Raw genomic sequence first — 42,520 nt, 5'->3', positions numbered from 1 at the left:
TCCAAGATCCACTCCACCAACCCGCTGGAGCGGCTCAACGGCGAGATCAAGCGTCGTACCGAGGTGGTCGGCATCTTCCCCAACGAGGCCGCCATCCTCCGCCTCGTCGGCGCTCTGCTCCTCGAGCAGAACGACGAATGGGCCGTCCAGCGCTGCCGCTACATGACCCTGGAAAGCGTCGCCGCCATCGGCGATGATCCCCTCGTCAGCCTGCACATCTGGGCCGCCTGACCAATCCGGCCCCGCCGGAGAGCACGGTGATCATCCGCTGGCTCCTACACCACTCCCTGGGACACGATCTGGCACGACGATCACGCGCAGTTAAACCTTCGTGTAGCATTGTCACGGGGGATAGTTTTGCCTCCTCGCTCTTCCCGCTGGCAGATTGCCTCCCGTTGCACCACCGAGCCACGCCTGCGGCAGAGCTATGAAAAAGGCCGCTGGACCTCCTATTTGAACAAACAGTCGGCCCGATTCGCCTGCGCTGGCTCCTGTGTCGCTCGTAAAACTAAGGCAGAGCCTGCTCCGGCGGGATTGTTCAGAATTCATGAACCGCCCAGTTCATATTTCCAAAAAACAAAACAATCTGAACAGGCGTTGCAGGCGTGTCGGAATGGACCACGCCACCATCTGCTAAGCACTTGAAAAGATTGGTGAGCCGGGTGGGACTCGAACCCACGACCAGGGGCTTAAAAGGCCTCTGCTCTACCGACTGAGCTACCGGCTCACACTGCCGGCCCGGAGCATGTCCGGGCGGGCGGGCCGCACATTAGGGAGGCACCGCCCGACGGTCAACACTCGCGAGGCGCGATCGCCGTCCTAGTCCGCGACAACCCCCTTGCGTGCGAATTGCTCGTTCAGGCGCTTGGCCACCAGCGGGCTGACGAAGGGGGCGATGTCGCCGCCAAGCCGGCCGATCTCCTTGACGAAGCGCGAGGAGATGAACTGGTAGCGGTCCGACGCCATCAGGAACACCGTCTCGATCACCGGATTGATCTTGGCGTTCATGCCGGCCATCTGGAATTCGTATTCGAAATCCGAGACGGCGCGCAGGCCGCGCACCACCGTGGTGGCGCCGACCGAGGCGGCGAAGTGCATCAGCAGGACGTCGAAGGAGCGGACCTCGATCGAGATTCCCTGGGCCACCAGGGGCGCGACGTCGGCCCGCACCAGCTCGACCCGCTCGTCGGTCGAGAACAGCGGGCCCTTGCCGTCGTTGCGGGCCACGGCGACGACCAGTTGGTCGACGATCCGTGTCGCCCGCTGGATGATGTCCATATGGCCCTTGGTGATCGGATCGAAGGTGCCGGGATAGACCCCGATGCGCGGCTTGGACATCCCTGCGGCCTTTCTTATGCGCTGTCGCCGCCCGACGCGGCGCCGTCCTGTTGCTCTTCCGTGGCGTCGCCGGACGAACCACCGTCGTCGGCCGCGTCGCCTTCGCCGCCCTCGCCGTTCTCCTCCGGCACCGAGGCGACGGAGACGACATGCTCGCCCTCGGCGACGTTGAACAGCCGCACGCCCATGGTCTTGCGCGCGGCGATCCGCACATCCGCGACCGGGCAGCGGATCAGCTGGCCGCCATCGGTGACCAGGATGATCTCCTGGTTCGGCGAGATCGGGAAGCAGGCGGTGACGGCGGTATTCTTCTCGCCCATCGCCATGGTCCAGATGCCCTTCCCGCCGCGGCCGGTGATGCGGTAGCCATAGGCGGAGCTGAGCTTGCCGAAGCCTTCCTCGCTGACCGTCAGGATGAACTCCTCGCCGGCCTCGAACTCGGCGAAGCGGGCGGGGTCGAGGTCGTGCTCCTCCACCGTTTCGCTGTCCTCGCCGTCGGTCTCCTCGCCCTCGGCCCGGCGCAGCGCATTGGCCATGCGCAGATAGTTCGCACGCTCGTCCGGCGTGGCGTCGAGATGGTGCAGGATCGAGATCGAGATGACGCGGTCGTCCTCACCCAGGCGGATGCCGCGCACGCCGTCCGAATCGCGGCTCTTGAAGACGCGGACATCGGTGACCGGGAAGCGGATGCACATGCCGACATGGGTGGCCAGCAGCACGTCCTGGTCGTCGCGGCAGACCTTGACGCCGATCAGGCTGTCGCCCTCGTCCAGCTTCATCGCGATCTTGCCGTTGCGATTGATGCTGGTGAAGTCGGCCAGGCTGTTGCGGCGAACACCGCCCGAGGCCGTCGCGAACATGACGTAGAGCTGGTCCCAGGTGCTCTCGTCCTCCGGCAGCGGCATGACGGTGGAGATGGTCTCGCCCTGCTGCAGCGGCAGCATGTTGACCATCGCCTTGCCGCGGGACTGCGGCGTGCCGATCGGCAGTCGGTAGACCTTCAGCTTGTAGACGATGCCGCGGCTGGAGAAGAACAGCATCGGCGTGTGGGTGTTGGCGACGAACAGGTCGGAGACGAAATCCTCCTCCTTCGTCGCCATGCCGCTGCGGCCCTTGCCGCCGCGGCGCTGCGCCCGGTAGGTCGACAGCGGCACGCGCTTGATGTAGCCGCCGTTGGAGACGGTGACGACCATGTCCTCGCGCTGGATCAGGTCCTCGATGTCGGCCTCGAATTCGAGGTCGAGGATCTCGGTCTTGCGCGGGGTGGCGAACTGCTCCTTCATCTCGATCAGCTCGCCGCGCAGAATCTCCAGGAGCTTCTCGCGGCTCGCCAGGATCGACAGGTATTCCTGGATCTCGGCGACGATGGCGCGCAGGTCGTCGCCGATCTTGTCGCGCTCCAGTCCGGTCAGGCGGTGCAGGCGCAGGTCAAGAATGGCGCGGGCCTGGACTTCGGACAGCCGGTAGGTGCCGTCCTCGGCCAGCGGATGGCCGGGCTCGTCGACCAGTGCGATCAACGGCGCGATGTCGCCGGCCGGCCAGGCCGTGGCCATCAGCTCCTCGCGCGCCGTCTGCGGGTCTGGCGCGCGGCGGATCAGCTCGATCACCGCGTCGATGTTGACGACGGCGGTGGCGAGGCCGACCAGGACATGGGCGCGCTCGCGGGCGCGGTTCAGCAGGTAGCGCGTGCGCCGGGTGATCACCTCCTCGCGGAAGGCGACGAAGGCGTCGATGATCTGCTTCAGGTTCAGCAGTTCGGGCCGGCCGCCATGCAGCGCCAGCATGTTGACGCCGAAGGAGGTCTGCAGCGGGGTCGAGCGATACAGCTGGTTCAGCACCACATCGGCGCTGGCGTCGCGCTTCAGCTCGACGACGATGCGGACGCCGTCGCGGTCGCTCTCGTCGCGCAGCTCGGCGATGCCCTCGACCGTCTTCTCGTTGACGACCTCGGCGATGCGCTCCATCAGCCGCGACTTGTTCACCTGATACGGGATCTCGGTGAAGATGATCGCCTCGCGATCCTTGCGGATCTCCTCGATGTTCGAGCGGGCCCGCATCACCACGCTGCCGCGGCCGGTGGCGACGGCCGAGCGGATGCCGGAGCGGCCGAGGATCAGGGCGCCGGTCGGGAAATCCGGCCCCGGCACGATCTGGTTCAGCTCCTCGATCGTGATGCCCGGGCTGTCGATGGTGGCGAGACAGGCGTCGATCACCTCGCCGAGATTGTGCGGCGGGATGTTGGTGGCCATGCCGACGGCGATGCCGCCGGCGCCGTTGACCAGCAGGTTCGGGAAGCGCGACGGCAGCACCGTCGGCTCGGACTGGGTCTCGTCGTAGTTCGGCTGGAACTCGACCGTGTCCTTGTCGATGTCGTCCAGCATCGCCTCGGCGGCTTTGGCCAGGCGCGCCTCGGTGTAGCGCATCGCCGCCGGCGGGTCGCCGTCCATCGAGCCGAAATTGCCTTGCCCCTGGATCAGGGGCAGCCGCATCGAAAAGTCCTGCGCCATGCGCACCATGGCGTCGTAGATCGCGGTGTCGCCATGCGGGTGATACTTACCCATGACGTCGCCGACGACGCGGGCCGACTTCTTGAACGGCTTGGTCGAATCGTAGCCGCCCTCCTTCATCGCGAACAGGATGCGGCGGTGCACCGGCTTGAGGCCGTCGCGGACATCCGGCAGGGCGCGGGAGACGATCACGCTCATGGCGTAATCGAGGTAGGAGCGCCGCATCTCCTCCTCGATCGTCACCGGGGTGATGTCGAAGTGGGGCGGCGTGGTGGGACGTTCGGTCAAAGCACTGTCCGGGCTGGCAAAAGGACGTGCCCGGACAGCCTGCCGGGCGCGGCGACGCTAGCACGTTTCCGCACCTGCGAACAATCGCGCCGCAGCAGCCCTCAGGCGGCTGCGCCGGCCGCCGCCGAAGCCCGGGCGTCGCCGCGCGCCAGCAGGTGGAAACGGCCGGCCAGGAGGCCGACGGAGACCACGCTGGCGATCAGGATCGCCTCGAACAGCCCGACCGCGCCGCGGCCGAGATGGATGCCCAGGAACCAGCCGAGCGGCGTCATCACCCCGACATAGGAGATGGTGTGCAGCAGCGTCGGCACCACCACGTCGCCGCGGCCGCGCAGGGCGTTGGCCACCACCACCTGGCCGCCATCGACCACCAGGATGAAGGTCGAGACCAGGACCACCGGCACCAGCAGCGGGATCAGCCCCGGATCGCTGCTGTAGGCCTCGGCGATCGGCCGGGCGAAGATCCACAGCACGGCCCCCAGCGCCACCATGACGACGCTGTTGACGCCGAGCCCGACCCAGCCGGCCAGCACCATGTCCTTCAGGTCGCGCCGGCCATGGGCGACGCCGACCCTGACCGCGGTGGCGGAGGCGAGGCCGAGCGCCACCATGAACATCAGCGCGATCAGGTTGAGGCCGATCGAGAACGCGGCCAGCGGCAGCGTGCCGAGCAGGCCGGCGTAGAAAGTCAGCGCGGTGAAGGCGCCCGATTCGATGAAGATGCTGAGGCCGCCGCCATAGCCGAGCTGGCGCTGCTTGGCCCAGTCGCGCCAGCGCCAGCCCTGCCAACGGCGGATGCCGAAGGCCGCATGGTCCCGCATCAGCCAGACATAGACGACCAGGCTGGCCGCCAGGAAGATGCGCGAGCCGGTGCTGGCCCAGGCCGCGCCCGTGGCACCGAGCTCCGGCAGCCCGGCGACGCCGAACACCAGCAGCCAGTTGATCAGCGCGTTCAGGAGGTTGGCGAAGATCATCGCGATCATGCCCGGCACCGGCCGCTTCAGCCCCTCGAGGAAGAAGGCGGTGACGGTGTAGACCACCGCCGCCGGCATGCCCCAGCCGAGCACGATGGCGATGTCGGCGCCCGCCTTCGACAGTTCCGGCGTCTGGCCGGTCAGGAGCAGCAGCGGCTCGATGAAATGGCACAGCACGGCCAGGACCAGGCCGATGGCGCCGCCATAGATCAGCGCCCGATGCCAGACCGCGCCGCACTCCTCCGGCCGGCCGCGGCCGAGGCCGTTGGCGGTCATCACCAGCGTGCCGATGACGAGGCCGGTGGCGGTGCCCATCATGCTGCCGATCGGGGCGTTGGCGATCGACAGATGCGCCAGGTCGGCGCTGCCGTAGCGGCCGACGAAGAGGGTGTCGACCAGGGCCATCAGGATCAGCCCGGCGCGGGCGATGATCACCGGCAGCGCCAGGCGCAGCAGCTCATAGACATGTCGCCGGACCCGGGCGCGCATCCAGCTTTCGCCCGGCCGGATCGGAACCTGGTACATCGCCGGCGCCTCTCCCTTGGAGCGGCACCCTAGCAGCACGGAACGGTGGATATCAGGGGTCCGAACGCCGGACTGCCATGCGGTTCTCTCGACAGCAGCCGACGGCTATGCTGGCCCACCATCACCAGCAGGCCGCCGCGATGATCACCGCCCTCGCCCTGTTCGCCGTGCCCGTCGCCATCGCCGCTTTGCTCCCCGGCCCGGCCCAGACCGCCCTGGTGGCCAGGGTGCTGTCGCGCGGCGGCGGCGAGGCCCTGCCCTTCGTCCTCGGCATGATCGCCGGCAACGCGCTGTGGCTGGCCGCCGCGGTGTTCGGCCTGTCGGCGCTGGCGCTGGCCTATGAGCCGGTCTTCGTCGCGGTGAAATGGGCCGGCATCGCCTATCTCGCCATGCTGGCCTGGAAGCTCTGGCGCGCCCCGGCGGTGGAACCGGACGCGACGCCGCGCCGGACCGGCGGGGTCCTCGGCGGGGCAGCGCTGACGCTGGGCAACCCGAAGGCCGTGGTATTCTACGGCGCGGTGCTGCCGCAGGTGGTCGACCTGACCACGCTGGACGCGGCCAGCATCGCCGCGGTGTTCGCGGTGCAGATCGGGATCGATCTCTTGGTGCAGTCGGCCTATGTGCTGGGCGCCGTGCGCGCCCGCAGCTTCTTCCGGTCGCCGCGACGGCTGCGACTGGTCAACCGCTCCGCCGCCGCGATGATGGCGGGATCCGCCGCGCTGATCGCCAGCCGCGGCTGAGCGTTCGGACCGGGACCCGCCTCATATGCACCCGCCACCCTGAACGGAAACGTACAGGCGTTCCTCGATATTATCGAATGACGTACGTCCGCGTTCAGCCTCAGCTTCTGCCTCGCGACCGTCCGATGCAATGGCCCACCGCCTCTCCTGACAGGATGTTGTCAGGAGGGGTGGCGTAGTCTCCCATCATCGCCTCGGGTCACCGGGGCCGGAGATGGAGGACCTCATGGCCGTTCTGACCGAGGTGGTGATGTACCGGGCCCGGCCCGGCGCCGCGGCCGAGACCGTGGTCACGGTGTCTGACGCCACCGGCCCGGTGATCGTCGGGCGATACGGCATCGACACGGTCCCGGCGCTGGCGCCGAAGGCCGCCGCCTGCCCCCTTTCCATGGCTTCCAGGAGATCGTCATGAGCACCCATGCCCTGCGCCTGCCGCTGCGTCAGCGCCCCGCCGGCCTGCTGGAGCGGATCTGGCGCCGCTTTGCCGGCGGCCCGGCGCGACCGGCCGCGCGGCAGAACCGGCTGCGGCTGGAGACGCTGAGCGACTCCGCCCGCCGCGACCTCGGCCTGCAGATGGACGCGGAGTTCGATGCCGCGATCACCCGCATCGGCCTGATGGCCGTCGCGGGACGGACCCTCCTGTGACCTCCGAAGCAGATGCTACTCCGCCACCTTGACCAGGAGCTTGCCGAAATTCTCGCCCCGGAACAGCCGCAGGAAAGTCCGGGGCGCATTCTCCAGCCCCTCGGCGACGTCCTCCCGGTAGCGGAGCTTTCCGTCGCGGATCCAGCCGGAGACGTCGCGCAGGAAGGCGGCGTGCTGGTCGGCGAAGTCGCTGACGATGAAGCCGCGCAGGGTCAGCCGCTTCGACAGCACGCTGCGCATCAGCGCCGGTACCTGGTTCGGCCCGTCCGGCAGGCCGGTGGCGTTGTACTGGGCGATCAGGCCGCAGACCGGGACCCGGGCGAAGGGGTTCAGGAGCGGCCACACCGCCTCCCACACCGCGCCGCCGACATTCTCGAAATAGACATCGATCCCGTCCGGCACGGCCGCGCGCAGCCGCTCGGCGAAGTCCGGCGCCCGGTGGTCGACCGCGGCGTCGAAGCCGAGCTCGCCGGTGAGATAGGCGCCCTTCTCGGCCCCGCCGGCGATGCCGACGACGCGCGCGCCCTTGATCCTGGCGATCTGCCCGACCACGGCGCCCACCGCCCCCGAGGCGGCGGAGACCACCACGGTCTCGCCCGGCTTGGGCTGGCCGATGGTGAGGAGGCCGGTATAGGCCGTCATGCCCGGCATGCCGAGCACGCCGACGGCGGTCGAGATCGGTCCCAGCGCCGGATCGACCTGGCGCAGCCCGGTGCCGTCGGACAGGGCATAGTCCTGCCAGCCGGTGCGGCCCTCGACGATGTCACCCGGGGCGAAGCCGGGAAGGTTCGAGGCGACGACCCGGCCGACCGCGCCGCCGACCATGACCTGGCCGATCTCGACCGGCGCCGCGTAGGATTTCGCATCGCTCATCCGGCCGCGCATATAGGGGTCGAGCGACAGCCACAGCGTGCGGACCAGCAGCTGGCCCGGGCCTGGCGTCGGCACCGGTTCCTCGACCAGGCGGAAATCGGTGTCCTTCGGCTCCCCGACCGGCCGCGCGGCCAGCAGGATCCGGCGATTCACATCGGTGCTCATGACACGCTCCCCAGCTATGGATGGCGGGAGCTAAGCACCACTGTCATGTTAGATGAAGGGATTTGATCTATTCAACACCGACCGAATGCAAAATACGGTGAGCATCATGCGCCACGGATGAAGACAGTGACAGTGACGGCGAGCAGGCCGACAGCGAGCGCTGGGCCGAAGGGCCGCATCTCGCGCCATTTCAAACCGCGCCAGGGCGCCAGGGCCAGAGTGGCCAGCAGCGCCACCAGGCTGGCGACAACCAGCACGATCAGGCTGCCCTGCAGCCCGACCCAGAGGCTGGCGGCGGTGAGGAACTTCAGGTCGCCCCAGCCGATCCTGGCATTCCGGTCGATCTTCTGCATGAGCCAGGCGGTGGCGGCGAGCAGGAGGAAGGTGAGCACGGCGACGCCGAGCGACAGGCCAAGGGTCTTGAGCGTCGGGCTACGGACCAGGGCCTGCGCCAGCCCGCCCGCGGCCAGCGCCAGGTTGCAGACATTGGGGATCCGGCTCTCGCGCAGATCGATCAGCACGATCGGCAGCAGGAGCAGGACCAGAAGGCCGAGACAGATGAAATCCAGCCCGGCCATCAGTATCCGCCGTTGGAGACAGTGGCCGTGGCCTTCGGCGTGCTCGTCGGCAGCGGCAGCAATTCGCCCAGATCGTTGTCGCCCCCCCAGCTGCCGTTTCCTCCCGGCTTGGAGGGATCGTAGCTTACCGTGACCTCGAACAGGCGTTCATCCGCGGTTGACGGCGTGGCTGTCACCTCCCAGCCGGCGGTGCCCAGAAGCGGCCCGTATGCGGCAAGCACCGCCTCTGCCGTCCGCTTCGCCAAAGTCTCACGTTCATCCTTGTCCAGCCCGGCAACGGAGGCGCGTGCGCCTTCGGTCGCGGCCTGGTTGACGGCGAGCCAGGTGCCGAAGTGGATGCCGTAGATGATGATGCCGAAGAGCAGCATGACGAAGACCGGGGCGACCAGGGCGAATTCGACCGCGGCCAGCCCGGATTCGTCGGAGATGATGGCGGGCCGTTGACGGCCCGCCATCCGAGTTGCACGTCGTGCAGAGAAGATCATGGCTGTTCCCATGAACGCTTGAAGTGAGTTGGGCAGCCTTGGGCTAGGTGCCGGTGCCCGTGCCGCCGCCGGTGCCGGTGATCCTCGAGCCGATATTGCCGAGGGCGGTTCCGATGTCTGATGCCAAGCCTGATGCCGCCGTGGCGATACCGAGTGCGACCAGGGCTCCAAGGATGGCATATTCGACGGCTGAAATGCCCTGCTCGTCGCGAGCGATCCAGCGCGTCTTCTTCAAGAAATTCCGCAACATCATGTGACCTCCTGAACAACCGGGATCATTTTCACCCCGCCAGCGGCCCCGGCGCCGCTGGCAGCGTCTTCGTCACCGGATCAGCACGGGCACGCCGCAGCGCACCCCGGTGACGACGACATCCATGACGCCCAGGCGGATGCCCAGGGCGGCGAGAAGATTGTCGACCAGCGGATCGAGAACAGTCTTGATCACGGGGTCGAGAAGTGTATGCAGGGCGCCGACGGTGTTGCCGACCGTGTCCAGCTTGACCGGAATCAGGCAGAGTCCGCCGAGGCTGATGATGCAGGCGCTCAGCTTGAGCCTCGGCTCCTTGGTGACAGGGTCGTTGCCGCCGAGCTCGGCCAGCAGATTGTCGAGCATGCCGGTGCTGGCGACCGATTGCGCCACATGGTTGTCGATATCGTCGCGGTCGAAGACCAGATCCCGGGAGGAGCCGCTGCCCACGGTGATCCCGGCCCGGCCCGAGACCCGAACAATTCCGATCAGACCCAGCAGGCTGACGTCCACCAGCGCTGCAGGTTGGAAGTCCTCGACGGTGAGCTCACGGCTGAAATTGGTCATCAGATCGGGCGGCAACACGCCGATGAAAGCCTTGGCCACGCCGCTTTTGGCGGAGACGGCCACGGTGGCGTCCTTGGCCGGCTCGAGCCCGCAGGAGATATCCTTCAGCGTCGCATCCCCATAGCCGGCCTCGACATAGAGCGGCAGCTGGATGCCCTGGCCAAGCAGCCCGAACAGATCCAGTAGCTGCAGTTTGAGCTGCAGCCGGACCTGCGCGGTGTGGACCGTCATCCCTTCCGGCCCGAAGGCGAAGGGCGGCGACTTCGGCGGCTCGATCACCGTCGCGGTGACCTGCAGCGACGCGATTCCGGGCAGCCCGACATTGAGCGCAGGGATGTAAATCGCATTGTGCTTGTTGGCCACCTGGATCGCCATGGTGACCAGCTGGAAGACGTTCAGGTCGGCGGTCAGCGCCGTGGGCGCCGTCGACTCGCCGATCGGCAGGTTCTTCCAGACACCGAGATCCACCAGATCGCCGACAGTCAGGTCCGGATTGCCGACGATCTGCCCCTGCAGCGACACCAGGCCATCGATCGCGACGCCGGCGACGGTGCCGGCCTTCCTCAGCGCCTGGATCGCCGCCTCCAGCAGATCGCCGATGCCGACCGTGGCATCAAGCAGCCCGTCATAGGTGCCGGCCGAGACATCGACATTGACCGCGAGAGCGTCGAGGAAGGTCAGCGCATCGATATCGGCGTTCAGCAGCCCTTCATACTGGACCGCCGTCAGGTTGATCCGGGTGCCCAGCACATTGCCCAGGACGGCGTTGAGCAGCGCGCTCTTCTGGGTGTCGACCGCGACCAGGCCGGTTCCGGCCTGGAAGCCGGCCTCGTCGATCCGCGCGGCGGTGGCCTGGACGCTGACCTTGTGCAGGTTGGGGTCCTCCTCGGAACCCGGCGTTCCGCCGATATGCCCGCCGCCGTCATCGCCCCCGACCACGGCGCGCGACAAGACGCCCGGCACGGTCGTCTGGGCCGACACCATGACGGCATTCGGCGCCGGCGGGGTCCGTCCGTCGGGACATGCGACGAGACCCGGCCGGAACCGCTCGGCCGGGACCTTGATGTTCTCGAAATCCGGGCAGTAGGTGCCGAGGGTGGTGGACGCCAGCGCGCTGGCGTCGAAACCGTTGCGCTGCAGCAGATCGCCGGCGACGGCCGATGCATTCGTCGGGTTCTGCGCCGCCGACAGCGCCGCCATGTCCGTTGCCGTCTGCAGGTGGCGGCGCTGGGCGTACCAGAGGCCGACATCGGTCGCCAGCGCGGCGGTGCCGATCAGCGGCAGCAGCATGAGGGCGGCGAAGGGCGCGATGGCTCCGCGGTCGCCGAAGATCGGACCGAAGATGCGGGGCTTCATGGCCGCCCTCCCGATGATCCATACGAACTGCCCGATCCAGGGCCGAAATCGGACCCGCCGGAGGACGAACTGCTGTTCCCGCTCGGCAGGGACCTGCCGATATCCTGGATATAGTTGTCGTAGATCTGTCCTGCCTCGCCGGCGGCGAGCCCGCCCTGCCCGCCCGACCGAGGCGCCGGCTGCTGCTGCGCCCGCAGCACCTGCAGGGTGCGGTTGGACTCGAACCAGTCGGGCTGGGCCGGCCGGGCCGGAACCAGCGCCTGCTGCGCCCCTGCCGTGGCCACCGGCAGCAGCAGGAGGGCGGCGCACAGGGCCGGCAGCCGGGCTTTCGTCGATGCCGGTCGGATCATGGCTGGGTCTCCGGAGCTTGCGCCAGGCGCCGCGGGGCGGACACCGCACCGGTGCCCGCGGTGGTCGGCGCCCGGATCTGGCTGCGGGCCGACCTGATCATCTGCTCGACCGCCCGCCGCTCCTTGGCGTCGATGATCCGGCCGATCATGGTCTTCGCCGCATCGCCCTGGCCGGCGACGTCGAGACAGAGGATCAGGTTGTTGCGGACCTGGGCGTTGGTCGGCGCGAGCTCGCTGGCCTGGCGCAGCGTGAACAGTGCTTCATCATAGGAGGCAATGCGCATCTCGGCGAAACCGAGGTCGTTCAGGTATTTGACGTTGATCGGCTCGCGCCGCACCGCCTCGTGGAACTGCGCCCGGGCCTTGGCCCAGTCGCCGCGCCCGGCGGCGACGCGGCCGAGCCCGTCATAGGCAGCCGCCGCTTGGTCGCCATTCACGAGCTCGCGATAGATCGCCTCCGCCCGGTCGTAATCCTGGATGTCGAGGAACGCGTCTGCCCGCAATACCTGGGCCCGAAGATCGCCGGGGTGCCGATTGTCGTAGTCGTCGAGATAGGCCAGCGCGGCCCGCGACTTGCCGCTCTGCCGTAACTTGTCGACGATGCCGAGGTAAAGGTCTCGCGAATTCTCGGCGTCGAGCGGCGCCGCCTGGGGCAGCTGGTCTGCAGGGGATGGCTCGCGCCGCGATGCACTGTCGCCGCCGAACAGGCTGGAACAGGCCGTCAGCCAGGGCAGCATCGCCAGCACTGAGAGACGAAGCGCCGTCCGCGTCATTTACCCAGCCCCGACAAGGTCTTGAGAATGGAGACGATCGCCGGCGCGGTGAGCACGATGAACAGCGCCGGCATCAGGAACACGATCATGATGACCGTCATCTGGGTGGTCTTGCGGCCAACGCTCTCGCGGGCGGTCGAGACCCGCCTGTCGGAGAACTCGCGCACGAAGTCCCGCAGCGCCGGCCCGAGCTCGGTGCCGTAGATCAGGGTCTGCTTGAACAGCGAGGTGACCTCGCGGATGCCGTTCACGGCCAGCCGCTCGGCCCAGCGATCCAGCGCCTGGTCGTAGCCCATGCCGCGCTGGAGGTCGTCAACCAGGATGCGCATCGACTGGTGGATGCGTGGCATGGCTCTGCCATCCCCCTGGGCCAAGGACCGGAAGCACTGGTCGAGGCTGACGCCGCTCTCCAGCATCAGCAGCAAGACGTCCAGGGCGAAGGGCAACTCGGCACCGATCTTGCGCTGCCGTCGTGATGCCAGCGCCCGCAGCACGAACTTGGCGCCGATATAGGCGATGCCGCCGGCTGCCAGCGGGTAGAAGCGCTCCAGGCCGGACCAACGGCCCGTCAGCCACACCGCCAGCGCCGCGGCGGCGATCGCAGCGATCGTCGCGGCGAAGCGCAGCGCGGCGAAGACGATCAGGCCGCGCGGATCGTAGAAGCCGGCGGCACGCAGGGACTGCAGGATCTCCTCACGATCCTTGCCGCCGCCGACCAGGATCCGCTCGAACGGCTTCAGCCAGCCGACCGTGCCGACCTCACCGACATGGGACCGGCCGGAGATCCCGGTCAGCCGGCGCCGCAGCCTCGCTTCGCCCACCGTGCCGCGCAGGCCGAGCCCGAGCAGAAGCAGGGTCGAGCCTGCGGTGATGACGAGGACGGCGAGCTCAAGGCTGGAGACCGGCATGGCCTAGAACTCCAGCCGCATGATGCGGCGCATGATCAGGATGCCGACCAGTTGCAGTCCGATCGCGATCATTGCCAGCCGAGGCCCCTGCTCGGCTTCGAAAAAGAACATCACATAGCTAGGCTTGGCCACGCCGAGCATCGCGGCGGCGATGATCGGCATCAGGCCGAGGATAATCGCGCTGAACCGGATCTCGGCCGTGGCCGCCTTGAGCTCGCGCCCGACCCGGGCCCGGTCGCGCAGGATCTGCACGAGATTGGCCAGCACCGCCGACAGCCGGCCGCCGAAGCGGAAATTGGTCTCGATCGCCGTCGCCAGCATGTACAGCTCCGGCACGCCCAGCCGGGTGGCGAGCCAGGACACCGCGTCCGGGATCGGCGCGCCGTTGTTGATGCGGCGGATCATCGGCTGCAGGTAGCGCTGCAGCGCCGGCGACGCGTTCTCCGCCGCCTTGAGCAGCGCCTGCTGGGTCGAGTTGCCCACCATCAGCAGCTGGCGCACGGCGTCGAGGAACATCGGGAGGCCGGCGATAAAGGCGTTGAGGCGCCGTCCGGCCACATTCGCCAGAGCGTAGACGCCGCAGGCCGGGACGGCCACCGCGACCGCAGCGGCCGCGATCGGGCCGAACAGCCAGGCCAGGACGAGGACGATCCCGATCAGCAGCAGGCCGGCGACGACGAGGAAGCGCGGCGACAACGCCAAGTCGGCGCGGGCCAGCCACAGGCGCAGCAGATGCGGCATCCGGCCCGGGACGGCGATGGGCCGCCCGCCTATCACCGTCTCGTCGACCACGCCGTCGTCACGCAACGTCTGCAGCCGAGCCTGCACCTGCTGCTGCCGGCGGCGCTGGGCCCGGCCGGCCAGCAGGCTCAGCCCGGCCATGATGAACAGCGCCATGATGCCGAACAGCAGGAAGCCGAAGCCGGTCATGGCAGTACCCCCACGGCAGCCCGAAGATCCGGCGCCCCGACCAGCCGATGGGCGAAGAACGGGCGCGCCGAATGGACCCGGAACTCGCCGAGTCCGCTCAGCGGTGGCTGTTCCTCGAAGGTGAAGAGCTGGTTCAGGCTGTAGCTGTCACCCTCCAGGCCGGTCAGCTCGGACACCGAGGTGATCCGCCGCTTGCCGTTCGCCATGCGATTGACCTGGACCATAATCTGGACGCTGTTGACGATGTAGCGCCGGAGCGTCTTCGGATCGCCGTTGAGGCCGCCGAAGCCGAGCAGCATCTCCAGCCGGCCGAACGCGTCGCGGCTGGAATTGGCGTGCATCGTCGCCATCGAACCATCATGGCCGGTGCTCATCGCCTGCAGCATCTCGACCGCCTCGGCGCCGCGCACCTCGCCCAGGATGATGCGGTCGGGCCGCATCCGCAGGGCGTTGCGCACCAGGTCGCGGGCGGTGACCTCGCGGCTGCCGTCGAGATTGGGCGGCCGCGTCTCTAGCCGCACCACATGGCTCTGCCGCAGTTGCAGCTCGGCCGCGTCCTCGATGGTGATCAGCCGCTCCTTCTCCTCGATGTAGCTGCTCAGCATGTTGAGCAGGGTGGTCTTGCCCGAGCCGGTGCCGCCGCAGATCAGGATGTTAAGGCGCGAGCGCACGGCGGCGGCCAGGAAGCCCAGCATCTCCGAGCTCATCGACCCGAGCCGGACATAGTCCTGAGCGCCCATAGCCTGGACCCGGAACTTGCGGATCGACACCATCGGCCCGTCCAGCGCGACCGGCGGAATCACCACATTGACCCGCGACCCGTCCGGGAGGCGGGCGTCGACATAGGGCGTCGCCTCGTCCACCCGACGGCCGATCGGGCTGACGATGCGCTGTATGATGTTCATCAGATGCGCGGTGTCGCGGAACCGGACCGGCACCGCCGAGAGCTGGCCGGCGCGCTCGACATAGATCCGGAACGGCCCGTTGACGATCACGTCGTCGATCGTCGGGTCCTTCAGCAGCGGCTCGATCGGGCCGAGGCCGACCACCTCGTTCTGCACCTCGGACGCCAGCAGCGCCCGCTCGGCGGCGTTCAGGGCCAAGCCTTCCTTCGCTGCGAAGCGGGTAATGGCCTGTTCGATGCCGTCGCGGATCATCGCCACGCTGGCGGTCTCGGCGGTGATGCCGAGTGCCTCGAGCTGCTCCAGCACGAGATTGAAGATGGCGAATTTGGTACGCTGATAGCCGTCAGTGGTGCGCAGTTCGGCGGCGGCCAGTTCGGGATCCGCCGCAGCCCTCCTTCCGACGCTGTTGATCAGCCCCGCCATCGCCGGCCCCTCACGACGTCCGCAGCCGGCCGAACAGGCCGACGCCGCGCGATGCAGGCCGGACAGCCGGTTTGGGGGCCGACACGCCCTCAGCCGCGAGCTTCTCCAGCGCCCGACTATAGGGCGCGCGCGGCTGTTCCAGCACCAGCGGGCGGCCGGCGTTGAGCGCGTTGATCAGCTCGACCCGGGCGGCGGGCAGCCGCACCGACCGGGGCACGCCGAGCGCTTCGCGCATCTGCTCTTCGGTCAAGCCAATCCCCGGCATGTGGTCCTCGACCACCAGCGTGACACGGTCCAGCATCTGGGCGTTCGGGCCGATCTGAACCAGCAGGTCGCGGCAGGCCTTGACCGCGGTGAACTTCTGCGGCGCGACGAGATAGATGCGGCCAGCGGCACGGACGAACTCATCGAGCAGGCCGGGATGGCGGATGCCGCCGGCGTTCAGCACCACCTCGCCGAACAGCGCGCGCAGCACCAGCAGCATCGAGGCAATGGTCTCGGGCGTAATGTCGTGGACCTCCTCCCCCGCCACGGCCAGCGGCAGGATGTGCAGCCCGGAGGCGACGTGATGGCCGAGCGCCGAGGACAGCAGCGTGCGATCCAGCCGCGACAGGTCTTGGGCGGCGTCGCGGATCGTGTAGTTGAGCGGCACGTTGAGCGCGGCACCGGCTTCGCTCGACGGCAGCGCGCCGTCAACCAGAAGCGCCCCTCCCGCCGCCTTGGACCGCAGTACCGCGAGATTGACCGCGAACAGCCCCTCGCCGCCCGGCTGCCCGCTGAGCACCAGGGTCATGGTCCCACTGCCGCCAGAATCGCCGCGAGGCGCGCCGGCCAGATGCGGCCCGAGTTGGCTGCGCAGGGCCTCCCGGTCGCTGCCGCGGTCGATGACGTCCGCGGCCCCGGCGCGGATCGCCCGCAGCACCGACCGAGCATCCCCCTCGTCGCCCAGCACGATGATGGGGGCGTCCGGGTCGGCCGCCCCCACGGCGCGAACCGCTTCGGTGAGAGCCGTGCCGAAACCCTCAATCGGGTCGGCGTCGAGCAGGATCAGGTCGGGCTTCGCCTTGCCGCACAGCTCTGCCAGCGACGGCGTCTCCGGCGCCGAGCGGATGATCGCGGCGGCCCCTTCCAGCGCGGCGATCAGGCCGGCGGCGAGGGCAGTGTCGGTGGTGGCGGCGACGATCCGGAACATCGGCGGCCTACCTCATCAGCCCGTAGGGCGCGAGATGATCCTGGACCTGGTCCACGTTCAGGATCATGTCGCCGATGGAAGGATTGTACTTGCGCGTGTCCACCCCCGGCAGCGGCGGGATCTTGCCGGGCGCCAGAGGGGTGACCAGCCGCGGCGTGGCGACGATGATCAGCTCCTGCCGCTCCTGCTGGTTGCTGGTGCTCTTGAAGAACATGCCGATGATCGGGAGGTCGCCGAGCCAGGGGAACTTGCTCTCGTTGATCTGGCTGTTGCTGTACATCAGCCCGGCCAGGATGAAGCTCTGGCCGTTGCCCAGCTCGACTGTGGTCGAGGTCGAGCGGCGGCGGAAGGCCGGCACGCTGAAGCCCTGGAACTCGAGGGCATTGGCAAAGTCGAGCTCGCTGACCTCGGGCGCGACCTTGAGCACGATGCGCTTGTCCGACATCACCACCGGCGCGATCTGCAGCTTCACGCCGTATTCGTGGTACTCGATCGTCACCGTGCCGAGCGACGCGCCGCCCTGAGGCACCGGGATCGGTACCTCGCCGCCGGCCAGGAACTCGGCCTGGTCGCCGGAGCGGACCAGCAGCGTCGGCTGGGCCAGGAGCTGGGTCAGCCCGGCCTGCGACAGAGCGCTCAGGATGCCGATGATGCCGTTGCGGGGGTCGCCGAGGAACAGGTTGAAGGCGCTGGCCAGCGGGACCGAGGCCGAGAGCGACAGATTGGGGTTGGCCTGGAAGCTCTGCAGCGAGTTCGGACCGACGATCGCCCCCTGGAAGTCGCTGCCGCCGAGCGCTGCGAAGTTGAATCCGAGGGCGCGAAGCGTGGTTGCCGACACCGCCGCGAACTGGATGTCGACCGCGACCATCTGGTTGCCGGTGATCCGGGTCAGGTCGACGACGTTGCCGCCGCCATAGGCGCGGGCGATGCTCGAGGCGCGGGCATGGGCGTCGAGATCCGGCACCGTGCCGGACAGGACCAGTGTGTCGCCGTCACGGTTCACCCTTACCCCCTGCAGCCCCGGCTGGCCGCGGATCTGCCGCGCCGGATCACCGCGGTCGGGGATGGTGGGTAGGGCGACGCTCGCGCCGCCGACGGTGACGTCGTAGGAGACCCCCTGTTCCGACTGGGCGGTGAAGATGCTGAGCGTGGTCTGGCCGGACTGCAGCCCGGTGATCTGCAACTGGTCCTCGTTGAGGGCGGTCGCGTCGATGATGCCGCCCTGGCCGACGACGATGCGGGTGATCGGGGCCGGCAGGTTGATCACGCGCTGGGCCCCGACGCCGAGCCGCAGCTCCTCCGCCCCCGCGACCTGGGTCGCGAGGACGAGGACCGCGACATACAGCAGGCGGACCACAAACCTCATCGCGGCTCTCCGGACGTCTTCGGGTAGATCAGCTGGGTGCGGTCGCCGACGATCAGTTCGATCGGGCGCTGCTGCGGCGCCGCCTGGGCCGATGGTGGCGGCGTGGGACCGCGGATGTCGGAGAGCTTGGCGGTGTTGTCGTCGACGAGTTGCAGGTCGTCGGAACCGCGCAGGGACAGATAGAAAGAGCCGAGGCTGCGGGCCAGGGCGAATTTGGCGATCTGGTCCGGTGTCATCGCCAGGCTGATGGTGCGTGACGGCTCGCTGCGGCGCCCCGTGGCGCCGGCGGCCTGCTCGCTGGCGGCCTGCGCCAGGCTCGGATCGCCCAGGGTGGTGCCGACGGTGAGGACGAGCACGTCCTGCAGCACGGTGCGCGCCTCGCCGAGATTGCCGTCCGGTCGTTCCAGCCCAGGCTGCGTGTTCAGGACAGCGTCGGGCAGCACCAACTGGATGTCGACCTTGTCGCCCGGCCGGACGAACTGGCTGACCGCGATCTCGTCATTGGTCAGGATGCTGATCGCGCGGAAGCCGGCGGGAACCAGCGCGGCCAGCCCCGCCTGGGCCGGATCGGCGGACATGGTGGAGTCGAGCAGCAGCTGCTGTGGCAGGATGTCGGTGGTCGCCACCTTGCCAACCACGTCGCCGATCGCCGTCCGCGCGCCCCGCGGCACAGCGCCGGCAATCGAGGTGGTGGCCACGTCCTCGCGCGTGATCGCCTGTCCGCGCGCGATAAACCGGGCGGCCGTCATCACGCCGAACACCTTCGTATCGACAGGCGCAGGCTGGACCACCGGCGCCGGCGTAGAGGCCATGCTCGCCGGGACGGAGCTCTTGTAGATGCCGTAAGCAATCAGCGACGCCGCCCCCAGCCCCCCGAGGACCAGATAAGCTCTTGTCAGCGCGTTCGTGTTCATAGGCGGGGGACTACAATGTACATCTCAAAACCATGCACCTGCCAAGCGGGAAGGCATTTTTCAAACCTACTCGCCTAGCCCCTCAGAACTCCAGAATATTTGTCCATTCCCCGCCTTTCCTAAAAGATTAGCTAAACTAGCACTAATAACCGGCTATGTAGCACAAACCATGCGAACACACAAGCTTCATTAGGTTTCATCAAACCAAAGTCCGACCTCACTAGAAGTCGGAAAGCAGAGAAGCCTACATACTATATTATGCATAAGAATGAACCTAGGCTGCGCCGGAGCGCATTCCTACTGAAGCCCAACCGAGTGCTGCAAACTATATCGAAATATATGGAATATTTATTTATGTCCATTTTTTTGTCTGAGTTCGAGTTGAGAAAACGACCAGCCGTGTCCTGGAAGCCACGACCGCTGGTTGTAGGGACTGGCGGGCGTGGCTCCTGCCGAGTCCTTGAGTACGCCTAGCCCATTGAGCAGACCCCTGTCGCCATCCCTCCCTCCTACTGACCCCGGTCCGGCGGATGTGGCCAGCGGCATCGATTGCCGGTTGCCAAACGCCCTCGCGCCACTAATCTGCAAACGATTGCAGCGGACAACAGAATCCGTTTGTCGAGACCACAGGAGGAACCATGTCCGGGAAACACCTGACCGCTCTCGCAGCACTTGCCCTGGCCCTGGCGGCCTCTTCCGCCGCCCTCGGCGCCGAGATCACCTTCGCCTGCGGCTCGACCGGTATCCAGTCCAGGCTGTGCGACGAGGCGGCCAAGGCTTGGTCGGCCGAGACTGGCAACACGGTCAAGGTCGTCGCCGCCCCGCAATCGACCTCGGAGCAGCTGGCCCTCTACCAGCAGTTCCTGACCGGCAAATCGAGCGACATCGACGTGTTCCAGGTCGATGTGATCTGGCCCGGCATCCTCGGCAGCCATTTCATCGACCTGAAGCAATATGTCGATCAGGCCACGATCGACCAGTATTTCCCGAACATCGTGCAGGGGCTGACCCGCGACGGCCAACTGCTGGCCCTGCCCTGGTACACGGATGCCGGGCTGCTCTATTACCGCCAGGACCTGCTGGACAAGTACAAGCTCAAGGTCCCCGGGACCTGGGCCGAGCTGACCGAGACCGCCAAGACCATCCAGGAGGGCGAGCGCAAGGCCGGCAATGACCGCTTCTTCGGCTTCGTGTTCCAGGGCCGGGCCTATGAGGGGCTGACCTGCGACGCCCTGGAGTGGATCGCCAGCTTCGGCGGCGGCACCGTCGTCGGCGCCGACGGCAAGATCACCGTCGACAATCCGCAGGCGGCCAAGGCACTGGACACCGCCGCCTCCTGGGTCGGTACCATCGCGCCGGACGGCGTGCTGAACTATATGGAGGAGGATGCGCGCGGCGTGTTCCAGTCCGGCAACGCCGCCTTCATGCGCAACTGGCCCTACGCCGCCAGCCTGGCGGAGGCCGCCGACAGCCCGGTCAAGGGCAAGGTCGGCTACGCCCCCCTGCCGAAGGGCGAGGGCGACGGGGCGCGCGCCGCCGCGACGCTGGGCGGCTGGCAGATCGCGGTCTCGAAATACTCCGAGAGCCCCAAGGAGGCGGCGGCCTTCGCCATCTACCTGACCTCCCGGGACGAGCAGAAGCGTCGGGCCATGGAAGGCGGCTATCAGCCGACCATCCCGGCCCTCTATGAGGATGCGGAGCTGCTGCAGAAGCGGCCCTTCTTCAAGACGACGCGGCAGATCCTGGAGAGCGCCGTGGCGCGGCCGTCCGCGGTGACGGGCGAGCGCTACAGCGAGGTCTCGTCGCTGTTCTGGAACGCGGTCCACAGCACCCTGTCGAAGCAGGGCGACGGCGCCGCCAACCTGGCGCAGCTGCAGAAGGACCTGAACCGGCTGAGCCGCGGCGGCCGCTGGTGAGCATCACGCGATAACGGAAGCACGAAGGGAGACGGAATGTCGGTCAAGGTCATCCAGGTCGGCCTCGGCGGCTGGGGCATGAACTGGGCCCACACCATCCTGCCGCAGGTCAAGGCGGTCGACGTCGTCGGCTTCGTCGACGCCAGTCCAGACGTGCTGAAGCGAGCCCAGGAAACCCTCGGCCTGGCCGAGGAGAAGTGCTTCCCCAGCCTCGACGCCGCCCTCGCCGCGCTCGATGCCGAGGCGGTCCTGGCGGTGCTGCCGACCGCCGGGCACAAGACCGTCAGCGAGGCGGCGCTCAAGGCCGGCAAGCATGTGCTGGTGGAGAAGCCCTTCACCTCGACGCTGGAGGAGGCGCAGGAGCTGATCGCCCTGGCCAGGCGGGTCGACCGGGTCCTGATGGTCAGCCAGAACTACCGCTACATGTCGGCGGTGCAGACGGTGGCCGATCTGGTGCGCGACGGCACCTATGGCCGGCCACTGTCGGCGCTGATCGACTTCCGGCAGAACTGGAAGGTGACGGGGCACCGCTACCACGACATCCCGGGCCCGCTGCTGCTGGACATGGCGATCCACCATTTCGACCTGATGCGCATGATCTTCGGCGAGAATGTGCAGCGGGTCGCCTGCCGGAGCTGGAACACACCGGACAGCCCATTCAGGGACCACGCCGCCGCCCACGCGCTGCTGGCGCTCGAGAACGGGCTGATGGTGTCCTACAACGGCTCCTGGGTGTCGCGCGGCACGCCGACCACCTGGACCGGCGAATGGGCGGTCGAATGCGAGGAGGGGCAGCTGGTGTGGCAGGCCCGCGGCATGGCCGGCGAGATCGCCGACAAGCTGGCGCTGCGCAAGCCGGACGGGTCGGTCCGGGACCTGCCGATGAAGCCGCTGGCGCTGATCGATCGCGCCGGCACGCTGAATGCGTTCGCCGCCGCTGTCCGCGGCAAGCCGCCGCGCTACTTCACCTCGGGCGAGGACAACATCCACTCCCTCGCCACCAGCTTCGCCTGCATGCGGTCGGGCGCCCAGGACGGCACGTGGGTGTCGCTGTCCGAGATCCTGCCCTGAGACCGTCCGGGACTGCTACTGGTGCGGCCGTCTGACGGCGGTTTCTGCGCTTCCGGTGCTCACGGACCTTAACGTCCGCTGCGCGCCGGTTCTCGAAACCACCGCCAGCCGACTCACACCAGCGCATTCCCGAACGGTCTCTGACCGCCCACAATCCCGGAGATAAGCGACATGGCCCTTCCCCGCCTGCTGGTCTGGAACGAGTACCGGCACGAGCTGCAGAACCCCGAGGTCTCGGCGGTCTATCCCGACGGCATCCACGAAGCGATCGCCGACCCGCTGCGCCAGCGCGGCTTCCCGGTCACGACCGCGACGCTGGACCAGCCCGAGCACGGTCTGACCGACGAGGTGCTGAACGGCGCCGACGTGCTGCTGTGGTGGGGCCACAAGGCGCATGAGGACGTGTCGGACGCCGTGGTCGAGCGGGTGCGCCGCCACGTCATGGGCGGGCTCGGCCTGATCGTGCTGCATTCCGGCCACTACTCGAAGATCTTCCGCCGGCTGATGGGCACCAGCTGCAGCGTCAACTGGCGGGTGCACGGCAAGGAGGGCGAGACCGAGCGGATCTGGGTCACCGCCCCGGCGCATCCGATCGCCGCCGGGCTCGACCGCTACATCGAGATCCCGCAGGAGGAGATGTATGGCGAATTCTTCGACGTGCCCGAGCCGGACGAGCTGGTCTTCGTCAGCTGGTTCAAGGGCGGCGAGGTGTTCCGCAGCGGCCTGACCTACCGCCGGGGCTACGGCCGGATCTTCTACTTCCGCCCGGGGCACGAGACCTTCCCGAGCTATCACAACGCCGAGGTCCAGAAGGTGATCGCCAACGCCGCCTCCTGGGCCGCCCAGCCCGGAGTGCGCCGCACGCCGCCCGACAATATGAGGCGGGATCCGATCGAGGCGATCGGCTAAACGCACAGCCTGAATGCAAACGGGCCGGCTGGATGACCCAGCCGACCCGTTCCGTTTCGCCCATCCGGATGGATCAGAACGGGATCTCGTCGTCGAGATCGTCCGCCATCGGGCCGCGGCCGCCGCCGGACGACCCGCCGCCGGAGGAACCGCCGCCCGAGGACCGGCCGCCGCCGCCATAGCCGCCCCCACCGCCCCCACCGCCGTATCCGCCGCCCGCGCCGCCCTCGTCCTCGAAGCCGCCGCCCCCGCCACCGCCGCCTTCACGGCCGTCGAGCATGGTCAGCTCGCCGCGGAACGGGCGCAGCACCACCTCGGTGGTGTAGCGCTCGGCGCCGCTCTGATCGGTGTATTTCCGGGTCTCGAGCTGACCCTCGATATAGACTTTCGAGCCCTTCTTCAGGAACCGCTCGACCACCCCGACCAGCGCGTCGTTGAACACCGCGACGCGGTGCCATTCGGTGCGCTCCTTGCGCTCGCCGGTGGTGCGGTCCTTCCAGTTCTCCGACGTCGCGACCGAGAGGTTCGCCACCCGCCCGCCATTTTGGAAGGACCGGATCTCCGGATCGCGGCCGAGATTGCCGATGAGAATGACCTTGTTGACGCTGCCAGCCATGATCCAGACCTCACTCGATGCTCATTCGGGGGCGGACCCTAGACGGATGATCCGCCGATTCCAATCACGTTTGAGCCCCCGCCAGGCTCATCCCTTCCGGCGCGGCCGTGCCGCGCGTGCGGGCTTGCGCAGCGCCGCCAGCCAGGCGCCGACCGCCACCGCCAGATCCCGGGTCGGCAGCATCAGCGCCGGCGCCTTGACATCGTGGATGTTGCGCAGCACCGACTGGGCGCCGCGGATCTCCAAGGCGTAGAGGTTGCCGGTGATCGGCTCGCCTCCCTCCCCGTCCTCACCCAGGCGCTCGGCCACCCTGGCGGTCCAGGCGGCGTCGCCGCGCAAGTCAGTCTCCAGGAAATCGGCCAGGATCGGCGCCGCGGTGCCGGGCACGACGCGGGGCCGGCCCTCGGCGTCGCGGGTGACCTCGATCATGCTATGCTTCCCCTTCATCGCGGCCTCTCAGTTGGGGAACGCGGTGTTGACCGCATCCTGGCCCCGGCGCTGGATCGTGCCGATCCGGATCTCGAAGGGCAGGCCGCGGCCGTCACGGCAATAGCCGTCCCCCTGGCTCCCGCCGTCCGGTGCAGAGGGGCCGAGCACGCCCCAGGCGGGGTGCGCGCCGGTCTGGTTGCGCCAGGCGTAGAGCACCGAGCGAAGAATCGCCTCGGCCGGGCAATCGTCGGGATAGAAGGTCGACCGCTTGCGCCGGCCGTTGCTGAAGATCACGGTCGCGTCGTAGACCTCGCCGCCGCGATGGGCGGTCTCCTCCACCCGGTCGACCGCTCCGGTCGGCAGGCCGGCGGCGCGCGAGTGAAACCCCTTGGGGTCGCCGTTGCGCCCGATCTCGCCGCAGAAGATGTGGCTGAGATTGACCTGTGGATCGCTGCGGCTCCACAGCCGCTGGCCGGCACCGCCGCAATCCGGTGTGGCGGCCATCAGATCGCCGGCCCCCGACAGCAACAGCAGAAGCGCAACCAAGCCGACCCGACGGATCATGGGATCTCCAGCGCAGCGGACCGATCGCTCCGCATCCTGCCGCACCTGCGAAGCACCGAAGGCCTTAGGGTTTCGCCCCTGGAAGGCTTTGGACGGGCATCCTATCTTGCTTTCCGCTTGACCGCAACGTTCCCGATATGTTCGAGTCCCGATATCGGACTCGCTGCGGACTGGAATGCGGCCGCACCCCTGCAGCGATCCCGACGGCCGGGCCGGAGTCGCTTTCGCGGTTCACCCGCCCCATATTGCACATCGGCGTGCCCGGGAGCCCGGGGACGCCCTTCCCGCAAGAGTGATCCTGGCGATGCACAAGTCCATCAGCGTCCGCGGCGCGCGCGAGCACAATCTGAAAAATGTCGACGTCGATCTGCCGCGCGACCAGCTGATCGTGATCACCGGCCTGAGCGGCTCGGGCAAATCCTCCCTGGCCTTCGACACCATCTATGCCGAGGGCCAGCGCCGCTATGTCGAGAGCCTGTCGGCCTATGCCCGCCAGTTCCTCGAGCTGATGCAGAAGCCGGACGTCGATTCGATCGAGGGCCTGTCGCCGGCGATCTCGATCGAGCAGAAGACGACCAGCCGCAACCCGCGGTCGACCGTCGGCACGGTGACCGAGATCTACGACTATATGCGGCTGCTGTTCGCCCGCGTCGGCGTGCCCTACTCCCCCGCCACGGGCCTGCCGATCGAGAGCCAGACGGTCAGCCAGATGGTCGACAGGGTGATGGCGATGGGCGACGGGACCCGGCTGTATCTGCTGGCCCCGATCGTGCGCGGCCGCAAGGGCGAGTACCGCAAGGAGCTGCAGGAGCTGCGGGCCCGCGGCTTCCAGCGGGTGAAGGTCGACGGCACTCTGTACGAGATCGAGGACGTGCCGGCGCTGAACAAGAAGCTGAAGCACGACATCGAGGTGGTGGTCGACCGGCTGGTGGTGCGCGACGACCTGGGCAACCGCCTGGCCGATTCGATCGAGACCGCGCTGGGCCTGGCCGAGGGGCTGGCCATCGCCGAGAATGCCGACAGCGGCGACCGCACCTTGTTCTCGTCGAAATTCGCCTGCCCGGTCTCCGGCTTCACCATCCCGGAGATCGAGCCGCGGCTGTTCTCCTTCAACAGCCCTCACGGCGCCTGCCCGGCCTGCGACGGCCTGGGCGCCAAGCTGGTGTTCGACCCGGAGCTGGTGGTGCCGGACGAGAGCCGGACCCTGGCCAAGGGCGCGGTGGCGCCATGGGAGGGCTCGTCCTCGAAATACTACCACCAGACGCTGGAGGCGATCGCCGCCCATTACGGCGTCAGCACCACCACGCCGTGGCGCGACCTGCCGGAGGCGGTGCGCAACACCATCCTGCACGGCTCCGGCAAGGACCCGATCACCTTCCGCTACGATGACGGGCTGCGCACCTACAAGACCGAGAAGCCCTTCGAGGGGCTGATCCCGAACATGGAGCGGCGCTTCCGCGAGACCGACAGCGCCTGGACGCGGGAGGAGCTGGGCAAGTACCAGGGCACCCGCCCCTGCGACACCTGCGACGGCGCCCGGCTGAAGCCGGAGGCGCTGGCGGTGAAGATCGGCGGGCTGCACATCAGCCAGGTGGCGGAGAAGTCGATCGCCGAGGCCGGGCAGTGGTTCGCGGCGCTGAACGACACGCTGTCGGCCAAGGACCAGGAGATCGCCTACCGCATCCTGAAGGAGATCAACGAGCGCCTGACCTTCCTCAGCGCCGTCGGCCTGACCTATCTGACCCTCTCCCGCGGCTCCGGCTCGCTGTCCGGCGGCGAGAGCCAGCGCATCCGCCTGGCGTCGCAGATCGGCTCCGGCCTGACCGGCGTGCTCTACGTGCTCGACGAGCCGTCGATCGGCCTGCACCAGCGCGACAACGACCGGCTGCTGGGCACGCTGAAGCGGCTGCGCGACCTCGGCAACACCGTGCTGGTGGTCGAGCATGACGAGGACGCGATCCGCAGCGCCGACTACCTGGTCGATATGGGCCCGGGCGCCGGCGTGCATGGCGGCGTGGTGGTGGCGCATGGCACGCCCGCGGAGGTGATGGCCAGCGCCGACAGCATCACCGCCCAGTATCTGACCGGCGCCAAGCGCATCGAGGTTCCCACGACCCGCCGCCCCGGCCACAAGGGCCAGGTGCTGAAGGTGGTCGGCGCCCGCGGCAACAATCTCAAGAACGTCACCATGGAGGTGCCGCTGGGCACCTTCACCTGCGTCACCGGCGTGTCCGGCGGCGGCAAGTCGACCCTGGTGATCGAGACGCTGTACAAGTCGCTGGCGCGGCAGCTGATGGGCGCGCATGAGCATCCGGCGCCGCATGATGCGATCGAGGGCGTCCAGTTCCTGGACAAGATCATCGACATCGACCAGTCGCCGATCGGCCGCACGCCGCGGTCGAACCCGGCCACCTATACCGGCGCCTTCACCCCGATCCGCGACTGGTTCGCCGGGCTGCCGGAGGCGAAGGCCCGCGGCTACGGCCCCGGCCGCTTCTCCTTCAACGTCAAGGGCGGCCGCTGCGAGGCCTGCCAGGGCGACGGCGTCATCAAGATCGAGATGCACTTCCTGCCCGACGTCTATGTCCAATGCGACGTCTGCAAGGGCCATCGCTACAACCGCGAGACGCTGGAGGTGCTGTACCGCGACAAGTCGATCGCCGAGGTGCTGGAGATGACGGTCGAGGAAGGGGCGGAGTTCTTCCGCGCCGTGCCTTCGATCCGCGACAAGATGGAGACGCTGCACCGGGTCGGCCTCGACTACGTCAAGATCGGCCAGGCGGCGACCACACTGTCGGGCGGCGAGGCGCAGCGGGTGAAGCTGGCCAAGGAGCTGTCGCGCCGGGCCACCGGCAAGACCGTCTACATCCTGGACGAGCCGACCACCGGCCTGCATTTCGACGATGTGCGCAAGCTGCTGGAGGTGCTGCACGAGCTGGTCGACCAGGGCAATACGGTGCTGGTGATCGAGCACAATCTCGAGGTGATCAAGACCGCCGACTGGATCGTCGATATCGGCCCCGAGGGCGGCGATGGCGGCGGCGAGATCATCGCCGCCGGCACGCCGGAGGACGTGGTGCGCGCCAAGCGCAGCTACACCGGCCAGTACCTGGCGCCCTATCTGCAGCAGGCCCGGCAGAAGCAGCGGGCGTGAGCCGAGAGGGCTCCTATCGACAGGCGATATCGCATGCTATCATTCTGCTAGCTTGTTGCTAGCAAACGAAGGAACGGCGATGGCGCAGCTGTTGGTCAGAGATGTTCCTCGCGACGTGGTCGAGGCGCTCAAGCGCCGCGCTGCCTTGCACGGCCGCAGCGCCGAGGCGGAGCATCGTGCCATTCTCGAAGAGGCATTGCGGGCGGGCCGCGCCGGCTTTCGCGAGCGCGCCGCGCGGTTGCGTGCAGCGACGGCAGGCCGTCTTCAGGGTGAATCCGCTGATCTGATCCGGGCCGATCGCGACAATCGATGAGCAGCATCGTGATCGATGCATCGGTGGCGCTCAAATGGGTCCTGGCCGAAGCTGGACAGGATTTGGCTGACGCCCTTCTCGATCGGGACCTCATTGCGCCGTCGCTTTGGCTGATCGAAGCCGCGAATGCCCTATGGCGCCGGACGACACGCGGAGAGATCACGACCACGGAGGCGGCCGAACGGTTGGCCGAGCTGATGCAGGCGCCTGTGACCACCACACCGGTCGAGGCCGATATTGCCGCCGCAATCGGGCTCGCGTCCCAACTCGGCCATCCTGTCTATGATTGCCTCTACCTTGCCCTGGCGATACGCGAAGACACGGTGGTCGTGACGGCCGACGCACGGTTCCACGCCGCCGTCAGCGGATATCCGGCGCTGGCCGGGCGCGTGCGCCGGCTTGGCGATCCGGTTCCCTGAAATCGGCGACGGGCGCTACATTCGCGGCACGGACTTTCCAGATCGGGCGCAGCCGGGTACCATGATCCGGATCGATCCCTCATGCCATCGCGTTGTAGCCTGGACCCTCAATCCGGTGCTCCGGCGCAGGAACGGGAGGCCATCATGAAGCTCATCGCACTTGCCGCCGCAGCGCTGCTGATCGCGTCGCCTGCCTTCGCCTGCCCCTACAGCGCCCAGGCCGATGCGAAAGGCGGACAGAGCCAGATCCAGTCCGGCCAGACGCAGATCCCGCAGACGCCGGCGCCCGACAAGAAGGGCTAGGCGCGACGATCCGTCGTCCGCCCTGCCCTCAGTTGGCGATCAAGGCGAAGGCGAGCCAGACATCGTCCGGCACGCCCGGCAGCTTGCCCGTGACCGTGTCGAGCTTCGCCGTGCGGATCGCCTGCTCATAGGAGCGGGTCTCGGCGAGAGCCTCGTAGAACCTGATCATGAAGAGAGCCGCCCCACGATCATTCACGGGCCAGCGGGCGAGCAGGCTGCGCCGGGCTCCGGCCACCGCCAGCGCCGAGGGAAGGCCGCTCAGCCCCTCCACATAGCTGCGGTCGCCCTGGGCCGTGTTGCAGGCGGACAGCACGACGAGGTCGACACCCGACAGCGGCCAGGTCGTCACCTCCGCCGCGTACAGCACCCCGTCATCCGCCGAGACGCGATCCTCGCCGGCGTCGTTGGCGCCGGCGAGGGCGATGCCGGCCCGCCAGAGCGGTGCCGCCTCCTGCTTCGAGACCGGATCGAAGAAGCCATGGGTCGCGAAGTGCAGGATTCTCCGGCCCCCGGCCTCGGAACGGATGTCGGTTTCATCGGCCGCATCGCCGCGCAGCACCGTGGGCGTGAACCCGGCTGCCCCCATGACCCCGGCGATGGTGTCGACCTCCATGCCGGTGAACGGCAGGGCCGACATGGCCGAGCCCGCGCCATAGTCGACATCGCCGACCAGCAGCAGTCCGCCCGGTGTTGCCGGCGTCTGCGGTGACTTGTCCCCGCTGATGGCACGGGCGCTGCGGGCGATGCGGATGTCCTCGGTTTCGATCAGGTTGCGCCCGGCACCGTCGACGAGCCCGTCGAACGGCACGAGGTGGAGAATGCCGTCCGGCACGACGTACAGCCGCCCGACCCCGCCCAGCTTCGGCGTGAGCGGCGCGATCAGGATCTTGTAGAGAGCCCGGCGTCCGTCCATTCCGGTGATCTCGTCCGGCGCACCCAGCCATGTGTCGACGTCGGCGACCGGCCCAAGATCGTACAGCCACACATCGCCGTTGCCGCGGCCGACCATCGCGAGCACGCGCTCCTCGACGACGCCCGGCTGCATCTTCATGGGGGCGATCATGTAGTCGACCACTGCCTCATCCGGACCGAGCGTGGCCAGGATCGCGGCATAAGGCCGGCGGCGCTCCTCTTCCAGCGTCCGCAATCCGGAGATCCTGTCCGAAAGCCGCGCCTCCGCGATCGTGAGGTCATGCGCCGTCCGCTCCGCTTCTGCCGAACCGCGCGGCTGCCGCAGGCTTTCGGCCTGCAGGCCGCGCACCCGGTCGAGCAGGTCCCGATCCTCGCCCGACAGCCCGGCGGCGGCCGCGTCGAGCACGGTTCGCTCCAGCGAGCCGACGGCCTTCCATTCGAGCAGCACGGTTGCGAACAGTTCGGTGGCCGCCGGGTCTTTGGCCGAAGCGGAGAAACAGTAGGAGAGGATGTCGCCGAGCGCCTCTCGGGTGGTGGCGGCGACCTGCTCCATCACGGATTGATCGGGCGTGGAGGCGATCTCCCGCCGCGACCACAGCCGGAGCCGCTGCTCCAGGACCCGGTACGCGGCGGTCGCACCCTTCGATTTCTGCCGGCGTTCGAAGCGCGCTATATTGGTCAGCATGGCGAGGGTGTGCGGGTCCAGCTCGCCGTAATAAGCCTCCGACAGCTTCAGCGAGAGGCGGTGCAGGCGCCCCTCGGTGCCCAGGTCGCCCCGCTTCTCGGCGACGCCGGCGAGGAGATTGGCCATGCGCACGGAGTCGGCCGAGGGCTTGGTGTCGGCGGCGAGCTTTCCGAACGCGGCGTCGTCGGCCGGGACGGTCCCGGTGAGGACCGCGAGCAGGTCCCGCTCCCGGCGCAGATCCACGGTCGTCGGATGATCGGGGCCGCGGGCCTGTTCGAGGGTCGCCACGATCCGCTGGTACAGCTCCATGGCCTCCTTCGGCTTGCCGAGGCCGATGAGATCCAGCGCCAGGTTCTTCCGGCTGATCAGGGTCGATTCATCTGCCGGACCGAGCGCCCGCTCGCGCCAGGACAGCGCCGCGCGGTCGAGCGGCTCCGCCTCGTCGAAGCGCTGCAGCTGCCGCAGCACATTGGCGAGGTTGTTCGCCTGGATCATCGTATCGTCGCTGTCGCCCAGCGCCTGCACGGCGCGGTCATGCGCGTCGCGCAGGAACGGCAGCGCGGCGGCTGGGCGCCCCGCGATGTCGTAGGTCTGGCCGAGGCCGCCCACGGCCGCGATCGTCTCTGGTGAAACCCGTCCCTCCAGCCGCTCCAGGATCTCGATCGCCCGCCGGTGGTGTTCGATCGCCGCATCGAATCGCCGCCGGTCCCGGTCGAGGACGGCCGCGTTGAACTGGGCGATGCCGAGTTCCACGCTCTCCGGCTCCGCCGCCAGCGCCTGCAGGAGCAGGCCGAACATCTCGGCAGCGCTGTCCAGCCTGCCGCCGTTCTGCAGGGCGATCGCGGTGTTGTTGAGAAGACGCATGTAGCGGCCTGGGTCGCCACGTCCGAGACGGTCGAGCGCGTCCCTCCGAAGCCCGCGGGCCTCTTCCACCACGCCGGCCTGCTCAAGGACGACCGACAGCGTCAGGCGGACCGCCAGCGTCGCCGGCGCGTCCTCACCGAGCCGCTGCAGCCGGGCCGCCGCCAGCGTCCGGGCATAGGCGATGGCGTCCTCGTGCCGGCCCAGCATGCCTGCCGCCTCGGTCAAGAGCTCGTATCCGCTCTCGAGCTGCTCGGCGGGCGTTGCGGTAGCGGGCGCCTTCATCCGCGGGAACAGCGCGTCATAGGACAGATCCGGCCGCCCCACGGCATTGGCCAGCTCCGCGAGCCGCAATGCCAAGTCGAAAGCGGCCGCAGCGTCAGCAGTGACTTTGAGCAGTTGCCGATAGCGTTCGATCGCCCGGCCGTAGCGCCCGGCCGCGACGTCGGCTTCCGCCTGAGCGACGACGGCCTGGCTGGTCGCATCCGCAGGCAGGCTTGTCTGGGCGGCGGCGCCACCGCCGATCAGCAACAGGATCGCGGCGGTGGCGGTGAACACCCGGCTCCGCGGATGCTCCAGGATCGAACGACCGTATCCCACCTGCTGCCCCCGCCATCGCGAATGATGGCGGCATTATCCCCACCGCCCGCGGAAGCTCAACTGGCCATCGGACGGTCCGGCAGGCCGGATCAGGCCACGAACGGCACGGGCAGAACCAGGGCTTCCGCCAGCCCGTCGCGGAAGGTCGCGATCGGCTGCGCCAGACGGCCTGCCGGCGGCCGATGCAGCATCCAGGCCCGCACCTGCGGCTGGAAATCCACGGCCTCGACCGCCTCGACCGCATCCCGCCAGCGGCTGTCGGCGAAGGCTGAGGGGGTGAGGATGCCGATGCCGAGGCCGCGCGCGACCAGCGACATCCGCAGATCGGCGCTCAACGCCTCGATCGCCACCTGAAACGGCAGCCGCTCGGCCTCGAAACGCTGCCGCAGATACACGCGGAAGCCGCAGCCGCCCTCATTCATGATCCAGGGAAAGTGCGACAGCTCCGGCAGGGTGGCCGGCTTCGGCACCCCGAGGGACGGCGCCGCGACCAGCAGCACGCGCTGCACGCCGAGATCCTCTCCGATCAGGTCCTCCGGCGGGCTGACCCCGTCCGGCAGGCACACCGCGGCCGCGTCCAGCTCGCTGCGTGCCACCTGGTCGACCAGACGCACCGACCAGCCCGAGGTGACGCGCAGCGTCAACCGCGGGAATTCGGCGCGCAACCGGTCGAGCGGCACCGACAGGGCGGCCTCGGACAGGTACGGCATGACGCCCAGCCGGAACTCGCCACGCACCTCGCCTCCGGGCGCAACGGCGGCGCGCAAATCGTCCAGCGAGCGCAGCACCCGGCGGCCCTGCTCATAGGCCTGGCGCCCCGCAGCGGTCGGCTTCAGCGGCTTCGACTGGCGGTCCAGCAGCGCCGCCCCCAGCCGCTCCTCCAGGTTCTGCACCCGCCGGGTCACGCCCGGCTGGGTCAGGTTCAGCCGGGCTGAGGCCGCGACGATCGACCCCGTCTCCACCACGGCGATGAAGGCTTCCAGGTCCGGGATGTTCATACCGACTTCGCATAATCTTTATAGAGACAATTGAATTGTATCATCTTGCGAAGAGAGAATAAAGCTGTCGACCGATATAGCTATCCATCAATCGAGTGGATCATGTCGGTCACCAGCGACTCCCTGGCCCCGGCCCAGCCCGAAGCCGTCCTCACCCGCCCGCTGATCCTGCTGTTCGGCACCTCGGTCGGCGTCATCGTCACCAACCTGTTCGCGCCGCAGACTTTGGTCGGGCTGATCGGCCCGTCGCTCGGCCTCTCCGCTGCCGCGGCCGGGCTGGTGGCGATGGCGACCCTGCTGGGCTACGCCGCCGGGCTGTTCCTGCTGGTGCCGCTGGCCGACCTGGCCGAGAACCGCCGTCTGATCCTGCGGATGCTGGCCTGCGCCGCCGCCGGTGCCGGCCTGGCCGCGCTGGCGCCGACCGCCGCAACGCTGCTGCCGGTTCTGGTGCTGCTGGGGGCCGCCTGCTCCGCCATCCAGATCCTGGTGCCGATTGCCGCCGCCATGGCGCCGCCGGAGCAGCGCGGCCGCGTCATCGGCGATGTCATGGGCGGGCTGATGGTCGGCATCCTGCTGTCCCGCCCGCTGGCCAGTGCCATCGCCGGCAGCGCCGGCTGGCGCGGCTTCTACCTGGCCAGCGCCGTCGCCATGGCGCTGCTGACCCTGGTGCTGGCCGCCCGGCTGCCGCGGCGGCAGCCGGCGGGCCGGACGCGCTATCCGGCCCTGATCGCCTCGCTGTGGCAATTGCTGCGCGAGGAGCCGGTGCTACGCGCCCGGGCGCTGACGGCGAGCCTGGTGATGGCGGCCTTCAGCCTGTTCTGGACCGCGGTGGCGCTGCGCCTGGCGCAGCCACCCTTCGGCCTGGACCAAAGCGGTATCGCCGTGTTCGCCCTGGTCGGCGCCGGCGGGGCCGCGGTGACGCCGCTGGCCGGCCGGGCCGGCGACCGCGGCTGGACCCGGCCGGCGACCCTGGCCTCGCATCTCGCCGTGATCGGCGGCTTCGCCCTGGCCGCCTGGGCCGGCGCGGCGCCGTCGGGCGGGAGGCTGCTGCCGCTGATCGCGATGGGGGTGGCTGCCGTGGTGCTGGACATCGGCGTCACCGGCGACCAGACGCTGGGCCGCCGCGCCATCAACCTGCTGCGGCCGGAGGCGCGCGGCCGGCTGAACGGGCTGTTCGTCGGCCTGTTCTTCCTGGGCGGCGCGGTTGGATCGGCCGCCGCCGGCGCCGCCTGGGTCATCGGGGGCTGGCCGCTGATCTGCCTGATCGGCGCCGGCTTTAGTGCGGTCGCCCTGCTGGCGGGGCGGCTCGACCGGTCGCGCTGAGCCCTATTCCGCCGGCAGGGCGGCCAGGCGCGGCACCGGCGAGCCGGCGATCACCAGGGCCTGGATGACGAAGCCGATCGCGGCGACGGCCAAGCAGGCGGCAGCACCATGGCTGTCGCCGACCAGCCCGCCGATGGCGGCGCCGAGCGGCCGCGCGCCGAAGGTGGCCATGGTGATGATCGCCGAGACCCGACCCAGCATCGCCGGCGGCGTCACCGCCTGGCGCAGGGTGGTCGAGGCGATCACCCACAGCGTCGGGCCGGAGCCGAACAGGAAGAAGGCCAGGCCGGCGATCGGCGCAAAGGGCACCCAGACCGTCAGCAGCATCAGCAGGGCCCCGGTGAGACCGAAGAACGGGCCGACCAGCAGCGTGGCCCCGAACGGCATCCGCCGGGCGATCCGCGGCGCCGCCAGCGCGGCCAGCACCATGCCGATGCCATAGACCGCCAGCGTGGCGCCGACGGCCGAGGCGCCGAGGCCGAGATGGTCGACCGCATAGGGCACGTAGATCGCCTGCAGCACGAACCAGCCGAGGTTGAAGAACACCGCGGTCAGCAGCACCGGCCGCAGCAGCGGATGGGTCAGGACGAACACGGCGCCCTCGCGCAGGTCCTGCAGGGCGTGACGGCGCGGCATCGCCGGCCGCTGCGGCTCACGGATGCCGGCCAGCAGGATCGCCGCCAGCACCGACAGGGCTGCGGCGGCCGCGAAGGCCAGGCCGGCGCCGGTCCAGGCCACCAGTGCGCCGGCAACGGCCGGGCCGGCGGCGAAGGCGGCGCTGCGCGCCAGCTCGATCCGCCCGTTCGCGGCCGGCAGCGTCGCCCGCGGCACCAGATCGGGTACTAGCGACGGCGCCGCCACGCTGTAGGCCACGGTGCCGGCGGCGCCGAGGAAGCCGAGCGCCGCCAGCAGGCCGAGGCTGAGATCACCGGTGACCAGGAGCAGCAGCACGGCGAAGAGCGAGACCGCCCGCAGCGCCTCCGCCACCGCCATCATCCGGCGGCGCGAGGACCGGTCGGCCAGCAGCCCGGCCGGCAGGGACAGCAGCAGGAAGGGCAGCGTCTGCACGGTCTGCAGCAAGCCAGTGCCGCCGGCCCCGGCGCCGAGGGCGAGCACGGCGACGATCGGCGCGGCCGCAAGGCCGATCTGCTCCGCCGACTGCGCGGCCAGGTTGGACCAGGCCAGACGGCGGAACGGCGCGGGAAGCGGGGCGGTGGCGGACATGGGGGGCTCACGGAAGGAGGTGGGGCCTGGAGCATCCCTGCATCGGCATTGCCCCGCGCTCCGCTTGTTGCCGCCGAATTCGGCCGCAAGCATCGCAAGAACCGGGTCGCCGCCGGCCCTGGAATTTGAGAGCAAGGGTCGGAGTGCCGGCGGTAGCGTGGCCCGCCATCTTCGGCGGAACGATCGGCATCCCCATATGACCGGGACCTGTCGATCCCACCGTCGAACAGGAGCGACCCATGGGCTTCATCCCCCCGCCCCCCGTCCCCGCCCCGGTCTTCGTCAATGACGAGGCCCGCTGGGCCGCCGTGCTGCGCCGTGACCGCGCCGCCGACGGCGCCTTCGTCTTCGCCGTCCGCACCACCGGGATCTACTGCCGGCCGAGCTGTGCCTCGCGCCATCCGCGGCGCGAAAATGCCAGCTTCCACGCCGACGGCGCCGCGGCCGAGCGCGCCGGCTTCCGCCCCTGCCGGCGCTGCAAACCGAACGAGATGTCGCTGGCCGAGCGCCAGACCGCCCTGGTGGTCGCCGCCTGCCGCAAGATCGAGACGGCCGAGGAGATGCCGAGCCTGGACGAGCTGGCCGACGCTGCGGGGCTGAGCCGGTTCCATTTCCACCGCATGTTCAAGTCGGTCACCGGCGTCACCCCCAAGGCCTATGCCGACGCCCATCGCGCCGACCGCATGCGCGACGAGCTGGAGCAGACCGAGACCGTCACCGAGGCGATCTACGGCGCCGGCTTCAACTCCAACGGCCGCTTCTATGCCGCGGCGCCGGAGCGGCTGGGCATGACCCCGACCGCCTTCCGCGACGGCGGCACCGGGGCGGAGATCCGCTTCGCCATCGGGCAATGCCATCTCGGCGCCATCCTGGTGGCGGCGACCGGCAAGGGCATCGTCGCCATCCAGTTCGGCGACGACCCGCAGGCGCTGCTGGAGGAGCTGCAGGACCGCTTCCCCAAGGCCCGGCTGGTCGGCGGCGATGCCGAATTCGAGCAGCTGGTGGCCCGGGTGGTCGGCTTCGTCGAGGCGCCGTCGGCCGCCAATGGGGAGATGATGCTGGACCTGCCGCTGGATATCCGCGGCACCGCCTTCCAGCAGAAGGTGTGGCAGGCGCTGCGCAGCATCCCGGCCGGCAGCACCGCCAGCTATGCCGAGATCGCCCGGCGGATCGACCGGCCCAAGGCGGTGCGCGCGGTGGCCCAGGCCTGCGCCGCCAACGACCTGGCGGTTGCCATCCCCTGCCACCGCGTGGTCCGCTCCGACGGCGACCTGTCCGGCTACCGCTGGGGCGTGGCCCGCAAGCGCGCCTTGCTGGAGCGCGAAGCCGGCTGAGGCCTCAGCCCGGCTGGGCCGGCATCGGGAAGTGGCGGGCCATCCAGGCCTGCCATGCCGGCTCCTCCCGCGCGGCGACGGCGGCCGGCTGGTCGCCGAACAGGTACAGCCGGACCGGCAGATAGACCTGCCCGCCCATCGGCAGGGCGAAGAGATGGGCGATACCGGGCGCCGGCGCATCGAGCAGCAGCAGCAGTTCCGGATGCTCGGCCGGCCCGACGCGCTCGACCTGCCCGGCCAGGGCAGGCGCATCGGCCGCCGCCTGCACCCGCTGTCCCGGCCCGGCTGCGGCGATGCCGAGCCGCGAGGTCAGCGCCGCCGAGGCCTCTCCGGCCGTCGGATCCGATGCCACTCCCATCAGCTGGAGATTGACGCCGTTCTGGCCGCGGAAATGGGTGAGGTAGAGCCGGAGGATGCGGAAGAAGGCCGGCCAGCCGTTCTCGAACCCCTCGAACTGCTTGTCCCAGTCGTCGCTGTCAGCGAACCAGGCGTGCACCACCCGGACGACGCAGGTGCCGCCGGCCTTGGCCTCGACGGTCCATTCGGTGGCGATGGCCGGGCTGCCCGGCCCCATGTCGTTGCTGTCGGCGGCGAAGCGGCGCGGCGGCTCCCAGGCCGTGATGGTCGAGAGGGAGTCCATCCCTGGCCCGAAATTGGCGACCACCGCACCGCCCACCCGCTCCTCCACCCGGGTCGGCACGAACCAGGAGGTCACGCCGGGTCCGGTGGCGATCGCCTGCCACACCTCCTCCGGCGTGCCGGGCACCTCGACCTCGACTTCGACATAGCGACGGCTGGTCTCGTCCTTCTTCACGGGCATGGCTAATCCCCTTCCTTGTCCGGATAGGTCTCCTGGGTCCAATGGCGCAGCTCGGCCTCGAACTTCGAAGCGGTGTCGGCGGCACGGTCGCCGTAGAAGAAGATGCTGGCCGCCACCCGCGCCCGGCCCTGCCAGCCATGGATGCCGATCAGGGCGATGCCAGGCCCCGGCCGGTCCAGCGCCACCGTCACCTCGCGCGACTTGGCGTCCTGCTGCACCCGTTCCACCGTTCCGGCCAGCGCCGGCACGCCGGCCGGCGTGCTCCAGCGCTCGCCGACATTCGCGCCGGCGAAGCCGAGCCGGCCGGCCAGGTCGGTCCAGGCTGCGAGATCGGGGCCGGGATGAACGGCCATGGCCCGCGCCGGTGCCGCCGGCAGGCCGGCAAACCGCTTCAGATACAGCTGCAGGATGACGAAGAAGCCCGGCCAGCCGGATTCGAAGCCTTCCAGCTCGTCGTCCCAGCTGCCGTCGGTGGTGAACAGGGTGTGGACCAGCCGCAGCACGCAGGTATCGCCGGACCGGCTGGTGATGACGCATTCGGTCGCCACCGGCGGCGCCTCGCCGTTCCAGCCCGTCTCCTCATAGGCGAAGCGGACCGGCGGTTCCCAGGCCGTGATGGTGCCGGCGGAGGCCATGCCCTCGCCGAACTCGAAGCGGATGGCGCCGCCGACCCGCTCCTCGACCGTGGTGGCGGTGAACCAGGCGCTGAGGCCGGGCCCGGTGGCGATCGCCTGCCATACCTGTTCCGGCGTTCCCGGCAGCAGCACGTCGAGCTCGACCCAGCGCCGCGTCGCGTCGCTCTTCAGTGGCATGTCTCCCCCCTTTCCGATGGGTCGGCGGGCTTGGGATAGGCCATCAGGACCAGGCGGTGGTCCCGCCCCCCCGGCGCCGACGCGTTGTGGTAGCGCGCCGCCAGGGCGGCGATCGACGCCGTTAGCTCCCGGGTGAAGGCGGCCCGGTCGGCCGGCGACGCGAAGCGGATCTCGGTGTCGATCGACAGGGTCGCCAGCCGCTTCTCCGCGCGGATGGCGGCCCGCCACAGGCTGCTGACCTCCCGAACGACCCGTGCGGCCAGCGCGATCAAATAGCTCGCCGACAGCCGGTCGGAGGCCCGCGCGGGATCGGCGGCGACCGGCCCGAGCGCCTGGGGTGAGACGATGTAGGAGGTGGCGGTGGCAACGTAGAGCCGCTCGGTCAGGCCACCCCAGCGCCGCGTCTCCGCCTCGCGGACCAGCCGGTGCGCCTCCAGCGCGCGAAGATGGTAGTTCACCTTCTGCCGCGGAATCCCCAACCGCGCCGCCAGCCCGGCGGCCGAGGCGGGTTCGGCCAGCTCCGCCAGGAGGCGGCTGCGCACCGGCTCGAGCGCGGCCGCGGCGGCCGCCGGGTCGTCGATGACATCCACATCCAGCATGCGCCCATTCCACCCTTGACAGTTTTTTTTGTCAATCCCTCCGCGGAAGCCCCTGCCGGAATCGAAACGGGCCCCGCGAGGGGCCCGTTCCAGCAGATCAACCGAAGGCTGAGGTCAGCCCGCGACGCGGGCCAGCGCCTGCTGCAGCTTCTCGATCGCGGCCTGGGCCTCGGCCCGGCGCTCGCGCTGCTCCTCGACCACCTCGTCCGGCGCCTTCTCCAGGAACTGGGCGTTGCCGAGCTTGCGGTCGATCTTCTCGACCTCGGAGGCGTTCTTCTCGATCTCCTTGCTCAGCCGCGCCCGCTCCTTATCGAGATCGATGATCCCGGCCAGGGGCAGCACCAGCGTCGCCTCGTCGATCACGGCCTGGGCGGAACCCTTGGCCGGCTCCGCCACAGATGGGTCGATCGAGGCCAGCCGGGCCAGGCGGCGGATCAGCGCGCCATGGGTCTCGAGCCGGCGCAGCGTCTCGGCCGAGGCGTCGCGCAGCGTCGCCGTCAGCTCCGCTGCCGGCGGCACGTTCATCTCCGACCGGATGGTGCGGACCGCCGAGATCAGCCGGATCACCCAATCCATCTCGGCCGCCGCCTGCGGGTCGACCAGGCCGGCCGGATAGTCCGGCCAGGGCTGGGTCACCAGCGTGGCGTCGCCGCGATCGGCAAGATGCCGCCACAGCTCCTCGGTCTCGAACGGCATGATCGGGTTGAGCAGGTTCAGAATCTGCTCCAGCGCCCAGGCCGTGGTGGCGCGGGTCTCGGCCTTGGCGGCCTCGTCCGTGCCGGAGAAGACCGGCTTGGCGAATTCCAGGTACCAGTCGCAGAAGCCGGCCCAGGTGAACTGGTACAGCACCTGCGCCGCCTCGCTGAAGCGGAAGCCCTCCAGCGCCGCGGCGGTCTTCTCCGCCGTCTTCGCCACCTCGCCGACGATCCAGCGGTTCAGCGTCAGCGTGTTCGCCGCCGGGTCGTAGCCGGGCACCGGCCGGCACTCGTTCATCTCGCAGAACCGCGCCGCGTTCCACAGCTTGGTGGCGAAGTTGCGGTAGCCTTCGACCTGCTGCGGCCCCAGCTTGATGTCGCGGCCGGCGGCCAGCGACACCAGGGTCATGCGCAGCGCGTCGGCGCCGTAGCGGTCCACCAGCTCCAGCGGGTCGATGACGTTGCCCTTGGACTTCGACATCTTCTGGCCCTTCTCGTCGCGGACCAGGGAGTGGAAGTACACGGTGCGGAACGGCACCTCGCCCATGAAATGGATGCCCATCATCATCATCCGGGCGACCCAGAAGAAGATGATGTCGAAGCCGGTGACCAGCACGTCGCCCGGGTAATAACGCTGCAGCTCCGGCGTCTGGTCCGGCCAGCCCAGGGTCGAGAACGGCCACAGGGCGGAAGAGAACCAGGTGTCGAGCACGTCGGTCTCGCGCCGCAGCTCAACCGGCTCACCATAATGATTCTCGGCCGCCGCCTTGGCCTCGGCCTCGCTCTCCTCGACGAAGATCGCGTTGTCGGGCCCGTACCAGGCCGGGATCTGGTGGCCCCACCACAACTGCCGGCTGATGCACCAGGGCTGGATGTTGCGCATCCACTCGAAGAAGATGCTCTCCGCCATCTTCGGCAGCAGCACGGTGCGGCCCTGTTCGACCGACTCGATCGCCGGCTTCGCCAACACCTCGGCCTTCAGGTACCACTGCTCGGTCAGGAACGGCTCGATCGGCACGCCGCCGCGGTCGCCATGCGGCACCGCATGGACATGGTCCTCGATCTTCTCGACCAGGCCGAGCGCCTCGAGGTCGGCGACCACGCGCTTGCGCGCCTCGTACCGGTCGAGGCCGCGATAGGCCTCCGGCACCTCGCCGTTCAGCCGGGCTTCCTCGTCGAGGATGTTGATCAGCGGCAGGTTGTGGCGGCGGCCGACCTCGAAATCGTTGAAGTCGTGCGCCGGGGTGATCTTCACCGCGCCCGAACCCTTCTCGGGATCGGAATACTCATCGGCCACGATCGGGATCAGCCGGCCGACCAGCGGCAGGACGGCGTTCTTGCCGACCAGGTCCTTGTAGCGCTCGTCGTCCGGATGCACGGCGACCGCGGTGTCGCCCAGCATCGTCTCCGGCCGCGTGGTGGCCACGACGATATACCGGCCCTCCTCGCCCTCGATCGGGTAGCGGAAGTGCCAGAGATGGCCCTTGGTCTCCTTCTGCTCGACCTCGAGGTCGGAGACCGAGGTGCGCAGCTTCGGGTCCCAGTTGACCAGCCGCTTGTCGCGGTAGATCAGGCCCTCGCGGTGCAGCTGCACGAACACCTTGACCACGGCGCGGGATAGGCCCTCGTCCATGGTGAAGCGCTCGCGCTCCCAGTTCGGCGTGGCGCCAAGGCGGCGGAGCTGGCTGGTGATGGTGCCGCCGGACTGGGCCTTCCACTCCCAGACCTTCTCCAGGAAGCCGTCGCGGCCGAGGTCCTGGCGCTTGATGCCCTGCTTCCCGAGCTCGCGCTCGACCACCATCTGGGTGGCGATGCCGGCATGGTCGGTGCCGGGCTGCCACAGCGCGTCGCGGCCGCGCCGCCGGTTGAACCGCGTCAGCACGTCCTGCAGGGTCATGTTGAAGGCATGGCCCATGTGCAGGCTGCCGGTCACGTTCGGCGGCGGCATCATGATGGTGAAGGGGTTCGCGTTCGACTGGACGTTGTTGGCGAAGGCGCCGCTCTGTTCCCATTCGGGATAAAGCTTGGCCTCGACCTCGCGCGGCCCGTAAGTCTTGTCCAGCATGGCTGAACCTTCCGTATTCTTGAATTCTTGACGATGGAGCGGTGAAGCGAGGGGCGGATCAGCGCCGTACAGCGCCGCTGGCGATGCGGGATACTTCCCGCTCGACCGCCTGCTCGACCAGCCGCGGCAGGTTGGCGTCGAGCCACTCCTTCAGCATCGGCCGCAGCAATTCGCGCACCAGATCGTCCACCGTCTGGCTCTTGTGCACCGCCGCCGGCGGCGGGGCCGCGGCGTTCAGCCGGGCCAGGGCCGCCAGCGCGGCGCTGGCGCTGGCCGGGGAGACCACGGAGTCGTCCTCTGCAGCCGCGGCAGGCGGCGGAGGGGCGGCCGGGCGCGGATCGTCCAGCGCCTCGGTCAGCTCCAGCACGTCGTCATCGGCCGGCGCGGTGGACGGCGTCGGCTGGGCCCGCGCAGCATCGATCGGGGCGGCCCGGCCGCGCGCCGGATCGTCCTCGGTGATCATGCGCCGGATGGAGGCCAGGATCTCCTCCATCGACGGCTCCTGCTGTGCCCGCGTCTCGCTCATCCTCTCGGTCGTCTTCCACTTCCATCCGAATTGTCATGCCCGGGCGTGACCCGGGCATCCGGAGACTGTCGATACCCTCCGGATTGCCGGGTCAAGCCCGGCAATGACGGAATTGCGATTCCCAGCGACGCCGGGCGCCATCCTCACTCGTCGACTGACGTCCCGAACCAGCGGGCACGGGTCTTCTGGTAGTCCGGCTCCGGATCATAGACCTTGACAGCCAAGCCCATGTCCTGGGCCGTCAGGGTGCCGATGGCGTTGAGCAGCTGATATCCCGCGACCACCTCGTTGCGCCGCGCCTGCACCAGGCTGAGCTGGGCGTT

Annotated in this window: 40 protein-coding genes, 1 tRNA gene and 1 pseudogene; 13 read left to right on the top strand and 29 right to left on the bottom strand. The window is 69.0% G+C overall.

Translation table 11 applies throughout. The features are described 5' to 3' along the window. On the top strand, positions 1-231 hold a 231-nt coding region (locus tag FFK22_RS30425), incomplete at its 5' end, for a transposase (RefSeq protein ID WP_186002735.1). Between the two features lie 420 nt (positions 232-651). Here the strand turns inward: FFK22_RS30425 and FFK22_RS30420 are convergent. The 4 genes from FFK22_RS30420 to FFK22_RS30405 form a co-directional block, all read right to left on the bottom strand. Beyond that, positions 652-727, bottom strand: a tRNA-Lys gene (locus FFK22_RS30420). A 92-nt stretch (positions 728-819) separates the two neighbouring features. After that, positions 820-1,338: a pantetheine-phosphate adenylyltransferase gene (gene coaD, locus FFK22_RS30415; protein WP_138891710.1), complete on the bottom strand. Its 519-nt coding sequence runs from the start codon at positions 1,336-1,338 to the stop codon at positions 820-822. 14 nt (positions 1,339-1,352) lie between these two features. Next, positions 1,353-4,133: a DNA gyrase subunit A gene (gyrA, locus tag FFK22_RS30410; protein WP_138891709.1), complete on the bottom strand. Its 2,781-nt coding sequence runs from the start codon at positions 4,131-4,133 to the stop codon at positions 1,353-1,355. 101 nt (positions 4,134-4,234) lie between these two features. After that, positions 4,235-5,632, bottom strand: a complete 1,398-nt coding sequence (locus FFK22_RS30405; protein WP_221938973.1) for an MATE family efflux transporter — start codon at positions 5,630-5,632, stop codon at positions 4,235-4,237. A gap of 107 nt (positions 5,633-5,739) precedes the next feature. On the opposite strand from FFK22_RS30405, the gene FFK22_RS30400 reads away from it, so the two are divergent. The 3 genes from FFK22_RS30400 (at position 5,740) to FFK22_RS30390 (ending at position 7,017) form a co-directional block, all read left to right on the top strand. Further along, complete coding sequence (locus FFK22_RS30400) at positions 5,740-6,372, top strand: LysE family translocator (protein ID WP_221938972.1); 633 nt, start codon at positions 5,740-5,742, stop codon at positions 6,370-6,372. 226 nt (positions 6,373-6,598) lie between these two features. Continuing rightward, positions 6,599-6,784, top strand: coding sequence for a hypothetical protein (locus tag FFK22_RS30395; RefSeq protein WP_138891708.1), 186 nt, complete (start codon positions 6,599-6,601; stop codon positions 6,782-6,784). Then, a complete protein-coding gene (locus tag FFK22_RS30390; protein WP_138891707.1) occupies positions 6,781-7,017 on the top strand; it encodes a hypothetical protein in 237 nt (78 codons plus the stop codon). Before FFK22_RS30395 ends, FFK22_RS30390 begins: the two co-directional genes overlap by 4 nt. 15 nt (positions 7,018-7,032) lie before the next feature. Here FFK22_RS30390 and FFK22_RS30385 read toward each other — a convergent pair whose 3' ends face one another. The 13 genes from FFK22_RS30385 to cpaB form a co-directional block, all read right to left on the bottom strand. Next, a complete protein-coding gene (locus tag FFK22_RS30385) occupies positions 7,033-8,055 on the bottom strand; it encodes an NADP-dependent oxidoreductase (protein ID WP_138891706.1) in 1,023 nt (340 codons plus the stop codon). A gap of 104 nt (positions 8,056-8,159) precedes the next feature. Continuing rightward, positions 8,160-8,633 carry a prepilin peptidase gene (locus tag FFK22_RS30380; RefSeq protein WP_138891705.1) on the bottom strand — a complete coding sequence of 158 codons (474 nt, stop codon included), beginning with the start codon at positions 8,631-8,633 and terminating at the stop codon, positions 8,160-8,162. Then, a complete protein-coding gene (locus FFK22_RS30375) occupies positions 8,633-9,118 on the bottom strand; it encodes a TadE/TadG family type IV pilus assembly protein (protein ID WP_186002734.1) in 486 nt (161 codons plus the stop codon). Before FFK22_RS30375 ends, FFK22_RS30380 begins: the two co-directional genes overlap by 1 nt. Positions 9,119-9,161: 43 nt before the next feature. Beyond that, positions 9,162-9,371: a Flp family type IVb pilin gene (locus FFK22_RS30370; protein WP_221938971.1), complete on the bottom strand. Its 210-nt coding sequence runs from the start codon at positions 9,369-9,371 to the stop codon at positions 9,162-9,164. A gap of 69 nt (positions 9,372-9,440) precedes the next feature. Next, positions 9,441-11,288, bottom strand: coding sequence for a pilus assembly protein TadG-related protein (locus FFK22_RS30365; RefSeq protein ID WP_138891703.1), 1,848 nt, complete (start codon positions 11,286-11,288; stop codon positions 9,441-9,443). After that, entirely contained in the window at positions 11,285-11,638 is a 354-nt protein-coding gene (locus FFK22_RS30360) for a hypothetical protein (protein WP_138891702.1), read from the bottom strand. Before FFK22_RS30360 ends, FFK22_RS30365 begins: the two co-directional genes overlap by 4 nt. Continuing rightward, entirely contained in the window at positions 11,635-12,411 is a 777-nt protein-coding gene (locus FFK22_RS30355) for a lipopolysaccharide assembly protein LapB (protein ID WP_138891701.1), read from the bottom strand. Before FFK22_RS30355 ends, FFK22_RS30360 begins: the two co-directional genes overlap by 4 nt. Continuing rightward, entirely contained in the window at positions 12,408-13,319 is a 912-nt protein-coding gene (locus FFK22_RS30350; protein ID WP_138891700.1) for a type II secretion system F family protein, read from the bottom strand. The genes FFK22_RS30355 and FFK22_RS30350 overlap by 4 nt, the downstream gene beginning before the upstream one ends. 3 nt (positions 13,320-13,322) lie before the next feature. Continuing rightward, on the bottom strand, positions 13,323-14,249 hold the full coding sequence (locus FFK22_RS30345; RefSeq protein WP_138891699.1) for a type II secretion system F family protein: 927 nt from the start codon (positions 14,247-14,249) through the stop codon (positions 13,323-13,325). After that, entirely contained in the window at positions 14,246-15,577 is a 1,332-nt protein-coding gene (locus FFK22_RS30340; protein WP_138891698.1) for a CpaF family protein, read from the bottom strand. The genes FFK22_RS30345 and FFK22_RS30340 overlap by 4 nt, the downstream gene beginning before the upstream one ends. A gap of 10 nt (positions 15,578-15,587) precedes the next feature. Further along, positions 15,588-16,769 (bottom strand): CpaE family protein, encoded by a 1,182-nt coding sequence (locus FFK22_RS30335; protein ID WP_138891697.1) that lies wholly within the window; start codon positions 16,767-16,769, stop codon positions 15,588-15,590. 7 nt (positions 16,770-16,776) lie between these two features. Next, a complete protein-coding gene (locus tag FFK22_RS30330) occupies positions 16,777-18,135 on the bottom strand; it encodes a type II and III secretion system protein family protein (protein ID WP_138891696.1) in 1,359 nt (452 codons plus the stop codon). Next, positions 18,132-19,049, bottom strand: a complete 918-nt coding sequence (gene cpaB / locus FFK22_RS30325; RefSeq protein ID WP_138891695.1) for a Flp pilus assembly protein CpaB — start codon at positions 19,047-19,049, stop codon at positions 18,132-18,134. Before cpaB ends, FFK22_RS30330 begins: the two co-directional genes overlap by 4 nt. Positions 19,050-19,687: 638 nt before the next feature. Here cpaB and FFK22_RS30320 point away from each other — a divergent pair. From FFK22_RS30320 to FFK22_RS30310, 3 genes are all read left to right on the top strand, one after another. After that, positions 19,688-20,965 (top strand): ABC transporter substrate-binding protein, encoded by a 1,278-nt coding sequence (locus FFK22_RS30320; protein WP_138891694.1) that lies wholly within the window; start codon positions 19,688-19,690, stop codon positions 20,963-20,965. 36 nt (positions 20,966-21,001) lie between these two features. Then, positions 21,002-22,036, top strand: a complete 1,035-nt coding sequence (locus FFK22_RS30315) for a Gfo/Idh/MocA family protein (RefSeq protein WP_138891693.1) — start codon at positions 21,002-21,004, stop codon at positions 22,034-22,036. A gap of 171 nt (positions 22,037-22,207) precedes the next feature. Continuing rightward, the gene (locus FFK22_RS30310) at positions 22,208-22,945 is read left to right on the top strand and encodes a ThuA domain-containing protein (protein ID WP_138891692.1); all 738 of its coding nucleotides are present in this window, start codon (positions 22,208-22,210) and stop codon (positions 22,943-22,945) included. A 73-nt stretch (positions 22,946-23,018) separates the two neighbouring features. Here the strand turns inward: FFK22_RS30310 and ssb are convergent, their stop codons facing one another. The 3 genes from ssb to FFK22_RS30295 all read right to left on the bottom strand — a co-directional run bounded on the left by ssb (position 23,019) and on the right by FFK22_RS30295 (position 24,554). Further along, positions 23,019-23,561, bottom strand: a complete 543-nt coding sequence (gene ssb, locus FFK22_RS30305; protein ID WP_138891691.1) for a single-stranded DNA-binding protein — start codon at positions 23,559-23,561, stop codon at positions 23,019-23,021. 87 nt (positions 23,562-23,648) lie between these two features. Beyond that, positions 23,649-24,008 (bottom strand): hypothetical protein, encoded by a 360-nt coding sequence (locus FFK22_RS30300; RefSeq protein ID WP_186002733.1) that lies wholly within the window; start codon positions 24,006-24,008, stop codon positions 23,649-23,651. A 9-nt stretch (positions 24,009-24,017) separates the two neighbouring features. Continuing rightward, positions 24,018-24,554 (bottom strand): EndoU domain-containing protein, encoded by a 537-nt coding sequence (locus tag FFK22_RS30295; RefSeq protein WP_138891689.1) that lies wholly within the window; start codon positions 24,552-24,554, stop codon positions 24,018-24,020. Positions 24,555-24,858: 304 nt separating this feature from the next. Here FFK22_RS30295 and uvrA point away from each other — a divergent pair, with 304 nt between their 5' ends. From uvrA to FFK22_RS43305, 4 genes are all read left to right on the top strand, one after another. Next, positions 24,859-27,708 carry an excinuclease ABC subunit UvrA gene (gene uvrA / locus FFK22_RS30290; protein WP_138891688.1) on the top strand — a complete coding sequence of 950 codons (2,850 nt, stop codon included), beginning with the start codon at positions 24,859-24,861 and terminating at the stop codon, positions 27,706-27,708. A 79-nt stretch (positions 27,709-27,787) separates the two neighbouring features. Continuing rightward, the gene (locus FFK22_RS30285) at positions 27,788-28,021 is read left to right on the top strand and encodes an Arc family DNA-binding protein (RefSeq protein ID WP_138891687.1); all 234 of its coding nucleotides are present in this window, start codon (positions 27,788-27,790) and stop codon (positions 28,019-28,021) included. Further along, positions 28,018-28,440 carry a type II toxin-antitoxin system VapC family toxin gene (locus tag FFK22_RS30280; protein ID WP_138891686.1) on the top strand — a complete coding sequence of 141 codons (423 nt, stop codon included), beginning with the start codon at positions 28,018-28,020 and terminating at the stop codon, positions 28,438-28,440. The genes FFK22_RS30285 and FFK22_RS30280 overlap by 4 nt, the downstream gene beginning before the upstream one ends. Positions 28,441-28,584: 144 nt before the next feature. Next, positions 28,585-28,743: a hypothetical protein gene (locus tag FFK22_RS43305; protein WP_186002732.1), complete on the top strand. Its 159-nt coding sequence runs from the start codon at positions 28,585-28,587 to the stop codon at positions 28,741-28,743. 28 nt (positions 28,744-28,771) lie between these two features. On the opposite strand, the gene FFK22_RS30275 is transcribed toward FFK22_RS43305, so the two are convergent. Further along, on the bottom strand, positions 28,772-31,801 hold the full coding sequence (locus tag FFK22_RS30275) for a CHAT domain-containing tetratricopeptide repeat protein (protein ID WP_138891685.1): 3,030 nt from the start codon (positions 31,799-31,801) through the stop codon (positions 28,772-28,774). Between the two features lie 89 nt (positions 31,802-31,890). Beyond that, on the bottom strand, positions 31,891-32,799 hold the full coding sequence (locus FFK22_RS30270; RefSeq protein WP_138891684.1) for a LysR family transcriptional regulator: 909 nt from the start codon (positions 32,797-32,799) through the stop codon (positions 31,891-31,893). A gap of 102 nt (positions 32,800-32,901) precedes the next feature. Between FFK22_RS30270 and FFK22_RS30265 the strand changes: the two genes are divergently transcribed. Next, complete coding sequence (locus FFK22_RS30265; RefSeq protein WP_138891683.1) at positions 32,902-34,122, top strand: MFS transporter; 1,221 nt, start codon at positions 32,902-32,904, stop codon at positions 34,120-34,122. A 3-nt stretch (positions 34,123-34,125) separates the two neighbouring features. On the opposite strand, the gene FFK22_RS30260 is transcribed toward FFK22_RS30265, so the two are convergent. Then, positions 34,126-35,346 (bottom strand): MFS transporter, encoded by a 1,221-nt coding sequence (locus FFK22_RS30260; RefSeq protein ID WP_138891682.1) that lies wholly within the window; start codon positions 35,344-35,346, stop codon positions 34,126-34,128. A 239-nt stretch (positions 35,347-35,585) separates the two neighbouring features. Here FFK22_RS30260 and ada point away from each other — a divergent pair, with 239 nt between their 5' ends. Continuing rightward, positions 35,586-36,680, top strand: a complete 1,095-nt coding sequence (gene ada, locus FFK22_RS30255; protein WP_138891681.1) for a bifunctional DNA-binding transcriptional regulator/O6-methylguanine-DNA methyltransferase Ada — start codon at positions 35,586-35,588, stop codon at positions 36,678-36,680. Between the two features lie 4 nt (positions 36,681-36,684). On the opposite strand, the gene FFK22_RS30250 is transcribed toward ada, so the two are convergent. The 6 genes and pseudogenes from FFK22_RS30250 to FFK22_RS43300 all read right to left on the bottom strand — a co-directional run. Further along, the gene (locus tag FFK22_RS30250) at positions 36,685-37,500 is read right to left on the bottom strand and encodes an SRPBCC domain-containing protein (RefSeq protein WP_138891680.1); all 816 of its coding nucleotides are present in this window, start codon (positions 37,498-37,500) and stop codon (positions 36,685-36,687) included. A gap of 2 nt (positions 37,501-37,502) precedes the next feature. Further along, a complete protein-coding gene (locus FFK22_RS30245; protein ID WP_138891679.1) occupies positions 37,503-38,312 on the bottom strand; it encodes an SRPBCC domain-containing protein in 810 nt (269 codons plus the stop codon). Continuing rightward, positions 38,303-38,911 (bottom strand): helix-turn-helix domain-containing protein, encoded by a 609-nt coding sequence (locus FFK22_RS30240; protein ID WP_138891678.1) that lies wholly within the window; start codon positions 38,909-38,911, stop codon positions 38,303-38,305. The genes FFK22_RS30245 and FFK22_RS30240 overlap by 10 nt, the downstream gene beginning before the upstream one ends. A gap of 114 nt (positions 38,912-39,025) precedes the next feature. Further along, positions 39,026-41,671, bottom strand: coding sequence for a valine--tRNA ligase (locus FFK22_RS30235; RefSeq protein ID WP_138891677.1), 2,646 nt, complete (start codon positions 41,669-41,671; stop codon positions 39,026-39,028). Positions 41,672-41,729: 58 nt separating this feature from the next. Beyond that, positions 41,730-42,197 carry a DUF2497 domain-containing protein gene (locus tag FFK22_RS30230; protein ID WP_138891676.1) on the bottom strand — a complete coding sequence of 156 codons (468 nt, stop codon included), beginning with the start codon at positions 42,195-42,197 and terminating at the stop codon, positions 41,730-41,732. 143 nt (positions 42,198-42,340) lie between these two features. Beyond that, positions 42,341-42,520: pseudogene (locus FFK22_RS43300) on the bottom strand (hypothetical protein); the annotation flags it as partial.

The sequence above is a fragment of the Mycobacterium sp. KBS0706 genome, from assembly GCF_005938675.2.
Lineage (GTDB): Bacteria > Pseudomonadota > Alphaproteobacteria > DSM-16000 > Inquilinaceae > Inquilinus.
The sequence above is the reverse complement of the archived record's forward strand: the minus strand, read 5'-3'. Positions and strand labels throughout refer to the sequence as shown.

Bases quoted from the DNA above. Each gene is read 5' to 3' on its own strand.
- FFK22_RS30260 (WP_138891682.1), bottom strand. From the start codon at position 35,346: ATGTCCGCCACCGCCCCGCTTCCCGCGCCGTTCCGCCGTCTGGCCTGG.
- FFK22_RS30300 (WP_186002733.1), bottom strand. From the start codon at position 24,008: ATGAAGGGGAAGCATAGCATGATCGAGGTCACCCGCGACGCCGAGGGC.
- FFK22_RS30320 (WP_138891694.1), top strand. From the start codon at position 19,688: ATGTCCGGGAAACACCTGACCGCTCTCGCAGCACTTGCCCTGGCCCTG.
- FFK22_RS30310 (WP_138891692.1), top strand. From the start codon at position 22,208: ATGGCCCTTCCCCGCCTGCTGGTCTGGAACGAGTACCGGCACGAGCTG.
- FFK22_RS30340 (WP_138891698.1), bottom strand. From the start codon at position 15,577: ATGGCGGGGCTGATCAACAGCGTCGGAAGGAGGGCTGCGGCGGATCCC.
- FFK22_RS30360 (WP_138891702.1), bottom strand. From the start codon at position 11,638: ATGATCCGACCGGCATCGACGAAAGCCCGGCTGCCGGCCCTGTGCGCC.
- FFK22_RS30355 (WP_138891701.1), bottom strand. From the start codon at position 12,411: ATGACGCGGACGGCGCTTCGTCTCTCAGTGCTGGCGATGCTGCCCTGG.
- FFK22_RS30375 (WP_186002734.1), bottom strand. From the start codon at position 9,118: ATGATCTTCTCTGCACGACGTGCAACTCGGATGGCGGGCCGTCAACGG.
- FFK22_RS30400 (WP_221938972.1), top strand. From the start codon at position 5,740: ATGCTGGCCCACCATCACCAGCAGGCCGCCGCGATGATCACCGCCCTC.
- ssb (WP_138891691.1), bottom strand. From the start codon at position 23,561: ATGGCTGGCAGCGTCAACAAGGTCATTCTCATCGGCAATCTCGGCCGC.
- FFK22_RS30280 (WP_138891686.1), top strand. From the start codon at position 28,018: ATGAGCAGCATCGTGATCGATGCATCGGTGGCGCTCAAATGGGTCCTG.
- FFK22_RS30245 (WP_138891679.1), bottom strand. From the start codon at position 38,312: ATGCCACTGAAGAGCGACGCGACGCGGCGCTGGGTCGAGCTCGACGTG.
- FFK22_RS30265 (WP_138891683.1), top strand. From the start codon at position 32,902: ATGTCGGTCACCAGCGACTCCCTGGCCCCGGCCCAGCCCGAAGCCGTC.
- FFK22_RS30295 (WP_138891689.1), bottom strand. From the start codon at position 24,554: ATGATCCGTCGGGTCGGCTTGGTTGCGCTTCTGCTGTTGCTGTCGGGG.
- FFK22_RS30315 (WP_138891693.1), top strand. From the start codon at position 21,002: ATGTCGGTCAAGGTCATCCAGGTCGGCCTCGGCGGCTGGGGCATGAAC.
- FFK22_RS30345 (WP_138891699.1), bottom strand. From the start codon at position 14,249: ATGACCGGCTTCGGCTTCCTGCTGTTCGGCATCATGGCGCTGTTCATC.
- coaD (WP_138891710.1), bottom strand. From the start codon at position 1,338: ATGTCCAAGCCGCGCATCGGGGTCTATCCCGGCACCTTCGATCCGATC.
- FFK22_RS30270 (WP_138891684.1), bottom strand. From the start codon at position 32,799: ATGAACATCCCGGACCTGGAAGCCTTCATCGCCGTGGTGGAGACGGGG.
- FFK22_RS30230 (WP_138891676.1), bottom strand. From the start codon at position 42,197: ATGAGCGAGACGCGGGCACAGCAGGAGCCGTCGATGGAGGAGATCCTG.
- FFK22_RS30405 (WP_221938973.1), bottom strand. From the start codon at position 5,632: ATGTACCAGGTTCCGATCCGGCCGGGCGAAAGCTGGATGCGCGCCCGG.
- FFK22_RS30390 (WP_138891707.1), top strand. From the start codon at position 6,781: ATGAGCACCCATGCCCTGCGCCTGCCGCTGCGTCAGCGCCCCGCCGGC.
- FFK22_RS30370 (WP_221938971.1), bottom strand. From the start codon at position 9,371: ATGATGTTGCGGAATTTCTTGAAGAAGACGCGCTGGATCGCTCGCGAC.
- FFK22_RS30385 (WP_138891706.1), bottom strand. From the start codon at position 8,055: ATGAGCACCGATGTGAATCGCCGGATCCTGCTGGCCGCGCGGCCGGTC.
- FFK22_RS43305 (WP_186002732.1), top strand. From the start codon at position 28,585: ATGAAGCTCATCGCACTTGCCGCCGCAGCGCTGCTGATCGCGTCGCCT.
- FFK22_RS30350 (WP_138891700.1), bottom strand. From the start codon at position 13,319: ATGCCGGTCTCCAGCCTTGAGCTCGCCGTCCTCGTCATCACCGCAGGC.
- ada (WP_138891681.1), top strand. From the start codon at position 35,586: ATGGGCTTCATCCCCCCGCCCCCCGTCCCCGCCCCGGTCTTCGTCAAT.
- FFK22_RS30365 (WP_138891703.1), bottom strand. From the start codon at position 11,288: ATGAAGCCCCGCATCTTCGGTCCGATCTTCGGCGACCGCGGAGCCATC.
- FFK22_RS30240 (WP_138891678.1), bottom strand. From the start codon at position 38,911: ATGCTGGATGTGGATGTCATCGACGACCCGGCGGCCGCCGCGGCCGCG.
- cpaB (WP_138891695.1), bottom strand. From the start codon at position 19,049: ATGAACACGAACGCGCTGACAAGAGCTTATCTGGTCCTCGGGGGGCTG.
- FFK22_RS30330 (WP_138891696.1), bottom strand. From the start codon at position 18,135: ATGAGGTTTGTGGTCCGCCTGCTGTATGTCGCGGTCCTCGTCCTCGCG.
- uvrA (WP_138891688.1), top strand. From the start codon at position 24,859: ATGCACAAGTCCATCAGCGTCCGCGGCGCGCGCGAGCACAATCTGAAA.
- FFK22_RS30395 (WP_138891708.1), top strand. From the start codon at position 6,599: ATGGCCGTTCTGACCGAGGTGGTGATGTACCGGGCCCGGCCCGGCGCC.
- FFK22_RS30380 (WP_138891705.1), bottom strand. From the start codon at position 8,633: ATGGCCGGGCTGGATTTCATCTGTCTCGGCCTTCTGGTCCTGCTCCTG.
- FFK22_RS30335 (WP_138891697.1), bottom strand. From the start codon at position 16,769: ATGTTCCGGATCGTCGCCGCCACCACCGACACTGCCCTCGCCGCCGGC.
- FFK22_RS30235 (WP_138891677.1), bottom strand. From the start codon at position 41,671: ATGCTGGACAAGACTTACGGGCCGCGCGAGGTCGAGGCCAAGCTTTAT.
- FFK22_RS30285 (WP_138891687.1), top strand. From the start codon at position 27,788: ATGGCGCAGCTGTTGGTCAGAGATGTTCCTCGCGACGTGGTCGAGGCG.
- FFK22_RS30250 (WP_138891680.1), bottom strand. From the start codon at position 37,500: ATGCCCGTGAAGAAGGACGAGACCAGCCGTCGCTATGTCGAAGTCGAG.